The sequence below is a fragment of the Methanoculleus sp. UBA303 genome (assembly GCA_002501655.1).
Classification (GTDB): Archaea; Halobacteriota; Methanomicrobia; order Methanomicrobiales; family Methanoculleaceae; genus Methanoculleus.
Genome location: DANY01000032.1, coordinates 1 through 57068 on the forward strand (window position 1 = coordinate 1; position 57068 = coordinate 57068).

General features: G+C 60.0%; 57 protein-coding genes (1 of these 57 running past the window's edge). 27 read left to right on the forward strand and 30 right to left on the reverse strand.

Features of this window, described 5'->3' with window-relative positions:
* Positions 1-265 precede the first annotated feature (265 nt).
* Genes BP846_RS07365 through BP846_RS07380 form a run of 4 tightly spaced genes read left to right on the forward strand, consistent with a single transcriptional unit; the run spans position 266 to position 5324 of the window.
* On the forward strand, positions 266-1147 hold the full coding sequence (locus tag BP846_RS07365; RefSeq protein WP_292393946.1) for a ParA family protein: 882 nt from the start codon (positions 266-268) through the stop codon (positions 1145-1147).
* 3 nt (positions 1148-1150) lie between these two features.
* Positions 1151-4009: a methyl-accepting chemotaxis protein gene (locus BP846_RS07370; RefSeq protein ID WP_292393948.1), complete on the forward strand. Its 2859-nt coding sequence runs from the start codon at positions 1151-1153 to the stop codon at positions 4007-4009.
* 10 nt (positions 4010-4019) lie between these two features.
* Positions 4020-4499, forward strand: a complete 480-nt coding sequence (locus tag BP846_RS07375) for a chemotaxis protein CheW (RefSeq protein WP_292393950.1) — start codon at positions 4020-4022, stop codon at positions 4497-4499.
* 30 nt (positions 4500-4529) lie between these two features.
* Positions 4530-5324: a CheR family methyltransferase gene (locus tag BP846_RS07380; RefSeq protein WP_292393952.1), complete on the forward strand. Its 795-nt coding sequence runs from the start codon at positions 4530-4532 to the stop codon at positions 5322-5324.
* Positions 5325-5346: 22 nt separating this feature from the next.
* Here BP846_RS07380 and BP846_RS07385 read toward each other — a convergent pair whose 3' ends face one another.
* Complete coding sequence (locus BP846_RS07385) at positions 5347-5607, reverse strand: hypothetical protein (protein ID WP_292393954.1); 261 nt, start codon at positions 5605-5607, stop codon at positions 5347-5349.
* A gap of 183 nt (positions 5608-5790) precedes the next feature.
* Between BP846_RS07385 and BP846_RS07390 the strand changes: the two genes are divergently transcribed.
* Positions 5791-6387, forward strand: a complete 597-nt coding sequence (locus tag BP846_RS07390; protein WP_292393956.1) for a hypothetical protein — start codon at positions 5791-5793, stop codon at positions 6385-6387.
* A gap of 2 nt (positions 6388-6389) precedes the next feature.
* On the opposite strand, the gene BP846_RS07395 is transcribed toward BP846_RS07390, so the two are convergent.
* From BP846_RS07395 to BP846_RS07440, 10 genes are all read right to left on the reverse strand, one after another.
* Entirely contained in the window at positions 6390-6575 is a 186-nt protein-coding gene (locus tag BP846_RS07395; protein ID WP_292393957.1) for a hypothetical protein, read from the reverse strand.
* A 29-nt stretch (positions 6576-6604) separates the two neighbouring features.
* The gene (locus BP846_RS07400) at positions 6605-6856 is read right to left on the reverse strand and encodes a DUF7123 family protein (RefSeq protein ID WP_214077252.1); all 252 of its coding nucleotides are present in this window, start codon (positions 6854-6856) and stop codon (positions 6605-6607) included.
* A 392-nt stretch (positions 6857-7248) separates the two neighbouring features.
* A complete protein-coding gene (locus tag BP846_RS07405) occupies positions 7249-7776 on the reverse strand; it encodes a hypothetical protein (protein WP_292393959.1) in 528 nt (175 codons plus the stop codon).
* Between the two features lie 269 nt (positions 7777-8045).
* The gene (locus BP846_RS07410; protein WP_292393961.1) at positions 8046-9881 is read right to left on the reverse strand and encodes a DHH family phosphoesterase; all 1836 of its coding nucleotides are present in this window, start codon (positions 9879-9881) and stop codon (positions 8046-8048) included.
* Between the two features lie 14 nt (positions 9882-9895).
* The gene (locus BP846_RS07415; RefSeq protein ID WP_292393963.1) at positions 9896-11098 is read right to left on the reverse strand and encodes a potassium channel family protein; all 1203 of its coding nucleotides are present in this window, start codon (positions 11096-11098) and stop codon (positions 9896-9898) included.
* 36 nt (positions 11099-11134) lie between these two features.
* Positions 11135-12331, reverse strand: a complete 1197-nt coding sequence (locus BP846_RS07420; protein WP_292393965.1) for a magnesium transporter — start codon at positions 12329-12331, stop codon at positions 11135-11137.
* Positions 12332-12352: 21 nt separating this feature from the next.
* Positions 12353-13306, reverse strand: coding sequence for a ribonuclease Z (gene rnz, locus BP846_RS07425; RefSeq protein ID WP_292393967.1), 954 nt, complete (start codon positions 13304-13306; stop codon positions 12353-12355).
* Positions 13294-14067 (reverse strand): sugar phosphate isomerase/epimerase family protein, encoded by a 774-nt coding sequence (locus BP846_RS07430; RefSeq protein ID WP_292393970.1) that lies wholly within the window; start codon positions 14065-14067, stop codon positions 13294-13296. Before BP846_RS07430 ends, rnz begins: the two co-directional genes overlap by 13 nt.
* Positions 14064-14612, reverse strand: a complete 549-nt coding sequence (locus tag BP846_RS07435; RefSeq protein ID WP_292393972.1) for a dephospho-CoA kinase — start codon at positions 14610-14612, stop codon at positions 14064-14066. Before BP846_RS07435 ends, BP846_RS07430 begins: the two co-directional genes overlap by 4 nt.
* A gap of 148 nt (positions 14613-14760) precedes the next feature.
* Complete coding sequence (locus BP846_RS07440) at positions 14761-15471, reverse strand: anaerobic ribonucleoside-triphosphate reductase activating protein (protein ID WP_292393974.1); 711 nt, start codon at positions 15469-15471, stop codon at positions 14761-14763.
* Between the two features lie 177 nt (positions 15472-15648).
* On the opposite strand from BP846_RS07440, the gene thiC reads away from it, so the two are divergent.
* The 6 genes from thiC (at position 15649) to fbp (ending at position 22971) form a co-directional block, all read left to right on the forward strand.
* A complete protein-coding gene (gene thiC / locus BP846_RS07445; protein ID WP_292393977.1) occupies positions 15649-16923 on the forward strand; it encodes a phosphomethylpyrimidine synthase ThiC in 1275 nt (424 codons plus the stop codon).
* 381 nt (positions 16924-17304) lie between these two features.
* Positions 17305-17721 carry a carboxymuconolactone decarboxylase family protein gene (locus BP846_RS07450; protein ID WP_292393979.1) on the forward strand — a complete coding sequence of 139 codons (417 nt, stop codon included), beginning with the start codon at positions 17305-17307 and terminating at the stop codon, positions 17719-17721.
* A 118-nt stretch (positions 17722-17839) separates the two neighbouring features.
* Entirely contained in the window at positions 17840-18430 is a 591-nt protein-coding gene (locus BP846_RS07455) for a 5-formyltetrahydrofolate cyclo-ligase (protein ID WP_292393981.1), read from the forward strand.
* A 47-nt stretch (positions 18431-18477) separates the two neighbouring features.
* Positions 18478-20901 (forward strand): CDC48 family AAA ATPase, encoded by a 2424-nt coding sequence (locus tag BP846_RS07460; RefSeq protein WP_292393983.1) that lies wholly within the window; start codon positions 18478-18480, stop codon positions 20899-20901.
* Positions 20902-20993: 92 nt separating this feature from the next.
* Positions 20994-21437, forward strand: a complete 444-nt coding sequence (locus BP846_RS07465) for an Hsp20/alpha crystallin family protein (protein WP_292393985.1) — start codon at positions 20994-20996, stop codon at positions 21435-21437.
* A 436-nt stretch (positions 21438-21873) separates the two neighbouring features.
* On the forward strand, positions 21874-22971 hold the full coding sequence (gene fbp, locus BP846_RS07470; RefSeq protein WP_292393987.1) for a fructose-1,6-bisphosphate aldolase/phosphatase: 1098 nt from the start codon (positions 21874-21876) through the stop codon (positions 22969-22971).
* 105 nt (positions 22972-23076) lie between these two features.
* Here the strand turns inward: fbp and tnpB are convergent, their stop codons facing one another.
* Positions 23077-24261 (reverse strand): IS200/IS605 family element RNA-guided endonuclease TnpB, encoded by a 1185-nt coding sequence (gene tnpB / locus BP846_RS07475; RefSeq protein ID WP_292393988.1) that lies wholly within the window; start codon positions 24259-24261, stop codon positions 23077-23079.
* A 173-nt stretch (positions 24262-24434) separates the two neighbouring features.
* Between tnpB and BP846_RS07480 the strand changes: the two genes are divergently transcribed.
* Positions 24435-24671 (forward strand): LSM domain-containing protein, encoded by a 237-nt coding sequence (locus BP846_RS07480; RefSeq protein ID WP_292393991.1) that lies wholly within the window; start codon positions 24435-24437, stop codon positions 24669-24671.
* A gap of 5 nt (positions 24672-24676) precedes the next feature.
* The gene (locus BP846_RS07485) at positions 24677-25018 is read left to right on the forward strand and encodes a helix-turn-helix transcriptional regulator (protein ID WP_292393993.1); all 342 of its coding nucleotides are present in this window, start codon (positions 24677-24679) and stop codon (positions 25016-25018) included.
* A gap of 167 nt (positions 25019-25185) precedes the next feature.
* Here BP846_RS07485 and BP846_RS07490 read toward each other — a convergent pair whose 3' ends face one another.
* Genes BP846_RS07490 through BP846_RS07505 form a run of 4 tightly spaced genes read right to left on the reverse strand, consistent with a single transcriptional unit; the run spans position 25186 to position 28417 of the window.
* The gene (locus BP846_RS07490; protein WP_292393995.1) at positions 25186-25608 is read right to left on the reverse strand and encodes a hypothetical protein; all 423 of its coding nucleotides are present in this window, start codon (positions 25606-25608) and stop codon (positions 25186-25188) included.
* The gene (locus tag BP846_RS07495; RefSeq protein WP_292393997.1) at positions 25598-26221 is read right to left on the reverse strand and encodes an ArsR/SmtB family transcription factor; all 624 of its coding nucleotides are present in this window, start codon (positions 26219-26221) and stop codon (positions 25598-25600) included. The genes BP846_RS07490 and BP846_RS07495 overlap by 11 nt, the downstream gene beginning before the upstream one ends.
* Before the next feature lie 36 nt (positions 26222-26257).
* Positions 26258-27724: an IMP dehydrogenase gene (gene guaB / locus BP846_RS07500; RefSeq protein ID WP_292393999.1), complete on the reverse strand. Its 1467-nt coding sequence runs from the start codon at positions 27722-27724 to the stop codon at positions 26258-26260.
* A gap of 3 nt (positions 27725-27727) precedes the next feature.
* Positions 27728-28417, reverse strand: a complete 690-nt coding sequence (locus BP846_RS07505; RefSeq protein WP_292394001.1) for a (5-formylfuran-3-yl)methyl phosphate synthase — start codon at positions 28415-28417, stop codon at positions 27728-27730.
* 44 nt (positions 28418-28461) lie between these two features.
* Here BP846_RS07505 and BP846_RS07510 point away from each other — a divergent pair, with 44 nt between their 5' ends.
* Positions 28462-29142: a HisA/HisF-related TIM barrel protein gene (locus BP846_RS07510; RefSeq protein WP_292394003.1), complete on the forward strand. Its 681-nt coding sequence runs from the start codon at positions 28462-28464 to the stop codon at positions 29140-29142.
* Positions 29136-29753, forward strand: a complete 618-nt coding sequence (gene tmk / locus BP846_RS07515; protein WP_292394005.1) for a dTMP kinase — start codon at positions 29136-29138, stop codon at positions 29751-29753. Before BP846_RS07510 ends, tmk begins: the two co-directional genes overlap by 7 nt.
* On the opposite strand, the gene BP846_RS07520 is transcribed toward tmk, so the two are convergent.
* Positions 29710-32301, reverse strand: coding sequence for a valine--tRNA ligase (locus tag BP846_RS07520; RefSeq protein WP_292394008.1), 2592 nt, complete (start codon positions 32299-32301; stop codon positions 29710-29712). The genes tmk and BP846_RS07520 overlap by 44 nt on opposite strands.
* Before the next feature lie 195 nt (positions 32302-32496).
* Here BP846_RS07520 and BP846_RS07525 point away from each other — a divergent pair, with 195 nt between their 5' ends.
* Together BP846_RS07525 and BP846_RS07530 are read left to right on the forward strand one after the other, a co-directional pair.
* The gene (locus tag BP846_RS07525; RefSeq protein WP_292394010.1) at positions 32497-33693 is read left to right on the forward strand and encodes a DUF92 domain-containing protein; all 1197 of its coding nucleotides are present in this window, start codon (positions 32497-32499) and stop codon (positions 33691-33693) included.
* A 376-nt stretch (positions 33694-34069) separates the two neighbouring features.
* Positions 34070-34465 (forward strand): type II toxin-antitoxin system HicB family antitoxin, encoded by a 396-nt coding sequence (locus BP846_RS07530; protein WP_292394012.1) that lies wholly within the window; start codon positions 34070-34072, stop codon positions 34463-34465.
* 110 nt (positions 34466-34575) lie between these two features.
* Here BP846_RS07530 and BP846_RS07535 read toward each other — a convergent pair whose 3' ends face one another.
* Together BP846_RS07535 and BP846_RS07540 are read right to left on the reverse strand one after the other, a co-directional pair.
* The gene (locus BP846_RS07535; RefSeq protein WP_292394014.1) at positions 34576-35406 is read right to left on the reverse strand and encodes a hypothetical protein; all 831 of its coding nucleotides are present in this window, start codon (positions 35404-35406) and stop codon (positions 34576-34578) included.
* A gap of 2 nt (positions 35407-35408) precedes the next feature.
* Positions 35409-35999 (reverse strand): pyruvate kinase alpha/beta domain-containing protein, encoded by a 591-nt coding sequence (locus BP846_RS07540; RefSeq protein WP_292394016.1) that lies wholly within the window; start codon positions 35997-35999, stop codon positions 35409-35411.
* Positions 36000-36274: 275 nt separating this feature from the next.
* Here BP846_RS07540 and BP846_RS07545 point away from each other — a divergent pair, with 275 nt between their 5' ends.
* From BP846_RS07545 to BP846_RS07555, 3 genes are all read left to right on the forward strand, one after another.
* A complete protein-coding gene (locus BP846_RS07545) occupies positions 36275-37444 on the forward strand; it encodes a redox-regulated ATPase YchF (RefSeq protein ID WP_292394018.1) in 1170 nt (389 codons plus the stop codon).
* Between the two features lie 118 nt (positions 37445-37562).
* Positions 37563-37883 carry a hypothetical protein gene (locus tag BP846_RS07550; RefSeq protein ID WP_292394020.1) on the forward strand — a complete coding sequence of 107 codons (321 nt, stop codon included), beginning with the start codon at positions 37563-37565 and terminating at the stop codon, positions 37881-37883.
* A gap of 166 nt (positions 37884-38049) precedes the next feature.
* Complete coding sequence (locus BP846_RS07555; protein ID WP_292394022.1) at positions 38050-38280, forward strand: hypothetical protein; 231 nt, start codon at positions 38050-38052, stop codon at positions 38278-38280.
* On the opposite strand, the gene BP846_RS07560 is transcribed toward BP846_RS07555, so the two are convergent.
* The 4 genes from BP846_RS07560 to larB form a co-directional block, all read right to left on the reverse strand.
* Positions 38260-39087 (reverse strand): hypothetical protein, encoded by an 828-nt coding sequence (locus BP846_RS07560; protein WP_292394024.1) that lies wholly within the window; start codon positions 39085-39087, stop codon positions 38260-38262. The genes BP846_RS07555 and BP846_RS07560 overlap by 21 nt on opposite strands.
* A gap of 129 nt (positions 39088-39216) precedes the next feature.
* Positions 39217-40518 (reverse strand): hypothetical protein, encoded by a 1302-nt coding sequence (locus tag BP846_RS07565; RefSeq protein ID WP_292394026.1) that lies wholly within the window; start codon positions 40516-40518, stop codon positions 39217-39219.
* 56 nt (positions 40519-40574) lie between these two features.
* On the reverse strand, positions 40575-41081 hold the full coding sequence (locus tag BP846_RS07570) for a nicotinamide-nucleotide adenylyltransferase (protein ID WP_292394028.1): 507 nt from the start codon (positions 41079-41081) through the stop codon (positions 40575-40577).
* Positions 41078-41851: a nickel pincer cofactor biosynthesis protein LarB gene (gene larB / locus BP846_RS07575; protein ID WP_292394030.1), complete on the reverse strand. Its 774-nt coding sequence runs from the start codon at positions 41849-41851 to the stop codon at positions 41078-41080. The genes BP846_RS07570 and larB overlap by 4 nt, the downstream gene beginning before the upstream one ends.
* Positions 41852-41898: 47 nt before the next feature.
* Here larB and BP846_RS07580 point away from each other — a divergent pair, with 47 nt between their 5' ends.
* The 5 genes from BP846_RS07580 to BP846_RS07600 all read left to right on the forward strand — a co-directional run bounded on the left by BP846_RS07580 (position 41899) and on the right by BP846_RS07600 (position 47937).
* On the forward strand, positions 41899-42231 hold the full coding sequence (locus tag BP846_RS07580) for an ABC transporter permease (protein ID WP_292394032.1): 333 nt from the start codon (positions 41899-41901) through the stop codon (positions 42229-42231).
* A 16-nt stretch (positions 42232-42247) separates the two neighbouring features.
* Positions 42248-43480, forward strand: coding sequence for a histidine--tRNA ligase (hisS, locus tag BP846_RS07585; protein WP_292394034.1), 1233 nt, complete (start codon positions 42248-42250; stop codon positions 43478-43480).
* On the forward strand, positions 43467-45269 hold the full coding sequence (locus tag BP846_RS07590) for a DNA topoisomerase VI subunit B (protein WP_292394037.1): 1803 nt from the start codon (positions 43467-43469) through the stop codon (positions 45267-45269). The genes hisS and BP846_RS07590 overlap by 14 nt, the downstream gene beginning before the upstream one ends.
* The gene (locus BP846_RS07595; protein WP_292394039.1) at positions 45262-46350 is read left to right on the forward strand and encodes a DNA topoisomerase IV subunit A; all 1089 of its coding nucleotides are present in this window, start codon (positions 45262-45264) and stop codon (positions 46348-46350) included. Before BP846_RS07590 ends, BP846_RS07595 begins: the two co-directional genes overlap by 8 nt.
* A gap of 927 nt (positions 46351-47277) precedes the next feature.
* The gene (locus BP846_RS07600; protein WP_292394040.1) at positions 47278-47937 is read left to right on the forward strand and encodes a DUF1648 domain-containing protein; all 660 of its coding nucleotides are present in this window, start codon (positions 47278-47280) and stop codon (positions 47935-47937) included.
* A gap of 141 nt (positions 47938-48078) precedes the next feature.
* On the opposite strand, the gene BP846_RS07605 is transcribed toward BP846_RS07600, so the two are convergent.
* Together BP846_RS07605 and BP846_RS07610 are read right to left on the reverse strand one after the other, a co-directional pair.
* A complete protein-coding gene (locus BP846_RS07605) occupies positions 48079-49368 on the reverse strand; it encodes an ATP-binding protein (protein ID WP_292394042.1) in 1290 nt (429 codons plus the stop codon).
* A gap of 252 nt (positions 49369-49620) precedes the next feature.
* On the reverse strand, positions 49621-49980 hold the full coding sequence (locus BP846_RS07610) for a winged helix-turn-helix transcriptional regulator (RefSeq protein WP_292394044.1): 360 nt from the start codon (positions 49978-49980) through the stop codon (positions 49621-49623).
* Between the two features lie 86 nt (positions 49981-50066).
* Here BP846_RS07610 and hcp point away from each other — a divergent pair, with 86 nt between their 5' ends.
* The gene (gene hcp, locus BP846_RS07615) at positions 50067-51683 is read left to right on the forward strand and encodes a hydroxylamine reductase (protein WP_292394046.1); all 1617 of its coding nucleotides are present in this window, start codon (positions 50067-50069) and stop codon (positions 51681-51683) included.
* Between the two features lie 457 nt (positions 51684-52140).
* Complete coding sequence (locus BP846_RS07620) at positions 52141-52383, forward strand: type II toxin-antitoxin system HicB family antitoxin (RefSeq protein WP_292394048.1); 243 nt, start codon at positions 52141-52143, stop codon at positions 52381-52383.
* Positions 52384-52549: 166 nt separating this feature from the next.
* On the opposite strand, the gene BP846_RS07625 is transcribed toward BP846_RS07620, so the two are convergent.
* The 5 genes from BP846_RS07625 to BP846_RS07645 form a co-directional block, all read right to left on the reverse strand.
* Positions 52550-53218 (reverse strand): cyclase family protein, encoded by a 669-nt coding sequence (locus tag BP846_RS07625; protein ID WP_292394051.1) that lies wholly within the window; start codon positions 53216-53218, stop codon positions 52550-52552.
* The gene (locus tag BP846_RS07630) at positions 53191-53868 is read right to left on the reverse strand and encodes an HAD family hydrolase (RefSeq protein ID WP_292394053.1); all 678 of its coding nucleotides are present in this window, start codon (positions 53866-53868) and stop codon (positions 53191-53193) included. The genes BP846_RS07625 and BP846_RS07630 overlap by 28 nt, the downstream gene beginning before the upstream one ends.
* A gap of 86 nt (positions 53869-53954) precedes the next feature.
* Complete coding sequence (locus BP846_RS07635) at positions 53955-55091, reverse strand: glycosyltransferase family 4 protein (protein WP_292394055.1); 1137 nt, start codon at positions 55089-55091, stop codon at positions 53955-53957.
* A gap of 41 nt (positions 55092-55132) precedes the next feature.
* Positions 55133-56257 (reverse strand): glycosyltransferase family 4 protein, encoded by a 1125-nt coding sequence (locus BP846_RS07640; protein WP_292394057.1) that lies wholly within the window; start codon positions 56255-56257, stop codon positions 55133-55135.
* Positions 56254-57068, reverse strand: partial view of a glycosyltransferase family 4 protein gene (locus BP846_RS07645; protein ID WP_292394059.1) — the 3' portion only. It continues 205 nt past the right edge of the window; the window shows 815 of its 1020 coding nt (coding positions 206-1020); its start codon lies off the right edge, out of view; its stop codon occupies positions 56254-56256. Before BP846_RS07645 ends, BP846_RS07640 begins: the two co-directional genes overlap by 4 nt.

The following is a 57068-nucleotide window of genomic DNA, read 5'->3' on the forward strand; positions in this document are numbered from 1 at the left end:
CCGTGGGGGAGGGGGACGAAGGCTAGATATGGTCGGTTATTTTGGAATCGATGCACTAGCACCAAGGAGCCCGGACGAACTTAAGATGGACAGCCGATGCCTTCCCGCACCCGCTCCTCTGCACCCGGGAGGATTTGCTGGCAGATACAAGTTGAATTTATCATCAAGAGTGCCCGGGCTATCGGAATGCAGAACATACATCGCATATGCACAGCATCATAAAAATAGGTTTAAGAACCCCCATTCCAAATAGAGGTATCGAGGGGTGCTGGATATCACAATTGTAGCGTTTGCCCACCACAAAGGTGGCACGGGAAAGACGACATCATGCCTCAACGTCGCAGGATACCTCCAGAAAAACGGAAAAAGTGTTCTGGTGGTAGACTGCGACCCGCAGGCCAATGCCACAACGGGGCTGGGGGTTAATCCCAATACCCTTGAACTGAGCATGTACGATCTCTTCATGAGCACGTTTGAAGGCTTTCCTGACGTCGTGATCAACGATATCATCGTCCCCACGGCATCAGGGATCGATCTTGCTCCGGCAACCCTGGACCTTGTGGGGGTTGAGCCCTATCTCTACGGTATCGAGGATAGGGCAGGGCTGCTCAAGGCGGCGCTCGCCCGGGTGAGAGGCACTTACGACTTCATCCTGATCGATACACCCCCAAGCATGGGCCAGTTCGTCATCAACGGCCTCATCGCGGCGGACCACACCATCGTCACCCTCGATCCCGGCACCTTCGCCCTCAAAGGCATGGAAGCCTTATCGACGGTCTTTGGCGACATCAGGGAGATGCTCGGAGAGGATGTCACCGCAGATTTCGCCATTCTGACCCGCTGGAAGGGTCTGGATGATCGGGCAGCCGGAACAGGCGGCCTCGCACTCTTCCTGAAACGGATCTTCTCACCCGGCCCCTCCGCCGAAGAAGGGAGGGAGAGAGAACGGCTGAAGGCGTTTGAGGCCGAGGTCAGGAAAGCGTTCAAACAGGTATTCATAGTCCCTTACTCACCTGCAATCTACGAAACACAGCAACAGGGACTTCCCATCTCCCACTACGCACCCGAGAGCGACGCCGGCAGAGAATACCGGGCAATAACTACTGCGCTTCTGGAACTGGACGAGAAGCATGAGAAGGATGTGTAATTCATGATCGATAGACCTGGAAGAAAAGCATTATTTACCGGGCCGGTTGTGCCGGGTACGACAGGACATGAACAGGGGCCGGCGGTGCTGCCCGAGGCGATCGAGGCTGCACTCCATGCGGGGATCAGTGGCGACGGCTCCGCAAGGATCGACCTTGCCGGCGTTCCGGAGGGATTCCGGCCCCTGGCCGCCTCGATCAATGCACTGCTCGCGAAGAAGGAGGAGGAGAAGCAGGCCCTCAGGAGTCGGCTGGAGGAGGCCAGAACGCTTCTGAAAGGATCCGATATGATCATCGAGCAGAACCCGATGCCTATTCTAGTCGTTGACACGCAGTTCAAAATAACTGTGGCAAACACTGCCTATGCCGAGATGAGCGGGATCCCGATGGATCAGGTGCTCGGTAGAAGCCTGAGAGGCTTCAAGATAACATCGCAGAAGGGTTCCGGCCTCCGGCAGGCGATCCAGGAGAAGAAACGGGCGTACGCCGAAGTCGTTGTTGAACTGCCCTCGGGCACCCATACGCTCGAGCAGTACGGCATCCCTCTTCTTGACAGGGAAAATGCGGTCGAGAGCATCCTCATCGTCTATAACGATATCACACGGCAGCGGGAGGGAGAGGAAGAGGTCAGGGTCCAGATGGAGAGTATTGCCGAACTGCAACGGCAGTCCGATACGATCGTCCAGAAGAACCCGATGCCCATGCTGGTCGTCGATACCGGGATGAAGATCCTCACGGCCAACGAGGCATACCTCCAGCTGACCGGCATCGACCGGTCGCGTATCGCCACGATGACCCTGCGGGACTTCAAAGTTCTCGCTCAGAAAGGAGAAGGGCTCAGGAAAGTGCTCACCGAGAAAGTGCGGGTTTACGGCGAAGTGACGGTTGAGTTCCCCTCCGGGATCTACATCCTGGAACAGTACGGGATCCCCCTCCTGAATGAGAAGAACGAACTGACAGGGATCCTGAACGTCTATAACGACATCACTGAAAAACGGAAAGAAGAGGACAAGATTCGCGGAATGCAGCATCGCATCGACACGATGATCAAGGAGAACCCGCTTGCGATCGCGACACTTCGCCCGGACAAGAGCCGGATCGACATCAACGACGAGTATGCCCGGATGTGGCGGGGGACACGGGAAGAGACCCTTGCAAAGAAACTCTACGACTACGATATCACCATCCTTGAGGGCGACCACTTCTACGCCTGCTACGAGACGAAGAAACTCGCAAGGACCGACGTCATGGTCAAGTGGCCTGACGGCACGAAGAAGTATCTCACCCTCAACGCCATTCCAATCCTCGATGCAAAGGGCGATATCGAGATGGCCTTCTACGTCTGGAACGACTGGACCGAGCAGCAGATGAAGATGGAGGAGATCCAGGAACTTCAGGAACGGACAGGGGTGATGATCCAGGAGAATCCGATGCCCATCCTCCTCTGGAACCCGGACATGACCCTGAAGATGGTGAACAAGACGTTCCTGAAACTCACGGGGTACACTGAAGATCAGGCGTCGCAGCTTACCGCTCGCGACTTCAAATACACCTCCCAGTCGGGACAGGGGGCTCTAGAGGCCATCCGGACCCGGCAGGCAAACCGCGGTGAGGCCACGCTGGAGTTACCGGCCGGCACCTATACCGTCGAGCGCTACAACATCCCGCTTCTCGACCGTGCCGGCAACGTAGACTCTGTACTCACCGTCTACAACGATGTCACCGAGCAGCGAGAGAGAGAGGATCAGGTCAGAGCTCTCATGGAGACCGCGAAGCGGGAGGGCGAGAGACTCGCAAAGAGCGCCGAAGGACTCGGAGGCGCGCTCGCCGCCATGGCAAAGGGCGATTTGACGGCGTTCGTGGACGCAGAGGCCAACGACCCGCTCCTGAAGGTGAAGGGTGACTACAACGCTTCGCTGACCGCCATCCGCTCGCTCCTCGCTGAGGTGGCAAGGGCGGCCCACCAGGTCGATATGACCACAAAAGAGGTCAGCAAGAGCTCCGACGAGATCATCCGGGCCACGGAACAGGTCGCCGTCTCGACGCAGCAGTCGTCGGAGGATGCACGACGCCAGCTCGACAAGATCAAAGAGATCGGGACTGATATCAACGACCTCTCGGCGTCCATCGAGGAGATAGCAAGCACGTCGCAGGAGGTCATGGAGCATGCCTCGAAGGCGTCGAAGGAGGGGAACGAAGCGGCCTCCCTCGGCGAAGTCGCGACGAAGAAGATGCTCCTCGTCGAGGAGATCTCCAAGCAGACCGTGGAAGAGATCAGCACCCTCAACAACCAGATGCGGGAGATCAATAACATCGTGAAGTTGATCACCGACATCGCCAACCAGACCAACCTTCTCGCACTCAACGCCGCAATCGAGGCCGCCCGGGCCGGGGAGCACGGCCGCGGGTTCGCCGTGGTCGCAGGCGAGATCAGGAACCTTGCCGGGGAGTCCAAGCGGGCGAGCCAGGATATTGAGGACCTGATCCGGACGATCCAGGCAAGCACCGACAAGACCGCAGGATCAATGCAGGCATCCCACCAGGAGATCCAGGCAGGCATCGAGAGTGTCAACAAGGTCATCGTGGGCTTAAACCGGATCGTCAACGGCGTGGAGGTCGTCGCCCACGGCATCACCGAGATAACGAAGGCCACCGAAGATCAGGCAGGCTCCACGAACAACGTGATGCAGAAGATGGACGAGTCTACCCACATGACCAAGGAGAGCCTGGACCGCACCGAGGATATGGCGGCACTCGCGGAGGAGGTCAGCGCGTCAACCCAGGAGGTCGGGAGCGCATCGCACGAACTGGCAGGTATGGCTGAACAACTTGAGAAGTTGATGAGGGAGTTCAAACTCAACTAAGGAGGAGACGATGGCAGCATCCGTAGACGTGGTAGAGTTCCAGCTCGGGGCGGAACACTACGCGCTGGATATCCAGATAGCACGAGAGATCGTGGAGATGATGCCGATCACTCCCCTCCCCCGTGCTCCCCGATACCTTGCGGGCATCATCAATCTGCGTGGCGAGATCACGAACATCATCGACCTCAGAGGCCTCCTCGGGCTTCCCGAATCCGGCGGGATCGAGAACCGGAAGATCGTCGTGCTGATGCCGGATGTGGCGGGCGGGTCGAACGTGGGGATCATCGTCGATGATGTTCACAGTGTCATCTCGGTTCGGGATGAGCAGATTGAACGGATCAACGACGGTATCACGTCGTCGATCAGCGATTATGTGAAAGCGATCATCAAGATAGGGAACGATAGCAACGGGAAAGCAAAGACCCTCATCATCTGGCTTGACGTCCAGAAAGTGGTCAGCGATCTCGGACACTACCAGAACACCCCGTAAGCCAAACGCCCGGCAAGAGAAGAATACTGCATGGATGCATTCACGTCGCTCCAGAGGAGCATCGAGAGACTGGTCAGGATCAAGTGCTCGAATTACAAAGAGGATTACATCAAACGACGTATCCTCTCCCGGATGCGCCTGACGAACGCCACTGACTACGAGGCCTACCATAAGTATCTCCTCGCAAATCCGCAGGAGATCGATCTCCTGCGTAACGCCCTCACCATTAACGTCACGAAGTTCTTCCGGGACCCGGAAGTCTTCGAGGTGATCCGGCGGGAGGTGCTGCCGGATCTAGCCCGTCGCAGGGGATCGATCAGGATCTGGTGCGCCGGCTGCTCCACGGGCGAAGAACCCTACTCGATCGCCATCCTCGCGCACGAACTGACGGCACTGCACCGGGACGTCAGCGTAACGATATACGCGACCGATATCGACGCCGTGGTGCTGCAGAAAGCCATGACCGGCATATATGACCGAAAGGCGCTTGAGAATGTGGACGAGCGCCAGATCCGGAAGCACTTCACCAGCCATGATGACGGCACGTTCGAGGTCCGCCCCCACATCAGGGACCTCGTCAAATTCCGGCAGCACGACCTGATGTCGGGCATCCCGATCGCCCGGTACCTCGACGCCGTCACCTGCCGGAACGTCACTATCTACTTCACTGAGAAGCAGAAGAACGAGCTTGCACGCCTTTTTCACTCCGCACTCGGTATTGACGGCTACTACATCATGGGGAAGACTGAGTATCTGGCAAGAGAGGTGGAGCACCTCTTTGTGCCCTACAATGTCGCGCAGAAGATACTGCGGAAGGCCGCATAACACAACGTCGATCGGTCTGAGGTTACCAGCGGCGGCCGGAAGAATCCGCGCCCGCCCCGGTCTCGTCGAACTTCGACATCCGGCGCATAAAGGCCTTCCGGGCCTGGTAGCGCTTCAACTCGGAGAGCAGCAGGAAGAGGTTTACGCCGACGACGATGATGATAAGCATGAGGCTGATCCAGCGCTGGCCGTCGTTCTGGGTTGTGATGAAGGTAGCTACAAGGAGCACTACGAACGAGAGCAGATAAAATACCACCCATGTGCGCACCTCAGGGACTTCCATGCTCTCATCAGGACAGTAGCACCGTTTCCGTATTAACGGTTCCGTTTTATAATGACTATTGAGAAGAAAGATAAGGTAAAATGGGGATGGCTCGACACCTGAACAGCAATCTCCGACTGTATATGGACAAGGATATGAAGTCAAATCCGAAGATGTTTTTGCCTCGCACATCCCTCTACACCTGTGGATAAAGGCGACGTCTTCAGCATCCTTGCTGCCCTGATCATTGTCTCAGCGATAGCGATGGTATTTCGTCTGCCTGCAGCGGAAGCCGGATCAGAGGTTCAGGAAAGCCTCACACCGGAGAGTATCCCGACGCCTTACGTCACGGCTCCCCCGGTGCCGGCATCGTCTGTACCGCCCGGACCCGTCAGGCTATCGTACACGACCAGGGTCTGGGATTACCCCTGCTGTCACCTCCCCAACAACCTCACGCTCTACGGAGGGTCTGACCCGCCCTGGAATGAGGCTCCGGGCATTGTCCCGTTCGCGTACATTGAGGAGGCACGAGGAGGCATCACCGAGGCACTCCACGTACCGTACGCGGTCTGGAGGCTGAACTGCAGTGTCTCTGCAACGGTAAGGCCTGAGGCGGCACACTTTCGGATGGCGCTGGTCGAGCTGGAGAGTGGGACCATCGTAGAAGGGGCTGACCTCCGCTATCCGGGCACTATCATCAAGAACGTCCAGAGGGGGGGTAAGGACTTCTACCTGATCGTCAGCGTAGATGAGGTCGACTCATACCGCATCACCCTGGAGACGCTTCCGGAATACATCTGAATTCAGATCTTCTCGACGGTGATCCTGACCCGGTCTCCGGCCCGTACACCATGGCCCTTCGGGACATCGATGTTGAACCAGAGCACATCCGGGTTCTCATAGTTCTTGTCCTGGGACATGAGGCAGTCTTTGTGGTCGTTGATGGTGGCCACAAACTCGATAGGTGCTTCGAACTCAATGATCTTCATGCCCTAAAGTAGAGCGTTCCAGAATAAAATTATGATGCACGGGGGGTAACACGCCACGTTGTACTGTTCGAGTAGCTCCAGCGCCTGATATCCAGCTCGTCACAGATCTCCGAGAGGATAGCTAGATTGATACCGACCTCTTTTGGGGAGAGGCCCAGATCGGTTGCGATGTATTTTGACTTGAAGTAGGATTTGCCTGCTTTCAACCCGGATTTGAGGTGGTACAGGATCTTTCGCTGGGTATCGCTATATCTTTCTTTAATACGGTCCTTCGTCGACATCCACTCGTTCCCTCGTGAGCAAGTGCTTTTAGTGCAGAGCAGTATATATGCTTACCCATTTGAGATCCTAAAATCTCAGGATGAGTATACAACTATTTGTATACAATTGGGCATCGCCGTGCCAATCAGCGGATCAGGGAGCACCTTCAGCTTACCCAACACCGTCGACCGGCCATCGCCTGCGCGAGTGCCCGTGAGAGGGACGGGCCACCCCCTCCCGTTTCACCCAACACGGAGCCGCACAACGGCGCCGGGAGCGACGTCGGTGTCGTGGATAGCCGGTCGTCTCCGGTCGCAATCCCCATCAAGCCGGGCGCAGCGCCGTTTGCGTAAGGGATCCTTGCCGCAACCGGTCTCGTTCAGCGAGGAGGCTCCGGATGGACCGCGCCCTATTACCTCCTGTTCCTCAATAGAACGACCAGAAGCCCGGCGATTGCAACAGCCGCGATGATGCTGATGAGCGAGAGGGGGGCTGACGCCGTTGGGCTGGGGTTTACCTGGGCTGCCTGTATCGGCGTGAACGTCGGCATCTCAACTGTCGAAGTCTCTGCTGGCGTCGCTTCCATCGTCACCTCATCCGTCCCGACTATGATGGGAGGTCCCGTCTCCATAGCGGTCTCGTTGGTTGTATCATTGGTTGTATCATTGGTTGTCATGCTGATTGTATCGTTGGTTGTCTCTACCTGAGTCTCCTCTGGGGTCTCATTATCCGGGCTCCCTACCTGAGTCTCCTCCGGGGTCTCATTATCCAGGCTCCCTACCTGAGTCTCCTCCGGGGTCTCGTCAGGTGTCGGAGGAAGAGTCCAGGTCAGAGGAGTCGTAGGCGCCGCATTCTGGGCAGCCACGGGGAGCACAAAGGCCGTCGCTGCCACAAGCAGCACAACCAGGAGTCCTCTCCACATCCATCTATTTCCTGCCATGAGGACACCCATATGATATAACCCTATTTTTATATTTCGGTTGTTTTCAAAACCACGCCGGCGGCGAACCCCCGGCGCTACGCCGTGAGGCAGCCAGAGAGTGCTCCAGGGCAGCAGAGCACATGAAGAGAAGAGAGGTTACAGTGTAACAGCCGACAAGGGCCGTGGCCGGCATCGCAGAGGCCCTTCTGGCGCTGGTTCCCCGGAGGCGATCCACATGCCGCAGGCGAAGACTGCCTCCCCGCACCACCGGCAGGAAAGAAGTAGCATCAGATTGGTGCTTCACCAATCTTCTGGATCAGGCTCTCAACCACCGGTTCGCGCATACCCTCCACGAACTTGATGCTCCCGACGACAAGGTGGCCGCCGCCGCTCACTCCCCCGCCGGCGATCTCGCTATGGAGTTCACGCACCATCCGGGGTATGTTCATCATGACGCCCCGGGAACGGAGAACAGCAAAGTCCGGTCCGAACCCGAGCGTGACGACCGGCACTCCCGGGCGCTCCCGGACCAGCCGATCGTGCACCTCCCCCGAGGTCTTACCCGGCGGCGGGAACGTGAACCGGTGAGCGAAGAGTTCCACGTCGAGCATGAAGAGGTGAGCGCCGTTCGGCAGCGTCCGGCTCTCGACGTGAGGCATGATGGCCTCCATCTGCTCCTCGATCGCCCGATTTGCCTCTTCGACCAGCAGGTCGACGAACTTCGCATGGCGTTCGGGGTTACCGGAGAGGTTCAGGATATCCTTGACGATCTCTCTCCCGTCGCTGAACCGGAGCCAGAACTGCTCGTAGTCGAGCGCCAGCGCGATATCACGGCAATCGTCCTCCGAGTACTCAGGCGCCGCCAGCGCGATGTAACGGGCACGCTCCGGCGCTTCGCTCCGGTCGCCGACCCCCGCAATCGCCGGCAGGTGCCGGATCTGATCTTCGACCGCCGGATTGACCAGGCGGGCGATCTCTGTTCCCAGCATCCCGGCCGTGATCCCGTAATCGCCGCCCACATGGTAGGGATTTACGTGCCCGATCAGGTACTCGTCCACAACCTCGTCAGGATGGTGGTGGTCCACAACCATCACCGGAAGGCCGTAGATTCGGGTCACCTTCAGCGACGGCATATCCTCCTCGGTGGACCCGTTGTCCATCAAGAGGATCATCGGCATCTTCTGCCCGTAGCGGGCGTTGTCCTTGAGGGCGAAGTCAAGGTCCCGCGTTATATCCTCGATCTCGTAGAACGGGGCCTTGGACGGAGACCTCTTGAAGAGGAAGTACTCCGCGTCGAAGTCCCCGCCGCTCTCCCGGAGCAGCGCTGTCACCGCCTGTTCGATAGCAACGGCAGCGCATATGCCGTCAGCATCCGCATGATGCCGGAGGACGATTGGCCGCGCGGTCAGGACCGCTTTCCTGATCTCCTTCGCCACCTTGCGCATCTGCGGCCTGAGGGCGCGAAGAACATCGCTCTCCACGAGGAACGGGAGGTCGACGGGTTCCGCACGGAGATCAAGCGCCGCATCGATGCGCTCTCTGACCCGCGCCGTATCCTCCGGCGCGAGGACCGTCATGGACCCGATCTCGATCTGGAGCTGGTTGTTGCGCTGCATCACCTCACCCGTGAGGGCGACGATATCCCCGAGGTCGACCTCGGGGTATGCGCGGACACCCGCCTCGATGAACGCGGCCCCGTTTGCGGTGCCGGACTCATCCACGATGGTGAAGATCGTCGGCCCTGACGTCTGCTTGATCTGAGCGACCTCACCCTCGATCAGCACAGTCCTGCCGATCTTCTTCCCGATATCCGAGAGGAGGACACTCGTTGTCTTCTTGGTCACGTTCTGGGTCTGGTAGACGGTCGGCGTGACCTCCTCGAGGTCGATGTTGCCGTTACTCCGGATCTGGAGGACATGAACGATGATCGGATCGCGTTCCTCGTGCTGCACCTTCACGTTGCTCTTATGAACGAGCCCCTTGACCCGGTCATTTAGCTGGACAAAGACGCCGAACGGGGCAAAACCCTGCACTCGTCCCAGATAAGCCTTTCCTTCTTCCACCTCGTCGAGATCACAGTTTGCTCCGAGGCGATAAACAATCATATCTTTGGTATCTCCCATAGTACTTCTCCTAGTCATTCTTCGGACATCTCGACGGTGTATCCGGCAAGGTCATACAACCGGCATTCACCATCCCGTCTGCCCTTTGCGATGATAAGGTCACCGCTCCGAAGTCGAATATGCTTCCCCGGGCGGTAGACCCACCGGTCGCCGTGCTTGATGGCGAGCACGACCATCCCCGTCACCGTCCCAAGTGACGCCTCCTTGAGGGTCCTCCCCACAAGCGACGATGACTCCGCCACAGGTATCCGCGTGATGATCTCATCCGATTCCCTGACGATCTTCTTAAAGACCGGCGGGATCTCGATGTTGCGCAAAAGGACGTCGACGATGGAGTGGGCCGAATCACTGATCGCCTGCGCAAACGATGACATATACAGAAGACCCCGGAGGTAGCGCACATCGTCGATCTTCCGCGCAGCCTCAAGGATCCAGAGGTCCAGGTCGTAGCGCATATCATCGAGCGTCGAATCAAGGGCGACCACCTCGTGCGCCACCTCCTTGTTATCGAAGAGCAGGGAGGTGTACGCGAGTCCTACGGAGAGTTCCGAGAGGTTCTTCATCTCGATGATCAGCCCGACCGCCCGGTCAAGGTCGTCGACCTCACCCGCCTGCGAGGGTTCACCCCCCGGACACGCCGCCGTCCCCGCCATCAGGGAGAGGATATCCGCTCCGGCTTCCGGACCCCGCGATATCAGTATATCCCCGCTCTCCACCCGGGTAGTTTTGTCGGGATCATATATCCAACCCTTCCCACGCCGGATGGCAATCACCTGCATACCCGTCGTGCTCTGGACTTTGAGGTCGCCGAGCGTGCGACCGGCAAGTTCGCTGCTCCGGCTGATGATAACCCGGGTGACGATCTCTTCTGCCTCGGGGAAGACGCGCTTGAGTTTTGCCGGAAATCGGATATCCTTCAGGATGAGCTTTGCTATATCCGAAGCCGAGTTTGCAATCCTCTCCGCCGCCTCGGCAACCTGGAGCATGCCGCTCATCGCCTCGGCCTCCTCGAGGCGCCTGGCGCCGAGAACACTCTGGATTCGGGCCTGGTATACCAGTTTATTCATGCTCTCCTCGAGGTTGATCACTTCGAGGGCTATCTCTTTGCTATCGAAGAGTATCGCAGAGTACGAGAGATCGATCATCAACTCTGAGATATCCTTCATCTCGATCAGAACATCTTTGAAGCTGATCGGGTGGTATTCGTGTTCCGTCATGGGTCTGTCAACCGTTCTTTTTGATGCATCCTTTCGTTAGAGCAGCAGATCTATCACTGCCACGAGCGTAGCCGCACCGATCAGATCGATCAGGCTTGTGATGACAGGGATTCCGAAGTTATCGGGATCGAGACCATACCGGAATGAAAGGCTCGCGGTGACATATGCCGCGCCGTTCACCAGTGTCATGACGACCAGACCCGCCACAAGGCTGATAGTGACCAGCATTCCAAGGCCGGGGCTGTTTAACCCCATGAGCACCGCCGCACCATGCGCTATGAGCGCCAGCAGTGGAAGCAGTATCAACGTATAGAGATAGGAAATAATAAAGTGATGCACAACGCCGCGCTCGGGGAGGAACGAGGGGTTGAGTTCACCGGTATGCATCCCGGTCGATAGGCGAGACCCAAGGATGCCGCCTATCGATCCGAGGCCGCCCATGAATGGCGGTATCAGGATAAGAAACACAGCGAACGCCACCAGATTGTCGAGGCTGAGGGAGTAGGTCAGCCCGGCCAGCGTCCCGAGGACGCTGAGCGGGATAAGGAGGGAGAGGTTCTCCCGGACGACGGTCCCGATCCCCTCCGACCGACGCCGGGTGTAGAGGATGGCGGCGATGGCCGTGACGACGACGACGGCCCCGAGTGCCAGACGGGCCAGGGGAGAGAGGAGCATGACGAAGACCGCGGAGAGCACGAGGATCGGGAGCGTGACGATATCCCCGGAGGTGGTGACGGTCGGGGCAGCGATCATATCGAGGTCGAGGCCGTAGCGGTAACTCGCAAGCGCGATGATCACGGTGATCCCCATCACCACGAACCCCGATATGATCCCGCTCGTGACCGATATCAGCACGAGGTCGGCAATGCCCACTACGGGAAGCCCAAAAATGCGACTCGCTACGTAGGCGAAGATGCCAAGAACGAACGCTATGAGGACGGTCACCACAAACGAGGCGCGGATGTTGTCGCCGAGAACACAACCTTCCTGGAAGTCGATGGAGAACTCTCCAAGATGCATCGACGACGAGAGGCGGGATGCAAGGACTCCGGCGATGTTGCCCCGCATATCGATGATCGACGGCAGAAGCACCATCAGGCCGGGTATCAGCCCGAGGACTTCACGGACGGAACCAAGATAGATGCCTGCAATGCTCGATGCAGCGGCACTGACGAGCAGCGCGCCAAGGCCGGTCAGGATCAGGCGGTTCTGGCTGTATAGGCCCTGAAACATCACCATCACCCTCCATCTCGATCAACTCCGATACGGGATCTCCAGCACCGCCAGATCGGCCGGCAGGATCACATCTCCCTCATACTGTCGCTTCGCATCGCGTATATGGTTTACTGTACTCGTATAGCGGGAGCTTATGTGCATCAGGGCAAGCATACGGGCGTTTGAGGCCGCAGCCGCCTCTCCGGCCTCACCGGCAGTGGAGTGCAGGACCTCCCGGGCGCGGTCGCTCTCCTGATCGTCGAACGTTGCGTCGTGGATCAGGAGATCTGCGTCGCGGATCATGCCGGCGGCATCGGGCAGGTGCTGAATGGGCCGCGTGTCTCCGGTATAGACAACCTTCCTTCCCGGGCGCGGCTCTCCCAGCACATCGGCGGGCCGGACCTCGGTCTCGACGCCGTCGATGACGACGCGGACTACTTCACCGCGCTGCAGCCGCCCGAAGAGCGGGCCCGGCGGGATACCGAGCGCAATGGCCCGCTCGCGGTTGAACCAACCCGGTCGTTCATCCTCCTCCAGGACATAGCCAAGCCCGGGGATGCCGTGATACGTAGCAAATGCCCGGACGGTGTAGCCGTTGAAGGGCACGACCGAACCGTGCTCAAGGACATGACCGGTGACGGAGTAACCCCGGGTATGGCCGCTAATCTTCTGCACGAGATCGACAAATTCGCTGACCCAGGGCGGGCCGTAGATCGGGAGCGGATCGGTCCGCCCCATGAACCCGAGCGTCTCAACGAGCCCGAAGATGCCGAGGAAGTGGTCGGCGTGCCAGTGGGTGACGAAGATGGCGTCCACGGTAAACCCGGTCCGGGCACGCATCATCTGCTGCTGGGCGCCCTCCCCGCAGTCGAAGAGCAGGGTATCGGAGCCGCGCCGGATCAGGACGCAGGAGGGGTTGCGCTGTGGGGACGGGAGCGCTCCCGCCGTGCCGAGGAAGTGGACGTGCAGAGTCTCGCCGGCTATACGAACCACTTCCTGAATGCCGCAAGGCTCCGTTTTGCCTCTTCGAGCGTCCGGCCCTCGATCACGACCCGGCCGGAGTAGTCGCGGGCGACGACGCGCCCGACCTTCTCCCAGGCGATGGTCCCATCACCGAGGGCGAGGTGCTCGTCCGACTGACCGTGGTTGTCGTGGATATGCAGGTGACTGACCTCCCCGACGTGCGCAAGGAACGCATCGACCAGGCCGTTGGTGTTCGCGTGCCCGACGTCCAGTGTGATCCCGATCCCGGGAATCCCTTCGGTGAGTCCGAGGATCTCCTCGGGGTAGCGGCAGAGGAAGTCCCTGATGCTGATCATGTTCTCGACACATGCAAGGACGCCATGGTCCTCCGCGTATTTCCCGATCTCGACGAGTGCGGTCTTCTGCATCTCCCAGACCTTCTCGGGGACGAGTTTCCCGACGGGGGATACAAACCCGGGGTGGACTGTCACCCGGTCGGTCAGGTCGGCCGCGTGGTGGATGCAGCAGCAGGTCTGGCGGATGGATTCGCGCCAGATGGGGTAGTTCAGCGACGCGAGGTTCAGGTCGCTATAGGGGGCGTGAACAGTCGCGAGGAGGCCGGTGCTCTCAAGGTTCTCCTGGACAGCGGCAAAGTTCTCGGGGTTGTCCAGGCGGTACTTCCCGTCGGCGACGATCTCCCAGCCAGTATACCCAAGTTCCTCGATCCCGAAGACCCAGTCCCGGGATTCCCAGACTTTCGATGAGGATGAAAAATATGGAACAAGGCTCATGTTATATCTCCAGGCCGGCAGAGCAGGGCGCGGACCTCTGCAGCAAACTCTTCAAGCGTGCCCTCGTTCGTGATCCGGCAGTCCGCCTGCGAGAGAGCTCGACCGAGCCCCCACCCGAGTTCCCGCTCGTCGCGGGCCCGGAGTTCTCCGGCGGTGAGAGAATCATCGGATCGCCCCCGGTTCGCGAGCCTCCGGTAGCGCGTCTCAAACGATGAGACGATCCCGATGAGTATGAAGTCGGGGAAGTGCTCTTTGAATGTCGCCACCTCGTAATCTCCCCTGATACCGTCCACCAGGACCACCGGAGCAGTCTCTGCCTCGATGGCCGGGATGGTGATCCGGGCGATGGCGTCCAGGCCGAGGTCCGAGCGCAACTTCCCCGACATAGCGCCGAGGTTCGCGTCCGTCGCTGGAAGCCCGGCCTCCCTCACCCGCTCCCGTATTGCATCCCCCATGACCACGACAGGAATCCCAAGGTCCCGGGCGATCCTTGATACCTCTCCTTTCCCGCTTGCCGGCATACCAACGATTCCAATGACCTTCATCAGGTTTCTCCATCTAGTTATGCTATCGTATCCAGAACAGCGGGCCGTGCCGGCGAGAGACCGGCTGCAGAATCCCGGCGGTGCAGGTTGCGGCGGCCGCCACAGACATCTCCATGAACGTGCGTTCCCGACGATATTATGTTTAACGTCACCGGAACAGTTCCTGCTCCGGATCGTAGCCGACCTCGCCGTCCTCCCGGGTCCGTATCCGGACCTTCCGCCCGAGCGGTGCCGCTGCTGCCTCGAGTTCCTGTCGGGTCAGGGGGTCGAATCCCTCGGCCACCCCCTGCTGGAGGACGAGGGCGAGCCCGCAGGCAGCCTCCGCGATGGACGCGAGATCGCCCTCGCGGCCCCGGAAGAGGGTGACCACGATCTCGCAGGTCTCAAGACTGCCTTCAGCCTTTGCCCGCCTGCAGAGGGCGAGCGACTGCTCCACTGCACCGACGGCAGCCACGCCCAGGAGATCGTCGTAGCGCTCCCACGTGGTCTTGACGTCGAGGGCGACCATGTCCACCAGGCGCTCCCGGAGGAGGTTCTCGATCACCCGGGGAAACATGCCGTTTGTGTGCAGGCCGACGGAGAGCCCCATGGTGCGGGCGGCGGCGGCAAGGTGAATGAGCGCAGGCCCCTGCAGAGTCGGTTCCCCACCGGAGAAGACCACGGCGCCTGCAACCGTGCGGGAGCCCCGGATCATCGCGATGACCTCGCCCGTATCGCGGAGGTCCTCACCTCCCTGTAGGGCGGCGTTATGACAGTAAAAGCAGCGCGCGGGGCACCCTCTGAGGAAAACAGTGCAGGCCGCCCGTCCTCGCCAATCGACGGTGCTGATCGGGACAAAGCCCCCAAAATTGACGTACAAACTAATTCACCGGATGGTATACTGGTGCTCCTCGATCGCTTGTAAGCCTTGGCTTTCCGGCTACGAAACCAGACCTGAATAAGAGTAAGTCAAGTTTACTTGTTGAGAAAACAACCGTATTTTAGCCTGAATCCTAAAAACAAGCCTTTATCAACTCTTTCCCTCAAATATAATGGCATGGGTCTCATAGAAGACGCCCGGCGCGGCGTCGTCACCGAGGAGATGCGGATCGTCGCAGCAGCGGAAGGTGTATCTGAAGAGTTCGTCAGGCACGGCGTGGCTGAAGGCCACATCGTCATTCCGGTCTCTCCCTACCGGAAGGTGAAGATCTGCGGTATCGGCGAAGGGCTCCGCACCAAGGTCAACGCGAGCATCGGGACGTCGACGGATATGGTCGACGTTGATATGGAGATCGAGAAGGTCCGGCAGGCCGAGCGTGCCGGTGCCGATACACTGATGGAACTCTCCACCGGCGGTGACTTTGCAGAGATCCGGCGCCGGGTCGTCGAGGCGACCACCCTCTCGGTCGGGTCGGTCCCGCTCTACCAGGCGTTCATCGAGGCCGCCCGGAAGCACGGGGCGGTTGTCCACATGGAAGAGGACGACCTCTTCCGGATCACGGCGGAACAAGCAAAACTCGGGACCAACTTCATGGCGATCCACACCGGGATCAACTACGAGACGATGAAGCGCCTGCAGAACCAGGGGCGGCACGGCGGACTTGTCTCCCGGGGCGGGGCCTTCATGACTGCCTGGATGCTTCACAATGAGAAGGAGAACCCGCTCTACGCGGAGTTCGACTACCTGGTTGAGATCCTGAAAGAGCACGAGGTCACCCTCTCGTTCGGCAACGGTATGCGGGCGGGTGCGGTCCACGACGCTACCGACCGTGCCCAGATCCAGGAACTGCTCATCAACGCGGAGCTCGCCGATAAGGCGCATGCCGAGGGTGTGCAGGCGATCATCGAGGGGCCGGGGCACATCCCGGTCGACGAGATCCAGACCAATGTCGTGCTGCAGAAGCGGGTCACGAACCGGAAGCCGTTCTACATGCTCGGTCCGCTCGTCACCGATATCGCGCCCGGCTACGACGACCGGGTGGCCGCGATCGGGGCCGCACTCGCCTCCTCATACGGCGCCGACTTCATCTGCTACGTGACGCCGGCGGAGCACCTGGCGCTCCCCACCCCCGAGGAGGTCTACGAGGGCGTCATCAGTTCGAGGATCGCCGCCCACGTCGGGGATATGATCAAGCTCAAAAAGCGGGACGCCGACCTCGAGATGGGACATGCCCGCCGGGACCTCGACTGGGAGCGGCAGTTTTCAGTCGCGATCAACCCCGAGCGCGCCCGGGCGATCCGCGCCGAGCGGATGCCGGCCGATACCGACGGCTGCACGATGTGCGGAGACTACTGTGCGCTGAAGATCGTCGGACGGCACTTTAACTTCTGAAGAGAGACATGGGGAGCGCGTGATGGCGCTCCCCGGGATCTCGTTTTTGGGGTATTGTTCTCCGGGTAGCGGAGGGGCGCCGGCGGGGTGGAAGGGGGTTGTGGAACTTTCTGCCTTTTTGTGCAACTGCTTTTGAAGCAAAATGATTGCTTTAACTCCTATCGTTCTAATAGCCGCATAACCTCATCTACGGCTTTCGTGGGGATATCGCCACGCACTGCCCCCACCCCTGGGGGGATTACCCTCTCCGGTCCAGCGCACCCGGATCGCGGGAAAATATCGGTCTAATACGCTTGCACACAAGAACACCCGAACACCCTCACATCAAAAACCGCACCATTATCGTCATCCCTATCGACATTCACGTAAGAGGACAGTCTAATGAAACCCGAAAATGAACAGTTAATCAACGACTTCCTAACCCATGCAGACGACCTCGGCGACGAGATCACGGAAGACGTGAGGGAGATGCTCGGCGTCGTGCCGTTCATCTTCACCCTGCTCCGCGACCGGCCCGATATCTTCGCGCTCTCCGCCATCGCCGACTACCGGATCTCCCGCCCGGGCTCCCTCGACGCGAAGACCGCCGAACTCATCGCCATTGCTGCCGCTGCGGGCGCGGGGGCGGACAACTGCCTGAAAGTGCACATGGGGGCTGCCCTGAAGGAAGGCGCATCCCGCGATGAGATCCTCGACGCTCTCCTGATCGCCGCGATGATCGGGAAGACCAAAGTCCTTGCATCCTCCCTCCGCCAACTCCGGGATGTCTGCGGTGAGGGGCAGGCATCGAAGAAGTAGGCCGCCTGCGCTGAAGCCCGGGGAGGTCCGGGTCCGGCCCGAAGGAAGGCGTACCCGTCGTCGCTCAGTCTTCGGGCATGCATGCTTTATGTGGTAATTTGCCCAAAACTCCCATATAATGAGCCAGACAAAGGCGGCACTCCGTCAGCAGGCAAAGGAGGCCCGATCCCTTCTCTCACCTTCACAGATCGCCGAGCATAGCAAGATCATCAGCCAAAGACTCCTCAACCTCCTCAACGGGTTTGAGACCGTCATGGTCTACGCCTCAAAAGCCCTGGAGGTCGAGACAAAAGACCTGATTGTAGACCTGAACCTGCGGGGTGTGCGGGTCATCGTGCCCATCATCGAACGGGAGACCTGCAGCCTCCGCCTCTCCTACCTGCCGGACCCCGCGATCCTCCTTCCGAGCACGTTCAACGTGCCCGAACCGGTCGGGCACGAACTTCCGGCCCGGCCCGAAGAGGTCCAGGCGGTCATCATACCGATGCTCGCCTTCGATGCCGAAGGAAATCGGCTCGGTTACGGTGCCGGGTACTACGACCGCTTTCTCTGCCGGTATCCCCACCCGCAGAAGATCGGCATCGCGTTCTCCTGCCAGCAGGCACAGAGCATTCCTGTCGACGAAAACGATGTGAAGATGGATTACATCGTTACAGAAAAGGAGATCATCCGGTACAACAGGAGGGACGACGCAGAAAAGTATAAATAAAAAGTCGCACTTACCTATGGTAAACCCTACAGGAGGAGATTGTTCACATGGCTAACACCGAATCTGTTGAGGTGACCATCAAAGAGGCGGCCCACGAGGACGCCGGCCGGGGAATCGCCAGACTGAGCATCGACACCATGAAGGCGCTCGGCCTCGTCAGCGGCGACGTCATCGAGATCGAGGGGCGTCAGAAGGCGGCGACGCTCATATGGCCGGGATTCCCGCAGGACACCGGCAAGGCGGTCCTGCGCATCGACGGCAGCACCCGGAGCAACGTCGGAGCCGGGATCGACGACAACGTCCGGATACACAAGACCGAGGCTGGATACGCCAAGAAGGTGACCATCCAGCCGACCCAGCCCATCCGCCTTGTGGGCGGCGAGCAGTACCTGGGAAGGATCCTCCGCGGCCGGCCGGTCACCGAAGGGCAGCACGTCCGGGTCAGCATCCTCGGGAACCCGCTCACGTTCGTCATCGCCAGAGTGGCCCCGAAAGGCATCGCCATCGTCACCGACAGCACCGAGATCGAGCTGAAAGAGACCCCGTATGAGCCCGAGGAAGGGCGGCGCGAGACTGCGGCCGACGTCCACTACGAGGACATCGGTGGCCTGGACCGCGAGTTGCAACTCGTCCGGGAGATGATCGAACTCCCGCTTCGGCACCCCGAACTCTTCGAACGCCTCGGCGTCGAGCCCCCGAAAGGCGTCCTGCTCTACGGCCCGCCCGGAACGGGGAAGACACTGATAGCAAAAGCGGTGGCAAATGAGGTGGACGCACACTTCATCACGCTCTCGGGCCCCGAGATCATGAGCAAGTACTACGGAGAGTCCGAAGAGCGTCTCCGTGAGGTCTTTGAGGAAGCGCAGGAGAACGCACCCTCGATCGTCTTCATCGACGAGATAGACTCGATCGCACCCAAACGTGAGGAAGTTAAGGGTGAGGTCGAACGCCGAATCGTTGCCCAGCTCCTGGCCCTGATGGACGGCTTGAAGACCCGGGGTCAGGTGGTGGTGATCGCCGCAACGAACCTCCCGGATATGATCGATCCTGCCCTCCGGCGCGGTGGCAGGTTTGACCGTGAGATCGAGATCGGCATCCCGGACACCAAGGGAAGACAGCAGATCTTCCAGATCCACACGCGGGGCATGCCGCTTGCCGAGGACGTGAACCTCGACGACTACGCCCGCTCCACCCACGGCTTTGTCGGCGCCGATATCGCGCTGCTTGCAAAGGAGGCGGCGATGCACGCGCTTCGCCGGATCATACCCCAGATCAAGATCGAGGAGGAGATCCCCACCGAGATCATCGACCAGCTCCGCGTGACGAACGAGGACTTCATCGAAGCGCATAAGCACGTTGAGCCGAGCGCGATGCGTGAGGTGCTCGTAGAGATCCCCGATGTCAAATGGGAGGACGTCGGTGGACTCGACGACGTCAAGGCCGAGCTTGCGGAGGCCGTTGAGTGGCCGCTCAAATATCCGGAGATATTCGCCTCCCTGGACACCGAACCTCCCCGCGGGATCCTGCTCTTCGGGCCACCCGGAACGGGTAAGACACTCCTTGCAAAGGCGGTCGCAAACGAGAGCGAAAGCAATTTCATATCCGTAAAGGGTCCTGAACTGCTCTCGAAATGGGTCGGAGAGTCAGAGCGGGGCGTTCGCCAGGTATTTCGGAAAGCGAGGCAAGCAGCACCGTCGATTATCTTTTTCGACGAGATTGACGCACTTATGCCCAAACGGGGATCTTATATAGGATCATCGCACGTAACTGAAAGTGTGGTAAGCCAGATCCTGACAGAGCTCGACGGCCTCGAGGAACTGAACAATGTCGTGGTTCTCGGCGCTACCAACCGCCCGGACATGTTGGACGAGGCGCTGCTTCGCCCTGGCAGATTGGACCGGATGATATACGTCCCGCCGCCCGACCGGGAAGGCAGAAAGAAGATCTTCGAAGTGTATCTCAAGAACCGGGAGATCCTCGCAAACGACGTAAACATCGAGGAACTGGTCGACAGAACCGAGGGTTATGTCGGAGCCGATATCGAGGCGCTGGTCCGTGAAGCAAAGATCTCCGCCATGCGCGAGTTCATCGCTGCCATGGGAGGGAAGACTGAGGAAGAACGGCGCCAGGCGATCGGCAACGTGAGGATCACGAAGAAACACTTCGAGGATGCCCTCTCCCGCGTGAGAGGCACGTTGGATATCGACCGGCTGGAGGAGAGCGAACGTCACTCCTGGCAGATCCTCTATAACCAGGAGCAGCGATCGACGCTCGAGGATGCCATCTCGACGATCAACCGTGCCAGAACGCAGAAGGGCGAGAAGACCGAGCAGGAAGTCAAGGATCTGACGCAGGCCCTGAAAGATGCGGTCTACCAGAGAAAGAAAGACTTCGGCGAGATCAAACGTCTCACAAAGGAGTTGAAGATCAGGATAGAACGCCCGCTGCCAAAGGCCGGCATGGCGTTCTGACGGGGGCGCCCCACCCAGGGGGTGCGCTCCCATCCCCGGGGAAGTTATACGACTTCCCCTCATCAGGATAAACAGAAACAACCGTGATGCACATGAGTGACAGCCCAGCAGACATCTTCCAGCAACTCAATGAACTGATGAAACGCCTCATGGAGCAGGGGCTCAAAGAGCAGGGAGACCAGAACAGGCCGTTTGCCTACGGATTCAAGATCGTCCTCCATGACGCCGGCACAACAGAGACTCCGGCAGAGGAAGCGGATCCCGTAGCAGAACCCTCTTCCGAGGGGACCATCGAGCCGATAGCAGAGATGTACACGACCGATGATGACGTGACGGTGGCAATTGATCTCCCGGGTGTCGAGAAGGAGAATATTCACCTGTCACTCATCAACGGCACGCTGACGATCATCGCCGGCGGTAACCAGCTGACTTCGGTTGAGATACCGACCGTGGATGCCGACTCCATGCAGTCGAACTACAAGCACGGCGTCCTGGAGGTCAAATTCTCCCGCGGCAAATCGATCAGGATAGAATGAACGGCTAACATTCGGCAGGCCACAGTACTTTTACCGGCGGTATCCGGCAGATGTACCAATGCGCCGGGGAGCGCAAGAGGGTATGCCCGCAACCCATACCCCTCCTCCCGACCGCATCCGGACAACCCCTCCTGGAGCGGGCGCGCGAACGCCGTCGGGCCCACCAGGCGCGAATTCCCGAGAAGATACTCCCGGCGATGCCTCAATCATCGATGGATCCCGCTAAAACAGCAGAAGCGGCAAATGGCATTACAATAACCTCGACATTACCGTCGGGCACATATGCCGTGAAGGATCGGCTCACAGCGAAGAAGGACGATCCCGAAAATTGGTTGCCGTAGCCAACCCTTTTTCTAGGCAACAACACCTACATATACAGTAATACCTATCTAGTAGTCGTAAGGGCTACGCCCGTCTAGGTAGTGGTGATTGAATAATGGTTAAGACCACCGTGTCCGTGATTAAAGCAGATGTAGGCAGTTTTCCGGGGCACTCCCGCACCCACCCGAAGCTTCTTGAGGTGGCCGCACAGAGGCTCAAGGAAGCAGAAGGCAGCATCATCATCGACTCGTATGTCACCCACTGCGGTGATGATCTCGAGCTGATTATGACGCACACCAAAGGCGAGGACAATGAAGAGATCCACAAACTGGCGTGGGACGTCTTCATGGAATGCGCCGGGATCGCCAAAGAGATGAAGCTCTACGGTGCCGGCCAGGACCTGCTCGGAGATGCGTTCAGCGGCAACGTCAAGGGGATGGGGCCCGGTGTTGCTGAGATGGAGTTTGATGAGCGGGGTTCAGACCCGGTTCTGGTCTTCATGGCCGATAAGACCGAGCCCGGGGCGTGGAACTACTTCCTGTACAGGATCTTCGCTGACCCCTTCAGCACGTCCGGCCTCGTCATCGACCCCTCGATGCACGATGGGTTCACCTTCGAGGTCCACGACGTTATAAAGAAGCGGAGAATTCTCTTCAACACACCCGAAGAGTCCTACAGCCTCCTTGCCTATATCGGAGCACCGAGCCGCTATGTGATCAAGTACATCTGGAAGAGGAACGGCGAAATTGCAGCATCCACAAGCACCCAGCGGCTGAACCTGATGGCCGGCCGCTACGTCGGCAAGGATGACCCGGTCATGGTCATCAGGGCGCAGAGCGGGTTCCCGTCGGTCGGCGAAGTCATCGACCCCTTCAGGACGCCCATCCTCGTGGCAGGCTGGATGCGTGGCTCGCATCACGGGCCGTTCATGCCGGTGGGAGTCTGTGACGCAAACTGCACCGCGTTTGACGGACCGCCCCGGGTCGTCTGTCTCGGGTTCCAGGTCAGCAACGGAAAGTTGATCGGGCCTGCGGACATGTTCGACGACCCGGCGTTCAACCGTGTCCGCGACCGGTGCTGCGAGCTCTCGGATGTTCTCCGGGCCCACGGGCCGTTTGAACCGCACCGCCTCTCGCTTGAGGAGATGGAGTATACCACCCTCCCGGGCGTCGAGAAGCAGTTCAAGGACCGCTGGGAAGATCTTCCCGAATAACTCCCTTTTTTCCTGATTGGCCAGCGGACCGGTCCCGGCCATGAAACCGTACTTTCCATCAAAGGTCGCCAGCGGCACCTCCGGTGCCACGGTTCACAAAGGTCGTCAGTGAACTACCCCCGCTTGCGCAGGTGGCTTCCCGGCTATCATCCCCCTCCCCACCGGGAGCGGGTCCACAGGCTCTTCGGCGCGTCCCGCGCCTGCAAGTGCGAATTGTTTGATATTGGTCGCGGCGTTCAGGTCCCGGTCGTGTGTCGTCCCGCAGTCCGGGCACGTCCATTCCCGGTCCTTCAGCGTCAGATCGGCCTTCCGGTAGCCGCAGACCGAGCAGGTCTTCGAGGACGGTTCGAACACCCCGATCTTCAGCAGGGGTTTGCCGGCCTCCTGACACTTGTACGCCAACATCGAGAGGAACGTCCCCCAGCCGGCGTCGCTGATCGATCTCGCAAGAGAGTGGTTCTTCACCATGCCGTCCACGTTCAGGAACTCCACCGCTAACGCTTGGTTTTCGCGGACCAGTCGAGAAGAGAGCTGGTGCTGGAAGTCCCGCCGTTGATCGGCAATTTCCTGGTGACACCGGGCAACCTTGAGCCGGGCTTTGTTCCGGTTCTTCGACCCTTTCTGCTTGCGGGCGAGCCGCCTCTGCAAGACGGCCAACCGCTTCTGGGCGTTCCGGAGGTGTCGTGGGTTTGCCACTTTCTCCCCGGTCGAGAGAACAGCGTAGTGCGCAAGCCCCAGGTCGATCCCGACCGTCTGATCCGGGACCGGATCGACCGGCTTCGGCGGCTTCCGGCCATCCTCGACCACGATGCTGAGGAAGTACCGACCGGTCGAAGTTCGGATCACCGTCGCGGACTTCATCGTGCCCACGAAGGTGCGGTGGTACTTGACCTTGATCGAACCGATCTTCGGGAGCTTCACGGTACCCCGCTCGAAGTCCACGGTGTAGGATTGTGGGACCGTGAACGCCTGCTCGGGGGCATGCTTCGCCTTGAAGGTCGGTGCTTCGGCACGACCCTCGAAGAAGTTCGTGAACGCGCGGAAAAGGTGGTGGATCGATTGCTGCAGCGATTGGGCGTTGACCTCCTTGAGCCACGGCAACTCCTCTTTGAGCGCGGGGAGCTGCTTCATGAGGTCGTACCTGGAGAGGCTGATGCCCCCGTCGTGATACGCCTGATTCTTGCGGGCAAGCGCCCAGTTGTACACAACCCGGCAGCACCCGAGGTGCTGGGCGATCAGGGTCTTCTGATCCTCGGTCGGATACAGCCGGTACCGGTACCTCCGCAGCATACGATAGAATCATGGTAGCTCCCCTCCGGCATGAAGGTGAGCCGTGCGGCCCGAAAGTGAAGAAGGGGCGCCGCTTTCACCTCCCCCCGTGCGGAGGGAGCCCTCTCGCTCATGCTCCGAGAGCCCCGCAGAGGTAGAAAACTTAATGCGTGAATATAACCATATAGGAACAGATGGTTAACGGCATTGTACTCCCCGTAAAGAAGGTTTTTTCACTCGTTGACTCAAAAATTGTTGTCGAGATCAAGGATGACGGCAGGAAACTCCAGGGCCGGCTCGTGGCAGTGGACGAACACCTGAATCTGCATATGGACGAGACCGCCGAGTATACCGGTGATCAGAGGGGCCGGGCCCTCGGGACCGTCGTCATACGAGGCAATAATATCCTGACCATTGCACCCCTGCTCTGATAACCATGCCTGACCAGGAGGAAGAAGCACTCAAGGTTATCCAGTCCCACCGTCAGGGGGTTCTCCAGAGCGAGCTCTGGAAACTCCTGGAGATTGACAGCAGGAAGTGCTCAAGGATCGTGAAGCGGCTGCTGGATGCCGGGTTGATAGAACGCGTCGAGTTTCGAAGCGACGGCATCAAGACATATCTTTTGCGGGCGAAGAAGCGGGCGATCGACCCCTGCGTCATCCTTGCAGGAGGGGAGATCCTCCCGTGCATCGGCTGCGACCAGGAATGCGTCCCGGAAGAGTGCGCGCTCCTCCTTGACTGGATGTACCAGCTTGCTCTTGAAGAGTATCAGGGATAGGGCAACTAGGGATAGGGCAACTCTCCTTTTTGCCATGCAAGGCGGCTCCTGCTGAAGCAGCGAGCGGGCACCGCCTCTGCAAAGATTCAAGATTCAGCCCGAAACGCTGATTCCGCTGCAAAAAAGTGGGGGCAGGGCTGAACCCCGGTCCGGCCCAGGCCCGATCTTCAGGACTGGACTATCTCATCCGGAGCGCTCTTCTTCAAGCAGACGGCATCGATGACGCCGTGCTGCACATTGTAGAAACTGTGCGGGACGTCTATCTCGCAGTCGAGATCGATGATCGTCTCCTCGTCACCCCCGGTGCAGAGGGTCACGGACTCTTCCTGGAACGTGACATAGGGGGCACCTTGTGCCCGGGCATCCACCGCTGCAGTGATGTAGATGCAGTCGTCACCCTCGACCACCTCAAACTCAGACTCTTCGCCCCCATCCTCCCCGGACGGATCGAGGTAGGGTGCCTCCTCGGGTGATCCGCTGATGATGGTGAACCCGATGATCTTCGGGTCGTGCAGGGGCATATCATTGAGGATCTTCTCCATCAGCCGCGCGATATTTCTAAACATTTCGTCGTATGGATTATTCGCCATGTGTACCACGTATCTGGTATCGGTCGTTGATCTCTTCGACAACCCCCATGTACACGAGGTTGCCCAGTCTCTGTTTCAGCTCATCCGTGGACAGGCTGCTCACTTCCTCGAGTTCCGCGAGCGTCAGGTCGACATGGGAGAGGGCGAGGATGATCTCCAGATCCCCGTCATCGGTTATGAAGCCTCCCCTCATGCGCACGATCTCGGTGAACCTCGATTCGATTTCCCGCTCCAGTTGTTCGAGGTTATCCAGAAGCTCGTCGCGAGCACGGATCATCCGCTTGAGCGCCGCGAGATTTCTTGTAAATCTTGTCTTCTGGTCTTCTTCAACGGAGGGAGGCGTAACCCCATCCTGCTTCTGCAGGTTTACGATGACATTGATGTCATGCGAGAGGTAGTAATACTTTCGCCTGCGCTCATCCTGGCAGGATATGAGGAGCTCCTCGCGCTCCATCAGCTGCAGGTGTTCTATCACCGCTTTCGGGCTGAGCACCAGGCGTTCGGAGATCTCAGTCACAAAACACGGCTTCTGTCTCAGCAGTTCTATTATTCGCCGTCTGTTCCGGTTTCCCAGGATATCAAGGAGACGGGAAACCTCACCGCCCTCAAGCATGTTTACTAATCGTTAGTGGTTCAAATATAAAAAAAGTTACTCGAAGAGGCGATAGTTCGGTGCCTCATCGGTGATCATAATGTTGTGCGGGTGACTCTCACCGTAGCCCGCAGGCGTGATCCTGAGAAACCTGCCGTTTTTCTTCAGGTCCAGTATCGTCTTTGATCCCGTGTAGCCCATAGAGGACTTCAGACCGCCGACGAGCTGGTAGATCACGTCCGAGACCCGGCCAACGTAGGGGGTGACTCCCTCGACGCCCTCGGGAACGAACTTGGTCCTCCCGATCTCCTTCTTCTGGAAGTAGCGGTCGCTCGACTCGCCGCTGCTCATGACACCGAGCGATCCCATCCCCCGGTACTGCTTATAGCGCCGGCCCTTGATCGTCGTAACCCTTCCCGGCGCTTCGTCGGTGCCGGCAAAGAGGCTGCCCGCCATGATACAGTCCGCGCCCGCGGCGATCGCCTTCGCGATATCCCCGGAGTAGCGGATACCGCCGTCGGCGATCACCGGCACGCCGGCCTCATGCGTCACCTCGGCGACGTTTGCTATCGCAGAGACCTGCGGCACGCCCACGCCCGCGACGATCCGCGTCGTGCAGATGGAGCCCGGTCCGATGCCCACCTTCAGCCCGTCGACGGAGTCGACTAGGACGGACGCCGCCTGCTTCGTAGCGATGTTCCCTGCCACCACATCGACAGCGACGCTCGCCTTGACCTCCCTGACCGCTTTTACGACGTTCATATTATGGCCGTGAGCGCAGTCCACCACCAGGGCATCGACACCCGCCTCAACGAGCATCATAGCCCGGTTGAAGTCGAAGGGGCCCACCGCGGCGGCGACCCTGAGTTTCCCGCTTGCATCACGGTTCGCGCGGGGATATTGCCGCTTCTCGAGGATGTCCCGCATCGTGATGATACCGACGAGGCGCCCCTCTGCATCTACAACGGGAAGGCGCTCGACTTTGTTTGCATACATCGTCTCGAGCGCATTCTCCACAGTTATGTCTTCAGACGCCGTGATCAGGTTCTTGGTCATGTAACCGGTGATCTTCGCCTCGCCCCGCTTCGGCAGGATCGCCCTGATATCCCTGCGGCTGACGATACCGATCACCCGATCCTCGTCGATGACAGGCACGCCACCGATACCGTACTGCTTCATGACCCGTTCCACATCGATGACCGTGGACTCCGGGCCGACCGCCACAACCTCGCGCTCGATAAGGTCCTCGGCCTGTTTGACGACCCTGACCTCGGCGACCTCGCGCTCCGGGGGCATGTTCCGGTGGATGACGCCGATGCCGCCCTCCCGGGCTATCGTTATCGCCATCATCGATTCGGTCACCGTATCCATGGCGGCGCTCACGAGAGGTATATTCAGGGGAATGTTCCGCGAGAACCTCGACCTGACGTCGACCTCGTCGGGCTCGACCCAGGATTCTGCGGGCTCAAGCAGCACATCGTCAAACGTAAATGTTGTCTCCAGTTTCATCTTCTCGATATACATACGTCACCTGAGCATCATCATTGCTTTCTCCACCAGTTCGGTCCGGATCGTGGTGGACCGATCGCCTCCGCAGACCATCCCCCGGACGCCGATGATCTCCGGATCGATACGCTTTAAGGCACCGAGGTCCTCGAACTTCAGCGAACCGGCAAGGGCCGTCTGCAACCCGAGTTCTCGGTTTTGTTCAGCAAACCGGGTCAGTGTCTCCTCGTCCATGAACTCAAAGAGACTCTTCCCGTCTTTAATGCCGGTGTCGATCATGGCGACATCAGCTCCGGCATCCGCAACCAGCGAACTGATGGCGAACGGAGAGACCGTGCCTATTCTCTGAAAATCGGCATAGGCGGCGATAACCACGTATTTCTCAGGAAACTCCCGCTTCACCGCCGTGGTCACTGCCTCGATAACATCACAGGCACGGTTGGTTCCGTCGAACATCAGGCCGACCTTGATATAGTCGGCACCTGCATGTGCGGCGCCGTAGGCAGAAAGAGCTGCAGTTCCTGGCTTATACTCATTGTCTCCAATTGCAGCACTGACAGGCTTGTTGCCGGCGAGGGTTTTGATCTCCTGGATGATCCAGGGGAAGTTTGCTCCAAGCGAGCCCTCTGAGGGCTTTTTCACGTCGATGATGTCAGCGGAAAGCGAGCTTCTTGCCTCCTCAATACTGCTCGGACTGACGAGTAATTGCATAGAAATTAATGATCCTTCACCCTAATAGTGATTGCGTTGAGGACATGGAACTGATTCTTGCAGTCGATCTGGCAGGCGGCCTCGTGGTGCATGGAAGATCCGGGATGCGCGCCGGTTACCGGCCGCTGACCTGGGGGATCGCCCCCTCAGCCGAGCCGGAGGCCTATGTATCCGCTCTGAAGCCCCGGTATCTCTACATCGCCGACCTGGAGAGCATCCTGGGCAGAACCCCACAGGACGACCTTGTCCGGCGTTGCGCCGCCCTGGTCGAGCGGTGCTATCTTGACCGGGGCTCTCGGTCGCCTGCCGAATGCACGGCAGTCGCCGGGGTGACACCGGTCGTCGGCACCGAGACAGCGGCGAGAGCGCTCGAAGACCTTCGGGCATACCATGCCGGCTACCTCAGTATCGATATCAAAGAAGGCCGGGTGCTTCCCTGGGGCATCCGGCCGGCGGAGATGTTACGCCGCGCATCGGCGCTCTCGTTTGAGGGGTGTATCATCCTCAACATCAGCGCCGTGGGGACACAGCGGGGCCTCGTCCGGGAGGATCTCGAAGAGATGCGGGCGTGCTATTCCGGGCGCCTCCTCTACGGGGGCGGCGTCGCCGGGACGGACGACATCCACCTCCTCGCCGACGCCGGATTTGACGGGGCGATCATAGCAACCGCCGTCCACCACGGCACGGTGCCGCTCGAATGGGTCCGGAGGGGGCACCCGTGCTGATCACCATCGAGGGGATCGACGGGAGCGGCAAGAGCACCCTTCTCGCCCGTCTTCGGGAGTTGCTCGCCGACCTCGACCCCCTCTTCACCCGCGAGCCCGGTGCGACCTGGGTGGGCGAGTCGGTGCGGCGGGCGGTTGCCGAGCGGATGGACCCGATCACCGAAGCGCTGCTCTTCTGCGCCGACCACGCCGCGCATATTGATACGGTGATCCGGCCCGCACTTGACGAGGGACGGCTCGTGATATCCGACCGCTACTCGGACTCCCGGTTTGCCTACCAGCCGGTCGTCCTCGACGGCGTTCTCCCCGACCCTCTCCTCTGGCTCCGCCAGATCCATGCCGGGTGGTCGATCCGGCCCGACCGGACGTTCCTCCTTGTTCTGCCTGTCGAAGATGCCGTAGCCCGTCTCGATCCCGCAAAGAAGAGAGAGTATTTTGAGAATGCCGGGATCCTTATGCAGGTGCAGAAGAATTATCTAGGCCTTGCGGCTACTGATCCCGCGCGGTTTGTCATCGTTGATGCACTGCTCCAAAGAGAGGAGGTCGCCCGGTTCATCGCCGACGAGATCAGGACGAGTGTCCAATCGTCACAACCACGTCCCCGAGCGTGAGGACGTCCACCTCTTCTCCCGCCACCTGGTAGGCGACCTTCGGCGTGAAGGAGTCGGCCGGCACGGGGATCTCCTCGCCGTCAACCGTGATGGTGGCGGGCGGGTTCCTGAGCTGCTCCGGCGGGAGCGCCTGCACGGCCTCCATGAATCCACGGGCCTGCTTCCGTAAGCGGGGACCGATGATCGCCATGTTAAAGTTCACGCCGTTTGCGACCTCTTCGAGCCGGGGTGTGCCGGTGCTCCACCGGGCATCAGCATTCAGTGCCCGCCCGGCGTCTCCGGCATCATCGACCGGCTCCGGCGCGTAGATCATAACATGGCCGAGCGGTGCGTTCAGCGCCATGCCCCGATCGTGCTTGTAGCGCCGGAGTTCGGCGACCATCTTCACGAGAAGGTCGCCGTGGCGCCGGGCCTCATCGTCGGCATACGCAAAGTCAGGCCAGCCCTCTTTGTGCACGCTCCTCCCGGTCAGGTTGTGGTAGCACTCCTCCGCAAAGTGCGGGATGATCGGGGCGAGAAGACGGCAGAGGACGTCCATAGTCGTCCGAAGTGCGCTGCACGCGCTGGCCCTGCTGTTGTCTTCTGCGTACAGGCGCCCTTTTGTGATCTCGATGTAGTCGTCGGCGAGCGTGTTCCAGGCAAACTCCCGGATAGCCCTGAGCGCCCGATCGAACTGGTAGCCTTCCATCGCAGCGGTGGCTTCCGCAACGGTATCGGAGAGCCGGACAAGGAGCCAGCGGTCGGTGAGTTCCGTCACCGGCCCCGGCTCTCCGGTCACCGTATCCAGGTGCCCCATGACGAACCTGAAGATGTTCCAGAGTTTGGTCTGGAAACGGGATGCGGCAACGACGTCATTCCAGTTGAACATAATATCCGAGCCGATCGTCGCGCCTCCCGCACCCCACTGCCTGAGCGCGTCCGCCCCGTACTTCCCGACGACCTCCTCGGGAGAGATGATGTTGCTTCTGCTCTTGCTCATCTTGAACCCGTCATCCCCGAGCACCATGCCGTTGACGAGGATCTGGTCCCAGGGATGGCTGCCGACCAGAGCTTTCGCCCGGAGGATCGTGTAGAACGCCCATGTCCGTATGATATCGTGCCCCTGGGGGCGCAGCTGTGCCGGGAAGAGCGGCGGCCTGCCGTCTCCATCCCACCCGGTGACGTGGAGCGCCGATATCGACGAGTCCATCCAGGTGTCGAGCACATCCTTCTCGCCAGTGAAGTTCGACCCGCCGCACCGGGGACAGGGGGCTTTCGGCGTATCGACAGTCGGGTCGACCGGGAGGTCTTCTCCATCCGGGAGGATCAACTCACCGCAAGAATCGCAGAACCAGACCGGGATCGGCGTCGCGAAGATCCGCTGCCGGGATATGCACCAGTCCCACTCCATCGACTCTGCCCAGTTCTCCAGCCGGGTGAACATATGCTCCGGCGTCCAGGAGACCCTCCGGGCCGCATCCAGAATATCGTCCTGGTGGACCCGGACAAACCACTGGCGTTCGGAGAGGATCTCGATAGGTGTCTTGCACCGCCAGCAGGTCCCCACTCGCTGTTCGAGTTCTTCCTGCCGCTTCAGGATCCCCTTCTCTTCCATATCCCGAAGGATCGCCTTCCTGCAGGCCTCCGACGGCATACCTGCGTAAGGGCCCGCGACCGCAGTCATGACGCCCTGCCGGTCGATCGCCTTACGGAGTTCCAGGTCGTGCTGTTTCCACCAGTAGACATCCATCTTGTCCCCGAACGTACAGATCATCACCGCACCGCTGCCGAAGTTCGGGTCGACCGCAACGTCCTCGATGACCGGCACCTGGTGCCCGAAGATGGGAACCGCAAGCCTCTTCCCCTTCATGCCGCGATACCGCTCGTCATCGGGGTGAACCGCCACCGCAACACAGGCCGCAAGGAGTTCTGGCCGGGTGGTGGCGATCTCGACTCCGTCGAAGTCGAAGTAGTTGAGTGTGGTGGTTCGGGGAACGTAGTTGACCTCGGCGAACGCGATGGCCGTCTCGCAGCGGGTGCAGAAGTTCACCGGATGCTCGCTCTGGTAGATGTCGCCGGCTTTGAGCATCTGCAGGAACGATGCCTGGGTCTTTTTGTAATACTCCGGGAGCATGGTGATATACTCGTGGCTCCAGTCGGTGGAGAACCCGAGCCGCCGCATGGTCGCCCGCATCTTCTCGATGTTCCCGAGCGTGAGGTTGCGGCACATCTCCCGGAACTTCTCCCTCGATACATCGTTCTTGGTTATCCCGTAGGTCTCCTCGACCTTCACCTCGGTGGGGAGGCCGTGGCAGTCCCACCCCTGCGGGAACATAACGTTAAAACCGCGCATACGTTTGTACCGCGCGATGAAGTCGATGTAGCACCAGTTTAAGGCGTTGCCGATATGGAAGTTGCCGGTAGGATACGGTGGCGGCGTATCGATGATGAACCGGGGTTTCGGCGAGCCGGGATCGAAATAGTTATCCTCATCCCGCCAGGCATTCTGCCAGCGCCTCTCCACTTCTTCAATATCGTAATTTTTGGGTAGTTGATGTGACGGCGACATTTTCAGTGTATGATCTCTCTCGTTCCAGTGAAATATATTGTTCTACGGGGCTTTGGCGCTATCAAATACCTCGTGCCGTACGCAGGTTTGTCGTCCCTGACCGGGGCCTCTCGGGGGTGAAGAACACGGGAGAGGCGAAGACGGCAGGCATTCGGATCCTAAAGGCTTTTTCCCTGCACAACCAAAGGTGTATGAATGACAAAGCCGCCGGGGTTGGTTCTGGCATCGGTGCTCACCCTCGCCTTCATAGGCCTTGCCCCCCTGCTCCAGCCGGCATGGCTGCTCACCCTCCTCCTCATTCCGTTCTCGCTTGTCCTCTTCCTCATCCGGGATACCCGGTACGTATCGCTCTCGATCATCGCACTCGCCGTGCTCTACGGGCTCGGTTGGCTCTCGACGTTCGTCTTCACCTGCACGCTCGGCATCGTCGTCATCGGCGAGCTCGCGTTCCGGCTCACCGGAGGCAGGCAGATATCTTACCTCCACCACCTGGCTGCCGCCATCGCCATATCGCTTGCGGTGATGCTTTATCTCCAGTATAGCGCTCCGCTCGTCGTCGTGATGGGTGTTGTCGCCGCGGTGCTGCTCCGGGCGGTTCTCCGGAGCCGGGAAGACGCCCTTATGATCGAGGCGCTCGGTGTGGCGATGACCATGTTCCTCTTCGAGGAGATCAACTTCGAGGTCGACCTGAGCATCCTCGTCGCCGCGGCCGCGATAGCGTTCGGGTTCGGCTACACCTCCTACCGGCTCCGGGTGGCCGATGTCAGCGGCCTCTTCTCGGGCGCCATGATCGGTATCATCCTCATCGTCTTTGCGGACGTCCGGTGGTTCCTGATCATGCTCACCTTTTTCATCATCGGTGCCGGGGCTACTCGATACCACTACGCTGAGAAGGAGAGGCTCGGGGTTGCCCAGGAGCACGCGGGTGTGCGCGGCTACTTCAACGTCTTCGCAAACGGTCTGGTGGCGACCGGCGCCGCCATCCTCTACGGTGTCACCGGACAACCGGCCTTCGTGGCACTCTTCATGGGAAGCGTCGCCTCCGCCGCCGCCGACACCGCCGCAAGCGAGATCGGGGTCACGGGGAAGACGCCCTACCTTATCACGACGCTCCGGCCGGTGCCCCGGGGAACGAACGGCGGGGTGACCCTGCGGGGTGAGGTTGCGGCCGTCGTCGCGTCTGCCCTCGTCGCCGTCGCCGCCTGGGTGATGGGCGTCGCTGACCCCTGGATGGTCGTCGTCACGGTCATCGCCGGCTTCATCGGCACGAACGTGGACAGCCTCGTAGGGGCGACACTCGAGAACAGCGGCATGATCGGAAACTCAGGCACAAACCTGACCGCTACATTCTTCGGCGGGGTCTCGGGAATGCTCCTCTATATGCTGGTGTGAACCGTCGTAGAGGATCTCGAGGGCGCGCTCCCGATGCTCGTGCATCGATTCTCAATACGCAATACAACCAGAGAGGGTACCGATTGGATCTCGCACTCTTGCTCCAGGAGGTCATACCCTGAGGCACGCCCGGGCATGGCGTCCCCGTGGCGATAGCCACCACGGTCCACCGCCGGAGGAGATACCGGGGAAGATCCAGCTCCGGCACCCACCCCATCGGGGCTGGGGGCGAGTGCCAAAAGAGTCCGATAATCTGGAATCGCTGTACTCATCGGCGTGAGAGGGGAACCGGCCTCGCCCGGCGCAGACGGCGTAACGGTGGCTATCCACATGGTGCCGCCCGTAGACGGGAGTTGATCGGCATAACGCCCATATAGTGCCGTGGACACCCCTCCACTGGAGGGATCGATTGCCCGATGCTCGTCTCCGCTACACGGTCCTTAGGGAACGGAACAAGGACGGAGGGTATACCGTAACGGTGCCATCCCTCCCGGGATGCATCAGCGAGGGGTCTACCCGGGAAGAAACTCTGGCACACATTGAGGAGGCGAGCTCGGGGCATATCGAGGTAGCCAGAAGACTCGGCAAGCCTATTCTTGTTGAAGTCTCCGTACCCCTGAACACAGGCAACGCCGTATATGAAGCTCCCGAGAACAACGGGGGAGAAGGTGGTCAGGGCTTTGAGACTTCAGGCAATCCTTTTCCAGGCCGGGATCCCGCTCGAAGAGTTCCGGGATCTCCTGTAACCAATTGCCTGCTCATTAACCGGTGATCTTCCAGATTTGAGGCCTCGATCCCAGCGTATGTTCGACCGTTTCGAAACTTTCAGGACGGAATTTTCCCACACAAAAAGAAAGAACGCGATGCCCCCCCGGGCACCGTTCAGTACTTATACCACCGGCCCTTCTCGTCGTACTCGCCCTGCTGCTGCACACCCGGCGCATCCGCGTGATTGCGGAAGAAACTCGCCTTATAGGCGTACAGGAAGGCTGAGAAGAGCACCATCACTATGGCATAGACCGCTGCGGTGATCCATACCCCCTCCGTCCCGATGAGTGCGAGGATATCCTGCGGCATCACTGCCTGGAGCTCTGTGGGGTTCATGTGGGTGAGCGGTTCGAGTTTGTCCACGAGCAGAGCGGACATGGTGACGAGGCCCGCGAACCCGAGCGCAATGAGGACGGCGATGTTCACCAGGTAGAAGATGAGAACGCTACCAAGGTTATTCATGACGAACTCAATGCTCCGCCGGATCGACTCGAAGACGTTCGTCTCTTCAAAGACCGCCACGGTATCGTAGAAGAACGTGAAGAAGGCGATCGAGACGAGCACCCCGAAGAGGAGCGGCGTCATGCCTGCGGCGGCACCGGCGCCCAGGAGCGCGAGCGGGATCGCGAGCAGGAGGACTGTCAGGATGGCCGCAAAGAAGATGACCAGCGCGGGCAGGAGTATCCGGAAGTAGTAGGTGCGGCCGGACTGCAGAAACTCTCCGACGGAGAACGTCTCCGCCCTGACCGTGCCGTAGACCCCGCCGGCCAGGAAGGGTATCACGAAGACCTGCAGGAGTGCCAGAGGCTCTACATAGAAGGTTCCGCCGTATACGGGGATGACGAGATTGAGGACCGCGAGGGCGCCCATGACGAGGCCGACCGACCAGAGGACGGGGTGCCGCCGGAGGAGTCCGGCGGCATTGGTGAGCGATTCGAGCGTCATCTTCACCGGTCCCTCGGCATGGCGACGATCTCGCGCACCTGCAGGTCAAAGAACGTCGCGGTATGTGCCGGGCGGATGACGCAGACGGTATCGGCACCGCTTGCTGTGCCCCCCACCGCGATCACTTCTTCATCGATGCCGACTGCTCCCTGGTCCGCTGCGATGAGGACGCATTCCACCGCGACCTTCAGGCCGACCGCAACGATGCGCCGCAACGCCTCGGCGACCGCCTCGGTGCGGGAGCTCCCGCCGAGTTTCGGCGAGCGGGAGATCGCGCGCTCAAGCCCGGAGAGCGCATGTGTGCCGGTGACGATCGTCGCACCCTCCGCCCGGAGGGTCCCGGCCACCTCTTCTGCGAACTCCCATTCGCCGGGCCTTGAGAAACCGACCACATGGGTCACGACGATCAAGCGAAGGTCTGTCCCCCTCATAGCGTCCCGGAAGGCAAGCGCAGTCCGGCCGCTGGTGCTCGCGACAACGATCTTCCGGAGGCCAAGTTCCCGCGCCCTCTCGACGGCGAACCGGGCGGCGTCGGGAGTGTTCTGTGCGCCGGGGGCATCGAAATAGTAGGTATTTCTGGTTACGAAGCCCATGCAGTCATGTTGTTTCCGCTCCTAATTGAATCCCCCGTTTTGGCGGCAGAGGGTGATTTCCGGGGGAGACAGAGCGGTGCGGAGGATCGCGGCCACAAGAGAGAGAGTGAGCATCAGCCCGGCGGGATTATCGGACTCCGGCGGTGCGATACCGGGGCTGCCGGCGACAACAGGTACAACGGCACAACCCGGGCCGCACTACCGGCGAAAGAAGATGATAAATGGTGTAATGGCCCAACACTACTCTCAAGAGCGGTGCGGTATAGGAGTTGCTCATGATCACACTGGCCATTGCAGGAAAACCCAATTGTGGAAAATCGACGTTTTTCAGGGCAGCGACCCTGGTCCAGGTAGAGATCGCCAATTATCCGTTCACGACCATCGACGCCAACCATGGCGTCGCGTACGTCAGGACTGTCTGCCCCTGTCAGGAGATGCACGTCCCGTGCGAGAACTGCCAGGACGGGGTCAGGTTTGTCCCGGTCGGGCTGATCGACGTGGCGGGCCTCGTTCCCGAGGCGCACAAGGGAAGGGGGCTTGGGAACCAGTTCCTCGATAACCTCCGGCAGGCTGACGCGATCCTCCAGATCGTTGATGCCAGCGGTGCGACGGACGCCGAAGGGAACCCGATCGATATCGGCTCGCGCGACCCGGAGAAGGATATCGAGTTTCTCCAGTATGAAATGTCGATGTGGATGTACGGCATCCTCTCGCGGCACTGGGCGAAACTCCAGCGGCAGGCCCAGGGGAGAGAGAAGGCGCTCATGGAGGCGATCGCCGATGTCTTTGCCGGTCTCGGCGTAACGTTTGAGAACGTCCGTGATGCCGGCGAGGCGGCCGGGGTCGACCTCAGGACCGCCGGGGAGGAGGACCTGATCCGGTTCTGCCGGGAACTGATGACGATCAGCAAGCCGATGCTGATCGTCGGGAACAAGGCCGACCAGGCGCCGCAGGAGTGCCTTGACCGGCTCGCGAAGCATGACGTCATCTTTGCGAGCGCGGCAGGGGAACTTGCGCTCCGGATGGCTGCAGAGGGGAAGTTCATCCGCTACCTCCCCGGCGACCGGAGTTTCACCGCGAACCCGGAGGCAAACCTTCGGGCCGCGCAGCGTGCCGGGTTGCAGAGGGTGGCGGACTTCATGCAGACGTTCGGCGGCACCGGCGTCCAGCAGGCGCTGGATGCCGCTATCTTCAACCTCCTCGATAGGATCGTCGTCTTCCCGGTCGAGGACGAGCACAAACTCACCGACGGCAAGGGCCGGGTGCTTCCCGATGCGTTCCTCATGAAGCGCGGGTCGACCCCCCGCGACCTCGCCTACCAGGTCCATACCGATATCGGCGAGGGGTTCCTGTACGCCATCGACGCGAGGACTGGCATGCGGGTCAAGGATAGCCTGGAATTGAAGAACGGCGATATCATCAAGATCGTCAGCGTCCGGAAGTGAGCCCGGCACAGGGGAGGGGCAGGCCCTCTCCTCAGTGTCCCCGGAGCGGGCCGGCGCCCCACGCGGACAAACATAAACCGGCAGACTTTAATATCGAATCGAGAGATATCCGATCATCATGAGCGGCGAGGTCTACCAGGCGCAGGTCCTCCGGAACTTCTTCGACACCATCACCGGAACGGACAGGAACCTGACCCGGATCTACATGTGCGTGATAAGCCTCGCCAAGCTCCGCATGGAGTCCCCTGAGCGGATGACGTTCCTCGTGGACCAGCTCCGCAAGTCAAAACAGAGGCGTGAACTCTCGGTCGATATTATCGATTATATGTGCGACGTGGCGCGCGACCTCGAACTCGGCACGGTCCAGACCGCATTCGGCGTGAAAGACATCAACGCGGTCGCCGACGAGTTCAGCGGAATCAGCCTCGACTCGCTCTGATTTTTGCGCCGGGAGAGGGGCCCGGGCAGCTTGACGTTTTTCTCGGGGAGATGCATATCCTCGGCAAAGAGGATGCCCGCGACACTGAGGGCTATCGAGAATACGAGCCCGAGAGCCAGGGTGTGCGAGACCCCCTTCGCCCCGTAGTGTCGGGGAGACGAAGGCGGTGTTTGCGGCGACGATGATGATGGTCATGAGCACCATCACGATCGAGGTGCTCATGGCGTCGCCGGCGATAGCCTCGTATCCAAGCCGGCCGACGAAGAAGAGGTCGACCAGCTCAAGGCCGCTCTACAGCACGTTCCCGGCCACGATTGGGGCTGCTACCGCTATGGAACCCCGGAAGAGGTTGCCTTCCGTCAGGTTGGTCATGGAGTCAACTTTTCTCTTTATATGATTCCAGGATCTGGATGACAAAGCGCTGGTGCTCTTCCAGTGCCTGCTCATCATCGGGGGAAGTCTCGATCCCGACGGCGTAGAGCAGGACCAGCGCGTTGTCGAGGTCGAGTGCTACAGGGTCCTCAATCCGGTCCGGGCGGAGGCGGATGGCGAGAGCATCGTAATCTGCCTCCGTAAAGGTATGCTCCGGGCTTGCCGTCATCCGGGAATCGGCGAGATCGCCGGCACGTTCCCGGAGGATCGAGAGGGCGGCGGCGAGCGCGCCGGGAAACGGGGTGATCGCGTCGAGCCGGGCCAGCGCCTCTGTACTCTTCTCTGCTGCGCTCTGGTAGAGCCCGAACTTATACGTCAGCAGGGACTGCGCGATCAGGTGCCCGGTCTCCTCATCGATCACAGCAAAGATCGGTGCAATCCGGCTGATATACTCATTTAGCATATCCTTCATTGTTCTCTCCCGAGGTTTTGGTGCATTAAACATTTTTTCTACCCGAACTGCAAGGAGCGTGATCGTCGCCGCGTAGAACGTCTGCACAATCACGCCTGAGCTGATCTCGTTGGGCACGATAAAGATGAGGAATGCGTAGAGCGGCGTGAAGAGCGAGACGATGTCCCGCCGTGGCTTGAGGTATGCCTGATAGAAGAGGATGCATGAGGCGACCACGCATCCTGCGATGCCTGCCCAGACAGCGTATGGGAAGCCGACGGAGAAGAGCAGCAACTCAATCCCGATTCCCCCGAACGAGACTGCAGGAACCGCTATCCAGAGGCGCGGTTTTGATCCGGATGGGGTGGTATTTGTCTTCATCAACTGTTCTCAGGAAGTCTTTGTGCGCCAGGGATAAACAGGGTTTCCTTTTTGCACCTGCGGTGCTCACGCTCCGGTTCTGGCGAACCATCGCTTTTGAGGGGGAAGCGGCTGCCGCACACCTCCCGGTCAGGAGACCGGGGGCAGGAGGTCGGGCACATCGACCTCCATATCCCGACCCGCAAGAGCAGCCGTCCGGGACCTGAGTATCTCGCGTTCCGCGCCATACGATGCCTGCGACATCTCCCGCTGGCTCTCCGCCCGGGTCCGCGCCGCAGCCTTTGCCTCGCGCTCCCGTTGCAGTTCCGCGAGTGTAGCCGTGAGGCGCTGCTCATTGATGACGCCCGGGAGTGCAGCATGAGTCTCCTGCAGTGTTGTGCGCTGCTCCCGGATCTCTCTCTGCCGGTGCAGGATTCGTCCTATCCCGGCGGGCAGGGTATCGGGGTCGGAGAAGAGGCTGATCTCCTCCTGATTCTTGAGGGCAAGATCCCCCCGCCGGATCATATCGAGAGTGGCCGGCATCACCGCTTCGGTCAGGTTGACCGGGCTCTCCTCGCCATCCGGGAGGCTGCCCGTGTATGCGTCGAGGACCCGGCCGATTGCCGCTGCCATCGCACCGTCCCCCGCCTTTCCGGCCACCTTCTCAGCTTTCCGGAAGACGTGGATGGCGGGCGTCCGGAGAGCTGCGATCTCGCGCCGGGCCTCTTCATCCATAGCATCGAGTTCCCGGATCTTCTCCTCGACCTCCTGTTTATGGGCGTACTCCGGACGCAGTTTAAGGGCGGCGAGGTCTTCCTGGGTTTCCCGGATCTTTCTCTCCGCCTCCTCGATCGCCGTCCTGCACTCCCGCACCTGGCCGGAGGCGGCTGCATGCTCCTCCCGGACCCGGGCGAGAAGTTCATACGACTTCCGGGCGTCTTCCACCCGCTGCCGGTCCGCCCGTGCCCGGGCGACCACCTCCGTCATCGTATTGATCTCTCTTCCGAGATCCCTGACGGCAGTGCGCACCTCCTTCATCTCGTCCGGGTAGAGGGCGGAGAGGTACTTCCCCTGCCCTTTCAGGGCCTTAAGCGCGCTCTTCAGGATCTCGGCAGAGGTGGAGTAGAAGGTCTCCGGATCGCCGGAAGGTTCGCGGGAGAGGATCTGGGCCATGGACTTTGTGAACTGGGGGAGCGCCTTTCGGGAGATATCCCGGAGCCGGGGGTGGACTCCCTCTTCGTCACCTCCCGACTCTATGCGGGCGACCGCCTCCCGGAGATGAACGAGGGTGCCGCTGATCGCTTCCCGGGACGGCGCCGTCGCATCGGAGAGTTCTTTCCGGATCTCCTCCTCGCGGGCATCCAGCCATGCCGGGAGTTCGTCGATGGAGAGTTTTAGTTTTTCTTCCACAGGCTCGGTTCGCCGAAAGAGGTCTCGAAGTTGCTTAAACATGATCCACCTGATTAGTGTACCTGGTGACGGCCGTGACTATCATGGTTTCTGGCCCGTCAGTCGCTCCCCGCGATCTGCTGCAGGCGCTCCACGCCGTGGATCTCCCGGACGACATCCACGACGGCGGGAGGGACCAGGTGTTCCCAGGGCTCACCGTCAAGCATCCGCCGCCTGATGGCGGTGCCGGAGTGTGTCTCCCGCTCGTACATGTCGGGCGACTGGACGTCCACACCCGCCTCGGTGAAGAGCTGCATGACCAGGGGGTTGCTCGAATAGACGATATCGAACGGCGGGGTCATCGACCGGACGTGGGCGACCCAGAGGGCGTTGCGCTGGACGTCCTCGATGGGGATGACGTAGAACGGACATTCGAGGTCGGCGAGCGACCGGGTGAGCATCAGCACCCGTTCTCCGGCCGTGAAGGGATTCGCCACGGAATGAGAGAGCTGGGCGCTCCCGACCCCGATGACGATCTCGTCGGCAGAGCAGGCTATTCTTTCCAGCACCGACTGGTGCCCGTTGTGGTAGGGCTGGAACCGCCCGACATAGAACCCCCTGCTCATGCCCGCCTGCCCCCGTGCGCGATCTGTGCGGCAAACGCACCTGCCGTGAACCCGGCGTCGATGTTCACGACCGCGAGCACTGAGCATGCCTGGAGCATGCTCGCAAGCGCCGCCTCGCCGGCCCCCATGTAGCCGTAGCCGGTGCTCACCGGAACCCCGATCACCGGCCGGTCGACGAGGCCAGCGACGATGGCGGGAAGCGTCCCCTCCCGCCCGGCGATCACGATGAAGACGTCCGCCGGTATCAGGTCCCTGAGTGCCGAGAAGAGGCGGTGGATCCCCGCCACCCCGACATCGTATGCGGTCCTGACATCGCATCCCATCTCCTCGGCGATCAGCCTCGCCTCTTCAGCGACAGGGATGTCGGACGTCCCCGCGGTGAGGATGGCGACGGTCCCGCCACGGGAACACGGCTCATCTCCCGTCGAGAGGACGATGGCCCTTGCCGCCTCCCGGTGCTCCATCCGGACCTCCGGCGGCAGGCGGGCCCGCACAGCCTCGATGTGCTCCGGCGAGACCCTCGTCGCGACGCACCGGCCCGACGCCTTCACCTGCGCGAGCATGATCTCAGCAAAGGTCCGGGGCTCCTTTCCCTCGGCGAGCACCACTTCGGGCATGCCGCAGCGCACGCTCCGCCCGGCGTCAATCCTGGCCATGCCGTCGATCACCTCGATACGGAGCCCTTCGATGGCGGCCGTCGCCTCGTCCTCAGATATCTCACCGTTACAATACATCCGGAGGATGTCCCTGATGGTGGCATTCGACAGCATAGGTAGATAACAAAAATAGGAGTGGAAGTATAATATTACTTCATCTCATGTCATATCTTGCCTACGTCGCAGGGTTCGGCGTTGCCGTGACCGTTTTCCTGTGGATCCGCGACTTACGGATCTTCTACCTGACAGGCCTTCCCGGCTATCGGGCGGCATCTTATCGCGGGGTTCCCTATACGGCGCTCGCCCTGCTCGGTTTTTTTGTCACCTGGTATGCCGAGGCATGGGAGTACCTCGGTCTCGGCCTGGTCCTTCTGGCCCTCTACCTCCAGGGCCGGGTCGACCGGGAGAACGTATGGCACAATGAAGGCGCCGGCGAGCGGTTCTTCGGCAGGGTGGAGCGCACAAAAGATAAGGACTCACGCAAGAGACTTTAGTTCAGGAGAATACCGAATGCTTCAAAAACCACGGGGAACGAGGGATTTTTTACCCGACGAGATGGAACGGCGGCGGCTGATCGAACGGCGGATGCGGGAAGCGGCCAGCCGGTGGGGGTACCGGGAGGTCAGCACGCCCGACTTCGAGCACCTTGAACTCTTCACAATGAAATCAGGCGAAGGGATCATCCAGGAGATGTACGTCTTCGAGGATAAGGGCGGCAGGCAGATGACGCTCCGGCCCGAAGTGACGGCGGCGGTTCTCCGGATGTACGTCAACGAGGGCAAGGTCCTCCCGAAACCGATCCGCTGGTGCTACTTTGCCGATTGTTTCCGCTACGAACGCCCCCAGAAAGGCCGCTACCGGCAGTTCTGGCAGTTTGGTGTCGAACTCATCGGTGCGGATACGGCCCTCGCCGATGCCGAGGTGATCATGCTCGCCGACGAGGCGCTTCGGTCGAGCGGTGTCACCTTCGATCTCCATGTTGGCCACCTCGCGCCGATGAAGCATCTCCTCGCCGACCTCCCCCCCGGCGATCAGCGGACGATCATGGCCTACCTCGACAAGCACGATCCAGATGGACTTGAAACGGCGCTCGTGGAGAAGGGCCTGAACCACCTCAGCGAACCCCTTGCGGCCCTCTCCGAGTGCCGCACCGTCCAGGAGGTCTTTGAGATCGCGGGCGACGTGCCGGAGCGCGCGCGGATCGAGGAGACATTCGCGCTCCTCGACTCCCAGGATATCAACTACCGGCCGGACTTCGGTATCGCCCGGGGTCTTGACTACTACACGGGTATGGTCTTTGAAGGGTTCGCGAGGAACCTCGGCGCGGAGAACCAGATCCTCGGCGGCGGCACCTACCGGCTCGCCCACCTCTTCGGCGGCGACGACGTCGCCTCCTGTGGGTTTGCCATAGGGTTTGACCGGGTCATGGTCTCGATCGGAGACTTCATGCTCGCGCGCGGGCCCGTCGTCGGCGTCGTCTGTACGCCCGAAGCACGGGCGCGGGCGCTCGAGGTTGCCCGGGCCTTCCGGGATGCAGGAATCAGGGCCGAAACTGATCTGATGCAGCGGGGAATGGGCGCTCAGGTCTCCCACGCCGCAAAGACCGCGGACTTTGCCGTGGTCCTCGGGCAGCGCGAGGTCGAGGCAGGCACGGTGACCCTCAAGGATCTGCACTCCGGCGAGCAGCAGGAGAGGAGCCTTGAGGATGCCATCGCTGAGGTAGCACGGCATGGTGCTTGCTGAGGATCTCGCCAAACAGCAGCGGAGCATCAGCGTCGCGGAGTTCTTCGAGAAGAACAAGCACCTGCTCGGCTTTGACTCCCCAACGCGCGGGATCATCACCACCATCAAGGAGGCGGTGGACAACGCGCTTGACGCCTGCGAGGAGGCGGAGGTTCTCCCCGACATCTTTGTCGGCATCAAGAAAGTCGACGCCGAGGTCTACCGGATAACGGTCGAGGATAACGGCCCGGGGATTGTGCCGGAGAACGTCCCCCTGGTCTTCGGGAAGCTCCTCTACGGCTCCCGGTTCCACCAGATCCGGCAGAGCCGAGGTCAGCAGGGTATCGGTATATCGGCGGCGGTGCTGTATGCACAGCTCACCACCGGCACCCCGGCGCTGGTCACCTCCCGGACGGGAGCAAAGGCGAGGGCCCACCGGTTCGAACTGATGATCCGGACCGAGACAAACGAGCCTGAGGTCCTCGGCCACGAGGAGATCGACTGGGACCGGATGCACGGCACAAGGCTCGAGATCCAGTTCAAGAGCACCCTTGCCGCAAAGAAGCGGCTGCTGGACTATCTCCGCCTCACCGCGATCGTCAACCCGCATGCCCGAATCACGGCTGATATCGACGGCGAGGTGACGACGTTCGAGCGGGTAGCGAGCGAGGTCCCGCCGTGCCCAAAGCCCATCCTCCCCCACCCCCACGGGATCGAGTTCGGGGCATTGAAGAGGATAGCGGCCGCGAGCACCGGGACCGTCGAGGAGTTCCTCATCGGCAGTTTCTCCCGGGTTGGGATGAAGACCGCGAACGAGATGATCGCTCTTGCCAAACTCAAACCCTCCCGGAAGGCGAAGAACCTCGACGCCGACGAATTGAAGCGGCTCCTTGACGCCATGCAGGGCGTGAAGGTCCCGGCCCCCCCGGCGCAGCAGTGCCTCTCCCCCATCGGGGAGGACCTGATCTGCAGGGGGCTTGAGAAGGAGATCCAGCTCGACTTCATCAGGGCCCGCACCCGCCCGAGCGCGGTCTACGGTGGACACTCATTCATCATCGAGGCGGCGATCGGCTACGGCGGCAAGATCCCTCCTGAAGGGAGCGCCCAGATCTTCCGGTTCGCGAACCGCGTCCCGCTCCTTTACCAGCAGGGCGCCTGCGCTATCACCAACTGTGTTGCACAGGTGAACTGGAAGGGCTACGGCCTCTCGCAGCAGGGCCTTCCCATGGGCCCGGCGCTGATCATGGTCCACGTGGCGTCCACGAACGTCCCCTTCACGAGTGAGAGCAAGGATGCGGTCGCGTCCATCCCTGAGATCGAGCGGGAAGTCATTCTCGTACTCCAGGAACTCGGCAGGGAACTGAAAGCCTACCTCTCCCGCCGGGACAGAAAGAAGCAGCAGGACGACCGCGCCCGGGCGATATGCTCCGTTATCCCCGAGATCGCCGCCAAGGTGAGCGAGATCGTTGAACTCCCCCTGGTGGACACCTCTCCGATCGAGGGCAGGATCATGCGCAAAGTCGTCGCCAAGAAGCGGACGAGCGACGGGAGGGTCCATATCGACGTGAACAACTACACAGCAAAGGAAGTGGCCCTCGTCCTCTACAACCTCTCACATGATGCGGCTGAGGATGCAAAGCCCCGGCCGGACTTCGTAGACGATATCGACGGGGAGTACAACAAGGTCTGGCGGTGCACGCTCGGCGCCGGCGAGGCCTGGCAGGTCGTCTACACGGGGGCGGGCGACGGGTCGCTCGACCTCCGCGGCGTGGAGGACAACGTGAAAGTGGTGGTGGATCTCGATGTCTAGGGAAGAGATGGATGCGCTTGCACGCGAGCGGCTCGTCGGGATCGCCCGCGGGTGGTATGACCAGATGCGGGACGGCATCGTGCCGTTCATCCGGCTGCCGACGCGGACGAAACAGAATATCGCGTACGACGACGAAAGCGAGGTCTGGAAATACGGTGAAAGGGAGAGCACCCGGGCGGCGACGACCGAGAAGGGTGCGGTGCATCTCCTGAAGATGGCTTACGTCATCGGGTTTTTGAAACAGCAACTTGTAGAGAACCGGTCGTCGACCTTGAGAGAACTCTACTACATATCCGAAGGGTGGAAGAAAGCGAAGTTCGCCGCCCAGGACGAGAGCAACCTCCTCATCGAGGACCTCGAGATCATCACCGATGTCCAGCGGGAGGCGTTCCACCTCCGGCCGGAGGAGGATGGCGCCTCGATCTTCGGGCCCCTGCGGATCCGGGAGACCACCCGGCGGGGTGTTCGGGAGATGCACTGCCAGGAGGACGTCGGGGAGGCGGGCTACCCAATCCCGAACAACGTCGATAGCCTCGACTTTGTCGACCACGACGCGAAGTTCGTCATCGCCATCGAGACCGGTGGTATGTACGCCCGTCTGATGGAGAACGGGTTCGACGAGGAGTATGGGGCGATCCTGGTCCACCTCAAGGGGCAGCCGGCGCGCTCCACGCGCCGGGTCCTGCGGAGGCTTAACGAGTCGCTCGACCTCCCGGTCGTGGTCTTCACCGACGGCGACCCCTGGTCCTACCGGATCTATGCGAGCGTCGCCTACGGCTCGATCAAGAGCGCCCACATGTCGGAACTCCTGGCGACCCCCCAGGCGCAGTTCATCGGGGTGCAGCCCTCCGATATATCCGACTACAACCTCCCCGCCGACCACCTCACCGAGCAGGACATCAACGCGCTGAAGGCGGAGCTGACCGATCCGCGGTTTGCGACCGACTACTGGAAAAACCAGATCAACCTGCAGCTTGAGATGAAGCTGAAGTCGGAACAGCAGGCGTTCGCGAGCCGGGGGCTCGACTTCGTGACGAAGGAGTACCTGCCGACGAGGCTGTCGGAGATGGGGATTATCTAGAGCGGGGTTCTGCCGGGAGGGGGAGCATCGAGGTCCTCTGGCGGGAAGAGATCTCTGCTATCGTTTGGGCTCGCTCTCCCGCCTATCCGAGAGCATCTCTGTTTTCTCAAGATCATCCCCAGAGTCACTCCCAACTCGACTTTTTCACCCGGTATCGCCTTTGGGGGTGGAGACGGGGGAGGGGTCCCCCCTCCCCGTCAGCCCCTCCTGTGGGGATAGCCACCACGGTCCACTATCCAGGGATACCCTGGGAAATCCCGGGTCTGGCATACTTGCACCTGTTACCCTGGTTTTGTTGTTCAACCTCTCGCCGTGCCATGGACGGTTCATGATACCCCTGAAGGTTGTCTCCAGAGCCGCTCCCGGGCACGGCTTTCTACCGGGCTGCGCACCTCCGATGCTCGAACTCCGCCTGCTCCTCCGGGGCACGCATCGCTAGTCCAAGACCTGGCGGTCTTCTCCTGCTCCGTCCCTCTGGAACATCGATCTCCACGCACTGTCTCCCACCCCGAGGTGCGGGGAATCGACCTGCCGGAACGTGCGATGGTTCGGAGTGCGATGTTCTGGAGAACGACTGTCAGTAGGACAGGAGTTTGAGAAGACCGGTGGTTCCCGAGTGGGGGTTCGCGGGTATTGCCTTGTGCGGAGAGGGAAGACCCCTATTGCAACTGTCCATTACGGTTCACCGCTACGTCGGCGCTCCTGGGAACAACCCAGGTCCGGCACCCACCTCATTTGGATATGTCTTGAAGAGTGAAAATGTGATCTGTAAAAAGAGATGACATAACAGCATAGAAGGTTATATTAACTTAACCTCCAATAGCACTCGTTGTCGAAAGGTAGGAGAGGAAAATGAGTGAGTATGTAGCACCAGCAATTGTTGAACTTGCTAACGGTGAAGGAGGCATACTGACCTGGAGATAAATTATGGTCGTTGAGATCTTTTTGAGTCTGCTTCTCATCGCTCTCGGAGCGATCTTTATTGTTGTGCCATTCAAGAGAAACCGCATCTTTGGCTTGAGAATACGGTCGACGTATGAGTCTGAGGCGTTTTGGAGAAGAAAGAATCGATATTTCGGTTTTTTCCTCCTGATCACCGGTCTGCTCCTCTTGCTCTTCATCGACACGGCATATTACCCGCCGTTCCTCCTCTCAGCCATCCTGATCTCGTTCCTTGCAGCATATGTTGAGGAAAAAAGTCCGATCATAACGCCTCTTGCGATCTTTGCGCTCTCTCTCTTGACATATCTCTGCGCCTATCCCATCCTGCCAGAGCAGATGGCAATTCACTTCACCGGACTCCACGCAGATGGATGGGGCGCGAAGACCTCGTACCTCCTCGCCATGGTCGCACTCTCCTCTTTCATCTTCCTCGTTTCGGTCTTCGTCGCACGGTTTAGAGAGGATGTGTTGCCGATCATGAACGGCTCGCTGCTTCTTCTCCTGTCTCTCAATGCGTTCGTTATCTCTGCTCAGCTCTACGGCGAGCAACTCATCGCCTTTGGCTATCTCTCCCTGATCGCTCTTCTGGTGTTTATAACTCATCAATATCTTACAAAGATACGGATGTCGGGCGTGATGAGGTGAGAGGAAGCGTTAAGGTCGGATCTTTGCCTTCTTTTTTCTTCACGTTTTGTGGCGAGCACGTCCTTATTTTTCGCCTCCCTGGACGGCGACCCTTCAACGGAGGGCTTCAGGAAGGTCATGTCCCGGGCGAAGAAAGAGACGTCACACCCCTTCCAGCCATTCGGCGATCGAGACAATGTGGACGGCCCGCCCGTCGATGGTCGTCTCTGCTGACTCCGACGCAGTGACGATCGTTCCTTCATCAAGGCCGTGTGCGTCCATCGCCTCGACAAGACCGCGCATCTCCCGCTGCTTCGTGGCGTTGTCCTGTAGGGACTGCGTCACCTGGATGGCCAAGACAATCGTCCGGCCTGACCTGACCAGGAAGTCGCACTCGTAGCGGTCCCGGTGGTAGAAGACATCGCCGTACTTCTTCATCAGGGCGATGAAGACGATGTTTTCCAGGAGCCTTCCACGATTTTCGGAGAATGCAAATGCAACTGCGTTTACCAGGCCGGGATCCACGAAATAGATCTTTTTTGGATTTGCAACCTGTTTTTTTACAGAATAATCGAACTTCATCAGAGAGTAGAGGAGAAACGCGTTCCCGGCGTACTCGATGTACTCCCTCACCGTATCTGGTGCGATATTGAGGGTCCTGGCGATCTGGTTGTACGAGACGGCGTTCCCGGCATTCGATATGAGATAATAGAGCAGATCTGCAACCTCGCTGTTCTTCCTCACCCTGTTTGGATAGATGATATCCTTGAGATAGATCGTCTCGTAGTAGTTTTTGAGGATCTGAATCTTCAGGTCCTCGTCCTTTTCAAGGACCACCCGGGGGAAACCGCCATATTTCAGGTACGTCTCGAAATAATGCCTCTTCTCGATGATTGTCGGGCTTACAATACCCTGAATGCGGAGAAATTCGGGGAAAGAGAGAGGGTGCACAGTACAGGAAAAATACCTGCCGGAGAGGAGGCGACTGCTCTCCTGCCTGAGCAGCGAGGATGTGGAACCGGTCAGGATGCATTTGACTGTACTCTTCGTGTCATAGAGGGTCTTGATGGTAGGCACCCAAGAGGGGTAGTGCTGAACCTCGTCGATACAGAGATAGAGCCGTTCGAGACCGGGGTGGCGGGCAAGATGGTCCTCGACAATGCGACGGATCAGCCAGGGATCGTCTGCCATCGAGAGGAGGAGCGGTTCGTCCATGGTGATGAAGAGGATGGCCCTGCCGGGCACACCTCTTCCGAGAAGGGAACTGATGATCTGGTACACCAGCGTCGACTTCCCTGTCCTGCGCGCACCGATGAGGAGGAGCACCTCCGGTGCATCAAGGTACTGCATCAGGGAGGGAAAGAAAGAAAGCCGTTCAACGCCGGTTTCAAACTCTTTTCCGAACCACCAGGGGTTCTGGCTCTCGAGTGCGATCTGCAGTTTTTCATCCATCTATCGATCATACTCGATGATAATTCATAAAAGTGTCGATTATGATCTATGATTTTTCCACGTCCCGGAGAACTCCCTCTGCGCAAACAGGGGGATGGAAGCGGCGCCCCTTTGCCTGGTTCGCGAATCCTCCGTATGGCCTACCTCCATATCGGGGGGTCGAACACGATATGTTCCGGGTAGCTGATCAGCGCCGCTTGAACTGGGAGAATGGTAGCCGCAAAGCCCTGTCATCCGCAAGGATGGGGTAGTTCACAGCACACAGTCGTGGCAGTCCTGTGCCCCGCATGCAAGGTTATCGATCTTCCACCGGAGCGCCCACTGCTTGATATCTTTGATCACCTCGACCATCGCAAGCCCGCTCGCAGTGAGTGTGTACTCGCTTCTGACGGGGACAGTTCCGGCCTCTATGTTCTTCTCGACGAGGCCCTCCTCCTCCAGTTCCTTCAGCCGGACCGAGAGGACTTTTGCCGTGATCCCCGGGAGCCGCTCCTTCACTTCGGTGAACCGCCGGGTATAGCCGTCCCCTTTGTAGAGCTCGAGGATGATCAGGAGGGTCCACTTCCGTCCCAGGTATTTGACGGTCTGATTGACCGTACACTCATCCTGCATGGTATAGTTAGAGAAACCTCCTCCTACTTATACTCTAGTATCTAATTGATACTTCGTATACAAAAGATACTATGGAGTGAGCATGAATGTTCTGCAACCAGTGTGAAGAGACGGCAAAGGGCTTCGGATGCACCGTACGCGGCGTCTGCGGCAAAGATGCGGAGACTGCCGGGCTCCAGGACGTCCTGATCTACACCCTCAAAGGGCTCTCGGTCCGGAACCTTGCGGCAACGAAGACGGGCGGCGGAAACCCTGAGGCAGGGGGGTTCGTCGCCCGCTGCCTCTTTGCCACCCTGACCAACGTGAACTTCGACCCTGCGCGCTTCGAGGACGCTATCCGGGAGGCGGCCCGCATCCGCGACGCCCTCCCGCCCGCCGGGGACGCGGAGCCCGCGGCCTGCACCTGGGCCCCGGAGAGCCCGGCGGCGATCGCAGCGAAGGCGCAGGAGATCGTCGCGTCACGGGAGAGCGTGGACCCGGACCTGCAGTCGCTCCGCGAGCTCCTCGTCTACGGGCTCAAGGGGGTCGGCGCCTACTCGCACCATGCTGCCGTCCTCGGCTACGAGGACGGGGAGGTCATGGCCTTCCTGCAGGAGGCGCTCGCCGCCACGCTGCAGGACCTCACTGTCGAGGAGATGGTCGGCTACGTGCTCGCGTGCGGCGAAGTCGGCGTGAAGACTCTCGCCCTCCTCGACACCGCAAACACCGCTACCTACGGGACGCCGGAGATCACGAACGTCAGCACCGCGGCGGGCACACGCCCGGGTATCCTCGTCACCGGCCACGACCTCAAGGACCTCGCCGAACTCCTCGAACAGACCCGCGGGATGGGAGTGGATGTCTACACCCACGGCGAGATGCTCCCGGCGCACGCGTACCCCGGCCTTCGGAAGTACGGCCACCTCGTCGGGAACTACGGCGGGTCCTGGCCCTTCCAGCGGGAGGAGTTTGAGCGGTTCAACGGCCCGGTCCTCGTCACCACGAACTGCCTTGTTCCCCCGAAGGACTCCTACCGCGACCGGGTCTACACCACCGGGCTCGTCGGGTATGCGGGGCTCAAGCACATCGACGCCTTGCCGGACGGGAAGAAGGACTTCTCGGCCCTGATCGAGCACGCGAAGCGGTGCAAAGCCCCGGAGGACCTCTCCCGCGGCGACCTGGTCACAGGATGCGCCCACGCCCCGGTCCTCGCTATAGCCGATACGGTCGTCGATGCGGTGAAGTCCGGCGCCATCCGGCGGTTTGTCGTGATGGCGGGCTGTGATGGGCGCCATGCTGAGCGGGACTACTACACCAGGTTTGCGAAGGCCCTCCCGGCCGATACGGTCATCCTCACCGCCGGGTGCGCGAAGTACCGCTACAACAGCCTTGGTCTCGGGGATATCGGCGGCATCCCTCGTGTCCTTGACGCCGGGCAGTGCAACGACTGCTACTCGCTGGTGGTCATTGCGCAGGCTCTCGCCGGGGCGTTCGGTGTCGGGATCAACGACCTCCCGATCTCCTACAACATCGCCTGGTACGAGCAGAAGGCGGTGCTCGTCCTCTTAAGCCTCCTCTCGCTCGGTGTCAGGGATATCACCCTCGGCCCCCGCCTCCCGGCATTCGTCTCGCCCGGTGTCCTGAAGGTTCTCGTCGAGAACTTCGGTATCCGGGGGAACACGACGGTCGAGGAGGACCTTGGCCGGATGGTGCCGGGGAACTGAAATACTCCTTTTTTGAGAAGGCCTGGATCTGTGGGATCCAGCAGGACACACAATTAAGAATTGCTGATTTGATACATTCGGTCTTCGACTTAGATCAGCCCTCAATGCTCTCAGCAACGACTTTTAGCGCTCGCAGATAGGGTGCCGTGGAGATAAGAGAACCCTTAAGCGATTGAACTGAGGAGAAAATGTATGAGAGTGGACGGGACATGGACCGAAGGCGGGCTTACGAAGACCTGAAAAGTAACCCAAAGAATGTGCGGTTCGATGACCTCTGCCGTGCAGCGGAGGCATTTGGATTCCGCTTCAGGGGAGGGAAGGGAAGTCACAGAGTCTATGTACAATCAGGAGTCGCAACGATCCTGAACTTCCAGAATGTAGGGGGGGAAGGCAAAACCCTATCAGGTTCGCCAGCTGCTTAAAGTGATTGAGGACTATAGTCTTTTAGGGGATGAGGATGCCACATAAATACGCGATCGAGATCATCTACAGCGATGAAGATGAGGGGTTCATCGCCGTGGTCCCGGAGCTCCCGGGATGCTCTGCCTTCGGTGAGACCGAGGAGGAAGCACTCCAGGAGGTGAAAGTTGCCGTCACCCTCTGGCTGGAGGCCGCGCACGAGGAAGGGCGGGCAATCCCTGAACCAGCCGGCAGGGAGCGGCTCCGAGATATTCTTGCTGGGAAGGGTGCGGCGTGCTGAAATGTTTCGCGTGATCCGATTAACTCACGTGAAATCCGTGGGATTGCTACGCCCTCTTCGCGCGAATGGTGATCTGCACCGGAACCCGCATAATAGGTGAAGCACCCCACCAGCACGATTTTCCTGCATGAATCTATAGGCCCATTTATCCTGAAGGCTCCCCGGCTCATCCAAACTCCGCGAGCGCCACCACCGGCACACCGTCCAGATCATCGAAGACCACCGGATAGATCCGCAGGATCCAGGGCTCTCCAAGCAGCCGGTCGTAGGAGAGGTCCACGTCCTCAAGCAGGAAGATCTGCGGGGACCGGCAGAGGAACGCGCGGTGGGCCTCCGCGCCCACCTCCGGTTCCCCGGGGACAGCGATGGATATGGTATCGATCCCGAACAGCCTGAGGGCCGGGTTCTCTCTGCAGAGGAAGCCCGGCACCTCGTGGTGCACCCAGGGGTGCGCTCCTGCGTAGGCCTCCGGGTCGGTCCCCCGGAGCAGACCGTTGCCGGTTCGGACAAAGAGCGCGCGGGCGCTCCGGACCGCATCGAGGTGCCCGAGGAGGTCGTGGATCCGGACCGGCTCCTCCCCGTCTTTGGGCACCTCGATGCACCGCGCGGGTTCGAAGACCGCCTCAGGCGCGAGGAGGGCCCTGACCGAGCCCCCGCCCGGGCAGAAGTGCCGGGGCAGATCGATGTGCGTCCCGGCGTGGCTGGAGAACGTGATCAGGCTTTTCTCTTCCACGTCCCCCCGTTCGAAGGACTTTGTGGGGGTTATCGCGAGCGGTTCTGTTCCGGGATAGAGTGGGGTCGCCCGGTTCAGGGGGTATGAGATCGGGATGAGCATACGCTCCCCCGTAAGTACTCCCGGAGTTCATGAAGGTTATCCACGATCCCCTCCACCCCCGGCCGGCCCGAAAACCGGTTTGAATCACCGGGCCGGATCCTCGCGACGAACCGAACACCTGTCTCGTATGCCGCCTCCCAGTCGTTCGGGGCGTCGCCGACGAAGAGGGCCCCTCCGGGTGCGGCGCCGGTCTCTACGAGGATCTCCCTGATACACTCGGCCTTCGTCTTCGGCGAGCCGTATATCCGGACGAAGTATTTCGTAAGGTCCCGGCGGCGGGCGATCTCGTGCATCTCGCCCTCAGGAGTCGCAGAGACGATGTAGAGCGGGAGCACCCGGGAACACTCCCTGAGAAGGCCCTCCGCCCCCTCGACGTATGGGACGGTGAGCATGGCATCGAAGATCAGCCCGACGTACTCGTCGGCGAGCCGCTCCTCCTGCTCCGGGGTGAGGTCTTCGTGGAGGATGTTTTTGTAAATGTGGCGGAACTTGTCGTACCGGGACATCCCGCCGTTCTCGAGGTGGAATTCGATGATCTCGTCGAGGTGCTCGGGGGGCGCGAAGGAGAAGATCTTTCGGAATGCGACGGTCTTTAGGGGAATGGATTCGACGATGACGCCGTCGAAGTCGAGGATGAGGGTGGTGAGCATAATGAATACTTCATCAATCGCTGGCTACTAGTACCTAACGGCTGTCGGGTGAGACGGGGCACGGCAGGGGCCCCGCTGGCTGCCGGTCATTTGGATGCGGAGGCTGCACCGTCCAGGTTCTGATATGTCTGCAGAAGATATGACTCCATTCTGGACCAGTTATACGTCTCAAGAACCGCTCGTCTTCCGCTCTCACCCATCCTCCGCGCCTCTTCCGGGTGGTCGAAGAGGTAGGTTATCGCGTCGGCGATATCACTCACGCTCCCCGGATCGACGAGGACGCCGCAGTCTGCCCTGTCGACGACGCTCTGGATCTCCGGCAGGTCGCTTGCAATAACCGGAAGCCCGAGAAGCATATAGTCGAAGAGTTTGTTCGGCAGGCCGATGGAGATATTGTAGTATGTCGGCTGGAAGACAAGGAGACCCGCGGTGCCCTTACTCAGTCGCTCATACATCTCCCTGTAGGGAAGGAATCCGGTTGAAGTGATGAACCCGTTCCGGCCGGATCCACTGATGTGTTCGCTGAGGTCCTCCCGGACGTTCCCGACGAGCGTGAGGGATACATCGGGATAGCGTTCCCTGACCCGGGAGACTGCCTCGATGCATTCGCCGACCCCATGAAACGACTGCATGTTTCCTGCCATGAACATGAGGTTCCGGCCGTTTCGGTTCGGGCTATAAGGGATATCGAGGTCGGCGATAGAATAATTCGATAGGATGACCGGCTCAAGTCCCCTCTCCCTGAATCGCGCGGCAACACTCTCGCTTACGGCAAATGTGCTCTCGGCCCGGCGTGCCAGCGCAATCTCCACGCTTGAGACAAACGCAGACAGTGCCCTCTGTATCAGCGAGCCGTTCGGGATTCTGAGGTCAAACGGGATCTCCGAGGGCCAGTGCTCGTGGATATCGTAGATAACCCGCTTACCTTTGAGATACTTTGCAAGGACTCCGATGAGAAGGGCGTCAGGCTCATGGCAGTGGTAGACGTCGGCATCCTCGGCGAGGCATGCCCGAAGGAGCCGGAGAAGTGTTATGGGGTGGAGAGCAGTAGAGTCCGGCCTCTTTACGGTGACAATGCGGATTCCCTCGGTGATGCTGCTGCCACTCTCGTTCGAAGGAGCGATGATCGTGACATCGTGCTCCTTCGCAAGGCTCTTCGCCTCTTTCTGGAATATCCTGCCGTCGCCGGGTCCGTGCGTGGACGTAAGCATGCAGATCTTCATAAACCTCTCAACCGGGCCCTATCGATCCCACGAGTGCCGGATTAGACCGTTATGCATAACGATCTGATGCCATGATATATCCTGCTTGCCCTCTCCACCCAGGTGTGGCCTTCGCGTATACGGTATAACGCCCGGGACATCTCCGTGCGCACTTCCGGGTGGTCAATCAGGTGCTCGATGGCTTTCGCCATCTCCGGCGCGGAATAGTCCACATACATGAAACCGCCTCTGTCATCGATACTCATGAGGGATTCGCAGTTCGTGCAGAGGATCGGCTTTGCCGCCCCTATATACTCAAAGATCTTTGTGGGGTACGTCAGGTTCAGGTAGCGTTCCTGTGGATTATACGGCAACACGAGAAGATCCATATCGGTGAGCGCAGCCGGAATCGCACTTCTCGGCAGTTCCTTCCTCACGATAAAATCGCTGGTTTCAATAATTCTCTTCAGGTCGTCTGGTATTCCGGGACCATATGGGCCGATGAGGTGTAAACGGACTGAAGGGTATCTTTCTCGCAGAAGAGTGCACGAGTTGACCAAAAGATCGATACCCCTGTTCTTCGTCAGTGCTCCTATGTAGCAGATGTTGAACCTCCCTTCAGCCGGAGAATACGGTGCTGGGTGCTGTGTGAAGAATTCCTCTTCAAAGCCATGAGGGACAAATATTACAGGTTTTTCATCGAGATGATACGTCTGTTGTATGTGCCCCCACATAATCGGATTTAATGTGATCAGGAGTGTCGCTCTGGTGATGCAGTATTCTTCCGTCCCCTTCCGCACCCCAAAATGCCCGTCGCTGACTGCAGCGGCCTGCTCCCGGGTATCGTGAATATCTACGATAGTCGGGATCCTGCAGGCTGTGCAGAGCATGAACAGAAGCCTGTTCTGGAACGTTGTCAGCGAGTGCGGGTACGCAAAAAAAGCCAGAGGCCTGTCTTTCAAGAGGCGATACGCGGAGCGGAGAGCGACAACAGTTTTGATGACGTTATTGTAGAGCCTACCCGGGGCATCCTGTTTTGGGAGGAGTTCAAATGAGATTGAGTCGACCCTGACATCGTCATACCGGGCAAGTTCCGAGAGCAAAAACCGAATCCTTGTGTAGGTGGGGGACCAGTTCCGGTCGTCGTTGAGGATGGCCCCATTGAGGACCGCAAAGATCCGGATCATACGGGATTTTCCTCGATAATGCTCTGGATCTTTTGCTTCCTCCCTTCAAGGGAAAATTCTTTCTCGACTCTAACTCTTGCCACCCTGCCTCCATCAGATTGTAGTGCCTTTACTATCGCCGTCGCCGTCGCTTCGGTATCGCTGTAAGGCACAACAAACCCCGCATCTCCCACCACTTCAGGGAGGGCACCCCTGTCTGTCACCACGGGGACGCATTCGCAGGACATCGCCTCAGCGAGCGCCACTCCGAAGGACTCTCGATACGAAAGCTGGCAGTAGACCTTTGCCCTGCGGTACCACCGTAGAATTTCGTCCTGGGAAGGGAACAGGACGAACTCGATGTTTGGCGGGGCATCCCGCTTCAGGTCTTCGATGCTCCCGTCAAGGACGCGGCCGATGATGGCGAAACGGAGGTGGGGAAGGAGCTTTGCGACGTTGAGGAATGTATCAAGGCCCTTAAGCGTAATGTTGTTCCGGCTGATCTGGCAGACCGTGATGACGAGCTTCTCTTTCTCCTCTCCCGGATTGAACTGCGCGCAGTCGATACCGTTATAGACGACCGCAACGTGGCGACGCTCGCACAGATTCAATATTTCTCGTTTGTTGAACTCCGATACTGCGAGGATGTGATCGGCGTTCTGGATGATGTAGTTCACCCTCTTTGCGAGTTTTGGGTCGAGCAGGGCACCGTATCCGATCTCCGGTACTCTCGCAACCTCATACCCGCCGATGACGACTATGGTTCTCTTGCCGAGGAGGTTTGCCAGCATCACGGCAAGGTACGAATGGTTGTGGGCGAACCAAGAGTAGG

Coding starts and splice junctions, on each gene's coding strand:
- BP846_RS07370 (WP_292393948.1), top strand. CDS start 1,151: ATGATCGATAGACCTGGAAGAAAAGCATTATTTACCGGGCCGGTTGTG.
- BP846_RS07375 (WP_292393950.1), top strand. CDS start 4,020: ATGGCAGCATCCGTAGACGTGGTAGAGTTCCAGCTCGGGGCGGAACAC.
- BP846_RS07380 (WP_292393952.1), top strand. CDS start 4,530: ATGGATGCATTCACGTCGCTCCAGAGGAGCATCGAGAGACTGGTCAGG.
- BP846_RS07385 (WP_292393954.1), bottom strand. CDS start 5,607: ATGGAAGTCCCTGAGGTGCGCACATGGGTGGTATTTTATCTGCTCTCG.
- BP846_RS07395 (WP_292393957.1), bottom strand. CDS start 6,575: ATGAAGATCATTGAGTTCGAAGCACCTATCGAGTTTGTGGCCACCATC.
- BP846_RS07400 (WP_214077252.1), bottom strand. CDS start 6,856: ATGTCGACGAAGGACCGTATTAAAGAAAGATATAGCGATACCCAGCGA.
- BP846_RS07405 (WP_292393959.1), bottom strand. CDS start 7,776: ATGGCAGGAAATAGATGGATGTGGAGAGGACTCCTGGTTGTGCTGCTT.
- BP846_RS07410 (WP_292393961.1), bottom strand. CDS start 9,881: ATGGGAGATACCAAAGATATGATTGTTTATCGCCTCGGAGCAAACTGT.
- BP846_RS07415 (WP_292393963.1), bottom strand. CDS start 11,098: ATGACGGAACACGAATACCACCCGATCAGCTTCAAAGATGTTCTGATC.
- BP846_RS07420 (WP_292393965.1), bottom strand. CDS start 12,331: ATGTTTCAGGGCCTATACAGCCAGAACCGCCTGATCCTGACCGGCCTT.
- BP846_RS07430 (WP_292393970.1), bottom strand. CDS start 14,067: ATGAGCCTTGTTCCATATTTTTCATCCTCATCGAAAGTCTGGGAATCC.
- BP846_RS07435 (WP_292393972.1), bottom strand. CDS start 14,612: ATGAAGGTCATTGGAATCGTTGGTATGCCGGCAAGCGGGAAAGGAGAG.
- thiC (WP_292393977.1), top strand. CDS start 15,649: ATGGGTCTCATAGAAGACGCCCGGCGCGGCGTCGTCACCGAGGAGATG.
- BP846_RS07450 (WP_292393979.1), top strand. CDS start 17,305: ATGAAACCCGAAAATGAACAGTTAATCAACGACTTCCTAACCCATGCA.
- BP846_RS07455 (WP_292393981.1), top strand. CDS start 17,840: ATGAGCCAGACAAAGGCGGCACTCCGTCAGCAGGCAAAGGAGGCCCGA.
- BP846_RS07460 (WP_292393983.1), top strand. CDS start 18,478: ATGGCTAACACCGAATCTGTTGAGGTGACCATCAAAGAGGCGGCCCAC.
- BP846_RS07465 (WP_292393985.1), top strand. CDS start 20,994: ATGAGTGACAGCCCAGCAGACATCTTCCAGCAACTCAATGAACTGATG.
- fbp (WP_292393987.1), top strand. CDS start 21,874: ATGGTTAAGACCACCGTGTCCGTGATTAAAGCAGATGTAGGCAGTTTT.
- tnpB (WP_292393988.1), bottom strand. CDS start 24,261: ATGCTGCGGAGGTACCGGTACCGGCTGTATCCGACCGAGGATCAGAAG.
- BP846_RS07480 (WP_292393991.1), top strand. CDS start 24,435: ATGGTTAACGGCATTGTACTCCCCGTAAAGAAGGTTTTTTCACTCGTT.
- BP846_RS07485 (WP_292393993.1), top strand. CDS start 24,677: ATGCCTGACCAGGAGGAAGAAGCACTCAAGGTTATCCAGTCCCACCGT.
- BP846_RS07490 (WP_292393995.1), bottom strand. CDS start 25,608: ATGGCGAATAATCCATACGACGAAATGTTTAGAAATATCGCGCGGCTG.
- BP846_RS07495 (WP_292393997.1), bottom strand. CDS start 26,221: ATGCTTGAGGGCGGTGAGGTTTCCCGTCTCCTTGATATCCTGGGAAAC.
- guaB (WP_292393999.1), bottom strand. CDS start 27,724: ATGTATATCGAGAAGATGAAACTGGAGACAACATTTACGTTTGACGAT.
- BP846_RS07505 (WP_292394001.1), bottom strand. CDS start 28,417: ATGCAATTACTCGTCAGTCCGAGCAGTATTGAGGAGGCAAGAAGCTCG.
- BP846_RS07510 (WP_292394003.1), top strand. CDS start 28,462: ATGGAACTGATTCTTGCAGTCGATCTGGCAGGCGGCCTCGTGGTGCAT.
- BP846_RS07520 (WP_292394008.1), bottom strand. CDS start 32,301: ATGTCGCCGTCACATCAACTACCCAAAAATTACGATATTGAAGAAGTG.
- BP846_RS07525 (WP_292394010.1), top strand. CDS start 32,497: ATGACAAAGCCGCCGGGGTTGGTTCTGGCATCGGTGCTCACCCTCGCC.
- BP846_RS07535 (WP_292394014.1), bottom strand. CDS start 35,406: ATGACGCTCGAATCGCTCACCAATGCCGCCGGACTCCTCCGGCGGCAC.
- BP846_RS07540 (WP_292394016.1), bottom strand. CDS start 35,999: ATGGGCTTCGTAACCAGAAATACCTACTATTTCGATGCCCCCGGCGCA.
- BP846_RS07545 (WP_292394018.1), top strand. CDS start 36,275: ATGATCACACTGGCCATTGCAGGAAAACCCAATTGTGGAAAATCGACG.
- BP846_RS07550 (WP_292394020.1), top strand. CDS start 37,563: ATGAGCGGCGAGGTCTACCAGGCGCAGGTCCTCCGGAACTTCTTCGAC.
- BP846_RS07560 (WP_292394024.1), bottom strand. CDS start 39,087: ATGAAGACAAATACCACCCCATCCGGATCAAAACCGCGCCTCTGGATA.
- BP846_RS07565 (WP_292394026.1), bottom strand. CDS start 40,518: ATGTTTAAGCAACTTCGAGACCTCTTTCGGCGAACCGAGCCTGTGGAA.
- BP846_RS07570 (WP_292394028.1), bottom strand. CDS start 41,081: ATGAGCAGGGGGTTCTATGTCGGGCGGTTCCAGCCCTACCACAACGGG.
- larB (WP_292394030.1), bottom strand. CDS start 41,851: ATGCTGTCGAATGCCACCATCAGGGACATCCTCCGGATGTATTGTAAC.
- BP846_RS07580 (WP_292394032.1), top strand. CDS start 41,899: ATGTCATATCTTGCCTACGTCGCAGGGTTCGGCGTTGCCGTGACCGTT.
- hisS (WP_292394034.1), top strand. CDS start 42,248: ATGCTTCAAAAACCACGGGGAACGAGGGATTTTTTACCCGACGAGATG.
- BP846_RS07590 (WP_292394037.1), top strand. CDS start 43,467: ATGGTGCTTGCTGAGGATCTCGCCAAACAGCAGCGGAGCATCAGCGTC.
- BP846_RS07595 (WP_292394039.1), top strand. CDS start 45,262: ATGTCTAGGGAAGAGATGGATGCGCTTGCACGCGAGCGGCTCGTCGGG.
- BP846_RS07600 (WP_292394040.1), top strand. CDS start 47,278: ATGGTCGTTGAGATCTTTTTGAGTCTGCTTCTCATCGCTCTCGGAGCG.
- BP846_RS07605 (WP_292394042.1), bottom strand. CDS start 49,368: ATGGATGAAAAACTGCAGATCGCACTCGAGAGCCAGAACCCCTGGTGG.
- BP846_RS07610 (WP_292394044.1), bottom strand. CDS start 49,980: ATGCAGGATGAGTGTACGGTCAATCAGACCGTCAAATACCTGGGACGG.
- hcp (WP_292394046.1), top strand. CDS start 50,067: ATGTTCTGCAACCAGTGTGAAGAGACGGCAAAGGGCTTCGGATGCACC.
- BP846_RS07620 (WP_292394048.1), top strand. CDS start 52,141: ATGCCACATAAATACGCGATCGAGATCATCTACAGCGATGAAGATGAG.
- BP846_RS07625 (WP_292394051.1), bottom strand. CDS start 53,218: ATGCTCATCCCGATCTCATACCCCCTGAACCGGGCGACCCCACTCTAT.
- BP846_RS07630 (WP_292394053.1), bottom strand. CDS start 53,868: ATGCTCACCACCCTCATCCTCGACTTCGACGGCGTCATCGTCGAATCC.
- BP846_RS07635 (WP_292394055.1), bottom strand. CDS start 55,091: ATGAAGATCTGCATGCTTACGTCCACGCACGGACCCGGCGACGGCAGG.
- BP846_RS07640 (WP_292394057.1), bottom strand. CDS start 56,257: ATGATCCGGATCTTTGCGGTCCTCAATGGGGCCATCCTCAACGACGAC.